Source organism: Promicromonospora sukumoe 327MFSha3.1 (assembly GCF_000385135.1).
Lineage (GTDB): Bacteria > Actinomycetota > Actinomycetes > Actinomycetales > Cellulomonadaceae > Promicromonospora > Promicromonospora sukumoe_B.
Genome location: NZ_ARQM01000011.1, coordinates 1 through 57,422 on the forward strand (window position 1 = coordinate 1; position 57,422 = coordinate 57,422).

A 57,422-nucleotide genomic window follows, 5' to 3' on the forward strand; every position below is an offset into this window, starting at 1 on the left:
TTCCACAGCTCGACGGCGTCGTCGGTCCGGGCGAGCCAGCCGGCGTCGGCCTCGCTGACCAGGATCGGGACGCCGCCCAGCCGGCGGCTCCACTCGACCTGCACCCCGTACATGTGCGGGTGGCTCGCGACGATGTACGCGAGCCCGCCGAGGTCCTGGACGGCGGCGACGGCGGCGTCGTCGACGTAGCCGGGGACGTCGAACATGAGGTTCCCCGCCGCCGTCCGGGCGACCTTCGCGGTCGGGCCGATGCCGACGTCGGGCACCGTGTTGAGGCCGAACAGGTCGGGTTCGAGCTCCTCGACCGCGATGCTCTCGCCGTTGGCCGCGAGCTCTTCGAGCGTGGTCCAGCGCTGCCCGTCGGCGGGCACCCACTGTCGCTCGTCGGCGCAGACCGCGCAGACCTCGGGCCGGGACTCGTGCTCCACGCCGCAGGTGCTGCAGATCCAGAACGTCATCGTCGGACTTCCCTTCGTCGGGCCGGTGCTCGCCACCCTGCGCCAAGCGGCCGGTCGTGTCCAGCAATAAGACTCCGCCTCAAGGCGGAAGCGCCCGCGCTCCCAGGTTCCTACCCTGGGGGCATGGCCGCAGCACCACCACCGCCCGCTTCCCGGCAGCCCGACGCCGGACGCCCCGCCGACGCCGCGTCCGCGCGGGCCGCCGCCACCGCGCCCGCCGGAAGCACCCTCGGCCGGCTGGCCGACTGGTTCGGCGTCGACGCCGACTGGGAGCGGGTGCCCGCAGGGCAGCGCGGCTACCGCCGCGACCTGTTGCTGGGTGTCGGCTTCGCGGTGTTCGCGGCCCTCTCGATCGAGCTCGGCCACAGCATGGGCATGTTCGAGGACATCGACGTGCCCATGTGGCTCGTCCTCGTGCTCGGTGTGGCCAGCACGGTCCCGCTCGCGTGGCGGCGCCGCTATCCGCTGATCTCGCTCGTGCTCGTGTACGCGGCGTGGTTCGCGCTCGGGCTGACCATCCCGGCGGTCACGATGCTCATGCCGATGCAGATCATGTACTTCGTCGCGATGTTCACCGCCGTGGCCTGGGCGCGCGACCGGCGGGCCATGCTCATCGTGGTCAGCGCGTGCACCATGGTGATGCTCGGGTGGGTCGTCTGGATGTTCGCGGTGCAGCAGGGCATCGAGACCATCCTGGACGAGTTCCCGACGCCCGCCGACTGGCCCGGCCAGGTGGATCCGTACCTCGCCAACGCGATCTACCAGGTCATCATGAACATCGCGTTCTTCGGCGGCGCGGTGCTGGCGGGGCAGATGCAGTGGAACGCCGCGCGCCGGCGCGAGCTGCTGGCCGACCAGACCGTCACCATCGAGCGGCAGGCAGCCGCGCTCACCGACCAGGCCGTGGTCACCGAGCGGGTCCGGATCGCACGCGAGCTGCACGACGTCGTCGCGCACCACGTGTCCGTCATCGGCATCCAGGCGGCAGCCGCGCGGCGCGTGCTGGACCGGGATCCCGCCCTGGCCGCGGAGGCGCTCGCGACCATCGAGCGCGAGTCGCGCGAGGGCGTGACGCAGATGCGCAACCTGGTCGGCACCCTGCGCTCGGTGCCCGACGGCGGAGGGTCCGCCGGCCCGGACACCGCCTCCCGCGCGCCGGAACCGGGGCTGGCGGACCTGCCGGCACTGGCCGCCGCCGACCACGACGGGCTGGACACCACGTTCCGCCAGGTCGAGGAGCCCCCGGGCGCCGCGCGGGACGTGCCCGACCCCATGGGGCTCAGCCTCTACCGCACCGCCCAGGAGGCGATGGCGAACGTGCGCAAGCACTCGACGGCCCGGTCCGCGACGGTCACGCTCCGCGTGGTGCGCGGCCCGGAGATGCTCGCGGACGAGCGGTTCGCGCACGGGTTCGCGGAGGTGGAGGTGCTCGACGACGGCCGGCCCCGCCACGGGACCTCGGGCTCCGGGCTCGGGCAGCTCGGCATCCGGGAGCGCGTCTCGACGCACCGGGGCGTGGTCGAGATCGGGCCGCGGGCGACCGGCGGGTACCGGGTGCGCGTGCGGCTTCCGCTGCCCGCGCCGGAGGACGCCGCGCCGTCGGCCCGGCCGGAACCAAGGCCGGAAGCCCGGCCGCAGGCCTGGACCGATGCCCGGACCGAGGCCCCGACGGAGGCGGCCCGATGACGCGCGTGCTGCTGGTCGACGACCAGGCCCTGGTGCGCTCCGGCTTCTCCCTCATCCTCTCGGTGGAGGACGACTTCGAGGTGGTCGGCCAGGCGGGCGACGGCGCGGCGGCCATCGAGCTGACCCGCGAGCTGCGGCCCGACATCGTGCTGATGGACGTGCAGATGCCCGTCATGGACGGCATCGAGGCCACGCGCCGCATCGTCGCGGAGAACCTGGCGAAGGTGCTGGTGCTGACGACGTTCGACCACGACGAGTACGTGTTCGACGGGCTCGCGGCCGGCGCCTCGGGGTTCCTGCTGAAGAACTCCGACGCGGAGCACCTCGTGGAGGCCGTGCGGACGGTGGCCGCGGGGCACGCGCTGCTCGCCCCGCAGATCACACGGCGCGTGATCGAGCAGATGGTGGCGGGCGAGCGGGCGCCGTCGGGCGTGGCGGGTGGGGCGGGTCTCGCGGGTGCGGCGGGTGCCGCGAGGCCGACGCCGGACCAGGCGCCCCCCGGCCTCGCCCAGCTCACGCCGCGCGAGCGCGAGGTGCTGGAGCTCGTGGGCACCGGGCTGTCGAACGCCGAGATCGCCTCGACCCTGTTCCTCGGCGAGGCGACGGTCAAGACGCACGTCTCGAACGTGCTGTCCAAGCTGCACCTGCGCGACCGGGTCCAGGCGGTGGTCCTGGCCCACCGGGTGGGCCTGGTCTGAGCCGATGTCACCGATCGTTGACATCGTGGGTGCATGTCAACGATCGGTGACATCCGTGCTGATCGACCTGGCTCTCTGGTTCGGGTGATCAAGCCAGGCGTAATTCGAGCGACCGGATCGGTAAGGCCATCAGGAAAGCGGGATCCGTGACCGGACCCCGCTTTCATATTTCCGGCGATATCCCGGAAAAGGGACTATTCAGCCTATTCCGCGGAAGGGCTGGCGGAGGGCTCCGGCGACGGTCTCGTCGACGGTTCCGCGGACGGGCTCGCCGAGGGCTCCGGGGACGGGCTGGTCGACGGCTCCGGCGTGGGCGACGGCTCCGGGGTCGGCCGCGAGGTCGGCTCGACGGTCGGCGGGTCGGTGGGCTCCTCCGACGGCGGGTCCGACGGCTCGGGCGTCGGCTCCGGCGTGGGGGTCGGGGTCGGCGTCGGGGTGGGGGTCGGTGTCGGCGTCGGCGTGGGCTTCGGCGTGGGCGTCGGCTTCTGGGTGGGCTGGCCCGTCGGCTCGGGCGTGGGCTTGACGGTCGGCTTCGCCGGCCGGACGGGGATGCTCCCGCCGCCGGTGCTGCCGCCCTGCCCGGGCGTGAACGACGGCGGCCGGTAGGTCTCGCGGGGCTGTTCCCGCACGGGTCCGCGCGCGGTCTCGGGTGCGGGCGGCGGCGTGTAGGTGAACGGGTTCCCCTGCGCCGCGGGCTTGCCGTGGACGTCCACGGTCCCCTTCTCGCCGGAGCTCGCCACCGGCTCGCGCTTCAGCATCATCGGCGGCAGCCCCTGGGTGCTGTCGGGCAGAGCGGCCCCGGCCGACGTGAGCCGGCCCTGGTCCTTGCTCGCCGGCTGCACCGCGACGGCACCCATGATTCCGGCAGTCAGCACCAAGGCCGCGGCCGTCCCTGTGACGATCAATCGCTTGCGCACGCTTTGCTCCCCCTGCAGCTTCAGTTGTTGCCCGGTGCCCTCGATCGCGACGTCCGGTCCTGGGGACCGGGCTGCGGATCTCCCGCCGGGAGTGCGTCGCACATTCCGCCGCGGAGGGCTTTCGAACCGTTCAGCGCCGCCCTTGTTCGAGCGGTGTTCCGGTCGGGACAATACGTGGCAGAACGTCAACGGCAACCGGGGCGTGTAATACCAGGTCAAAACGCGCAGGAGTGGTCACGGTGCGCAGGATGATCGGCAGAATGTCACGTGATCGGCAACTCGAAATGCCGATCACGTGACATTCTGCCGATCACCCAATCTCGGGCGGCGCCCAGGAAGACAAGACACCCTCGCGCCGGCGTAGTTCCGGCCTGGGGCGGAGCGCGGTTCCGCCTTGCGGCGGATCCCGCCGCCGCCGTCGGCCCCTTAGCGTGACGGCCATGAGCGATCTGGAGGTGCGGGACCTGACCCGCGTGTTCGCCTCGGGCGACACACCCCGGCGGGCGGTGGACGGCGTGAGCTTCACCGCGACGTCAGGCCTGCTCACGGGGTTCGTCGGCGGGAACGGCGCGGGCAAGACGACGACCATGCGGATGATCATGGGCGTACTGGCGATCACGAGCGGCGAGGTGCTGTTCGACGGCGCCCCGGTCACCCGGCACGACCGCCGCGAGTTCGGCTACATGCCCGAGGAGCGCGGCCTCTACCCCAAGCAGCCCGTGCTGGACCAGCTCGTCTACCTGGCCCGCCTGCGCGGCATCGACGCGCCCGCCGCCCGCCGCGAGGTGCTCGAGCACCTCGAGCGGCTGGGGCTGGCGGGCCGGGCCAAGGACCACGTGGAGAAGCTGTCGCTCGGCAACCAGCAGCGGGTGCAGATCATCGCGGCGGTCATGGGACAGCCCAAGGCGCTCGTCCTCGACGAGCCGTTCAGCGGGCTCGACCCCGCGGCCGTCGACGCGATGGCCGACCTGCTGCGCGAGCACACGCGGCGCGGCGTGCCCGTGCTGTTCAGCTCGCACCAGCTCGACCTCGTGGAGCGGCTGTGCGAGCGGCTCGTCATCCTCGGCGGCGGCCGGGTCCTCGCGAACGGCACCCCCGACGACCTGCGCGCCAAGGGGGTCACCCGGCACCGGCTCGTGCTGGCGGGCGACGCCGGGTTCGTGCGCGGCGTGCCTGGCGTGCTCGCCGTCGACGTCGACGGCTCGTCCGCCCTGGTCGAGGTGCACGACGACGACGCGGCCACCCGCCTGCTGTCTGCCGCCCTGGAGCGGGGCGCCGTCCAGGAGTTCTCCCCGGTGCGGCCGACGCTGGCCCAGATCTACAGGGAAGTGACCTCGTGAAGAGTGCATGGATGCTCGTGGCGACCCGCGAGATCGTGGTGCGGGCGCTCAACAAGGGGTTCCTGATCGGCCTCGCGGTCACCGTGGCGATGATCGGCGGCCTGATCGGCTTCAGCGCCTACATGGACAGCCGCACCGACTCGTTCGACGTCGCCGTCGTGACCGGCGACGACGCGGCCCTGACGGCCGTCGAGTCGGCTCGCGAGGAGGCCGCGACGTCGGACGAGGGGATCGAGCTCACCGTCCTGCGGGTGGACGACGCCGCGGCGGCGAAAGCCGCCCTCGAGGACGAGACCGCCGACGCCTGGCTCAGCTCCGGAACGGCCGGCACGGCCGGCGCGACGGGCGCCGCCGACGACGCCGGCTGGTCCCTGTCCGGCTGGCGCGAGCCCGACGGCGGCCTGGCCGACCTGCTCGGGACGACGGTGCGCGACCAGGTCATGGCCGACCGCGCCGACGGCGCCGGCACCACCATCGAGGCGCTCACGGCGGGCAGCGAGATCGAGACCGAGCGCCTCGACGGCAACCCGGTGGACCCGCAGGTCGTGTTCTTCGCCGGGTTCGTGCTCGCGTTCCTGTTCTTCACGGGCGCGGTCGGCTCGGGCGCGATGATCGCGGGCAGCGTGATCGAGGAGAAGCAGTCCCGGCTGGTCGAGATCATCGCGACCGCCGTGCCGCTGCGGCAGCTCCTGGCGGGCAAGATCATCGGCAGCTCCGTGATCGCACTGGCGCAGAACCTGCTGCTCGCCGGCATCGGGCTCGTCGGGCTCTCCTTCACCGACCTGTCGGCGGTGCTGCCCGCGATGACGGCCACGATGATCTGGTTCGTCGTCTTCTTCACCGTCGGGTTCGTCGCGGTCGCGGCCCTGTACGCGGTCGCGGGCTCGCTCGCGTCCCGCACCGAGGACCTCCAGTACACGACGACCCCCCTGATGATGCTGCTCATGGGCGTCTACATCGTGACGTTCTCGGCCGACGGCGTGCTCGAACGGGTCCTGTCCTACGTGCCGCCGGCGTCCATCGTGTCCATGCCGGTGCGGGTGCTCAACGGCGACGCGCTGTGGTGGGAGCCGATCGTCTCGCTCCTCGTGCTGGTGGTCGCGACGCTCGGAGCCGTGCTGCTCAGCGAGCGCGCGTACCGCGGCGCGCTGATGCAGACCGGCGGCCGGGTCACGTGGAAGTCCGCCCTGGCCTCGGACAAGGGCACTACCCTCGGGGCGTGACCGAACGCACCCAGCCCGACTCAGCCGCGCCCGGGAGCTCCGATCCCGAGAAGGTGCACACCTTCGACCTGATCGACGAGGTCCCGGGCGCGTCCCGTGACGGCGCGGACCCGGACGGCACCGACCCCGACGACGCCGGCACCGACGGCACCGACCCCGGCGACGCGGCCGAGCCGGACGCCGAGCCCGCGCCCCGCGCGCCGGGCCGGGCGGCGGTGGCGCTCGCGGGCGCGCGGTCCGCCGTCGGCCGGACGGTGCGGCGGGGCGGGGCGGCCGTGCGCCGTCGGGTGCCCGCCACGCGCCGCGGCCGGGTCCTGCTGGCGGGCGGGACCGCCGCGGTGGTCGTGGTCGCGGTCGTGGCCGGGGTGCTGGTCGACGGCGCGCTGCGCGAGCGCGCTCTGCTCGCGACGCCGTCCGGCACCCACAGCCTGGCGGAGAAGCCCACCGAGCAGTGGTCGGTCGACCTGGAGAACCCGATCTCGGCGACCCTGGTCCGGATGCCGGGCGTGCTCGCGGTGGTGGGCGACGCCAAGGTCCAGGGCCTCGACCCGGCGACGGGCGAGGTGCGGTGGACCGTGGACGTCGCCGACGCCGTGGACTGCGGTCCGCTGGGTGCGCTCGGCGTCGGCGGCCCGCTGGGGGCGCTCCCCGTCGAGAAGCTGGTCTGCGTCACGGCGTCGGAGGACGGCGACCAGGGCGTCACGGTGATCGAGCCGGACGGCGCCGCGACCACCCGCGAGCTGGATCCCGGCGCGACGGTGCAGCCCGCGCCCGACGGCGGCCTCATCCACCTCGAGCTCGCGGGCGGCGAGCACGAGCAGGAGCCGGTCGTGGTCGACAAGGTGGGTACGCCCCACCTGCCCAAGGGCTTCGTGGCGCCGGACCTGTCGGTCCGGGTCGAGGACGCGGCGACCGGCGCGGAGCGCTGGAGCGCGGACGTCGCCGCGGGCCCGGCGGACGCGAACCTGTGCGTCACCTACACGTCCGGCCCGGAGGACCCCGACACCCCCACCCCGGTGCTGGACCTTGCCGGTTCGGTGTACGGCGACCTGAGCAACGGGGTCCTGGAGGTCGACGGCTGTGGGGTCTCGGCGGCCTTCCTGCTCGACGGCACCCGCCTCGACGACCCGAAGGACACGACCGACGCACCGGCGGGCGGGGTGACGGGATCCTTCACGGCGCTGCCCGACGGCGGCTGGGCCGGGCCCGACCCGGCGGCGGCCGGCGCCGAGACGCCCAGCCAGGTGGTGCACCTGCCCGACGGCGAGACCCTGAAGATCGACGGTCAGGTGCTGGTGCCGTGGGCCACCGACGGCCGGGACCCGGGCCTGCTGCTGGAGCGGGTGGGCGTGCACACCGAGGCGCGGTCCACCGAGGGGCGCGACGCCGGGGAACAGCTCTGGAACGCCCCGGTGCTCCGCGCCACCGAGCTGCTCGCGCGGGTCGCCGGCACCGGCGTCGTCGTGGACGAGCTCGGGCCGGTGCGGGGCATCGACCTCGGCACGGGCGCGGTGCGCTGGACGCTCGACCCCGACGTGCTCGGCCTCGGCGACGGGACGTGGGACGTGGGCTCGCTGGTCTTCGGGGCCTTCACGGACGGCGACACCCTGCTGCTGCCGGTGTCCGGCGACCCCGCGGGCGAGTCGGGGCTGCGGCTGGTCGCGATCGACCTGCGCGACGGCTCGGTGCGCTGGGAGATCGAACAGGACACCCCGTACACGCAGCTGGTCAGCGTGGACGGCTATCTCGCGCAGATCACCCAGCAGGGCGTCGTGGGACTGGGGTGACTCGCAGGTTACGCGGCTAGGATCCGGCCATGCCGCGGCCTGACCAGCAGGAACCCGTCGTCTTCGAGCTGGTCGAGGGCGAGGGGCCGGACGGTGTGGCGCAGGCCGTCGGCGTGCCTCCGGCGGACTCCCCCGGGCGGCACCTGCCCCGGCTGCCCCGGCTGTCGCGCCGCACCTGGCTGCTCACCGCGGCGGTCGCCGCCGTCGTCGTGGCGGGCCTGACCGCCGTCGACCTGGTGCGGGACCACCTGCGCGCCGAGCTGATGCGCACCTCGCCCGTCGGGGTGGCGTCGCTGGCCGAGATGCCCGAGCGCGGCTGGACCGTGCCGTTCGACGTCCCCACTCCGGCGGGCGACGAGGCGTACGTGGACCAGCCGCTCGTGACCATGGACGGGCTGCTGGTGCTGCCGCCCGGCACCGCGCAGAGCTACACCGTGGATCCGTTCACCGGCACGGCCGAAGCCGTCCCGGTCGGGTTCGACGACGTCGTCGCCGTCGACCCCGGCTCGGGGGAGGTCGCCTGGCGGGTACCCCTGGACGAGGACCCCTTGTGCGGGCCGACCGCCCAGGACGCGCCGGTGTCCGTCGACACGCTGGTGTGCGTGCACGGCCCGGAGGACGCCCGCGAGGTGCTGACCGTCGCGCCCGACGGCACCACCCGGTCCCGGCCGGCGGACCTGGCGGAGGGCGAGCAGGTCTCCCCCGGCCCCGACGGCATGCTGGTCCGGGCGACCCGTCCGGGCGGCGCCGCTGCGGCCGAGGAGGTGCTGTGCGACGACCTCGGCACGTGCACACCGTCGGTCCTGGAACAGGGCCGGGACGTGCGCGTCGTGGCCGAGGACGCCGCGACCGGCGCCGAGCGCTGGGCCACCACCGTCGAGTTCCGGCCGACGGAGACCGTCAACTGCCAGCAGCAGGTCGCCGACAGCGGGCGCACGACCGTCGACACGTACCGGGTCACCATGCGCACCGGAGCCGAGTCGGTGGTCGTCGACGGCTGCGGTGTCGCGGCGACGCTGTCGACGCAGGGGGTCCGGCTCGACCTCGCCGGCGAGTCCGGCGACGCCACAGGCGGGGCGGGCGACGAGGTACCGGCGGCGTCGCCGGCCTGGGTGACCGAGATCGGTGCGGGCCTCTTCGCCGTCGAGCACGGGGCGATGGAGACCCTCGTCGTGGACGACGAGGGGACGGTCCTGCGGTCCCTGTCGGGCTGGGTGCGGACCGGGACCATCTCGCCCGACGCCCCCGACGACCTCTGGTTCGCCACCAGGACCAATGGCTACGGGTTCGACGCGGTGCGCGCGGACGGTTCGGTGGCCTGGACGGACCGGAAGACCCAGAGCATCCTGCTCGTCGGCCGGGACGTCGTGGTCGCGGACCGCGGGGGCCGGGTGGTCGGGCTGGCCCGCGAGACCGGGGACCAGGTCTGGGCCTGGGACGGCGGCGACATGACCGGGATGGCCCGCTTCCGGACGCTGACCGACGGGCGGACCGTGGCCATGGAGCACCTGCCCCAGGACGGCAAGATCGGCGGCATGCTCGTGGCGCTCGACCTGGGTACGGGTGAGGAGCGGTGGATCGCGCCGGTCGCGGGCACCGCCGTCGCCGTCGCCGGCGAGCTCGTGGAGATCAGCAAGGACGGCCTGACCGGCCTGGATTGAGGCCCGCAGGGGGCTGATCCCAGCCATCCCGCGGCGTTACGCTCGCCGCATGGCGCGCGATCCGGACGACGGCGCTGCGTTCGTCTTCGATCTGGTCGACGACGACGCGGCCGATCCCGGCGCGACCCGGACGATCGGCGTCGACGACCGGGACCGCCGGGACGACGGCGAAGGCGGTGACGGCAACGGAGGTCCGGCCGGCCCGGGCGAGGGCCCGGACGGGCTCCCGCCGGGTGGGCCGGCGGCGGGTGGCCAGGTCCTGACGTGGCGCCGGGCCGCGCCGGTCCTAGCGCTCGTCGCCGTGGCCCTGGGCACCGGCCTGGGGGTCGACGCCGCGCGGGACGCCGCCCGGATGGACCGGATGCGCGAGGTGCCGGGGGGAGTCGCGGACCTGTCCGTGCCGCTCGGCGAGGAGTGGTCCTGGGCCGGGAAGGTCGACGTCGGCGAGGGCACCACCGACGTCGCCGTGCTCGGCGACGCGCTGGTGTTCGAGTCCGAGGGCGAGCTGGTCGCGCTGGACCCGGCCACGGGCGAGGAGGCCTGGGCGGTCGGGCTCGGCGAGGGCGCGGAGTGCGGCCCCACGGTGTCACCGGTGTGGGACGACCCGGTGACCCCTGCCCTGGTCTGCCTGCAGGACCGGGGACAGGACACCGAGGTGTTCGTGGTGGGCCCCGACGGCGAGGCCTCGCGCCCGCGGCTGCTCGACGCCGCGGACACGAGGGAGTTCGGGCCGCCCCACACCGGGCCGGACGGCACGGTCCTGCGCGCGCGGCGCACGGGACCCCGGACGCAGGTCCCGGGCGACGTCCGGTGCGACACGTCGGGTGAGTGCTCCGGGAGCATCACGAACGGCCGGGACCTCGCGCTGCGCGCCGAGGACGCCGTCACCGGCGAGGAGCGCTGGCGGGTGACCATCCCGTTCCGCCCCACCGAGGCCACGGTGTGCACCAGCACGTTCGGCTCGGCCTGGGGCAGCTCGGGCAACCGCATCCACCTCATCGGCCAGCTCGCCCCGGATGCCTTCGGGGCCCGGGTCCGCGCCGACCTCGTGAACGTGGAGGGCTGCGGCGTCCAGGCCGCGGTCACGGCCTCGGGCGTGCTGCTGGGCAGCCGGCTCGAACCGGGCTCCAGCGTCGTCGCCAGGCTCGACTCGGGCGGCTACCTCGGCATGAGCTGGGACGACGTCGCGCGCACCCTGATGTACGCCGCCGACGGCAGGACGGTCGGCGAGGTCGCCGGGTACGTCATCACCCCGAAGGCCACGGACCAGGTCGGCGCCGACACCCTGCTGGCGATCGACGAGCCGCGGCGCCGCCTCGCGGCCCACGACGCCGACGGGTCCCCGCGCTGGGACATCACGCTCCAGTCCGGCGGGCAGGAGTTCCTCGCCCAGGTGGGCGAGACGGCCGTGATCACCAGCGGCGCCGGGACGGTCCGCGGGCTGGACCTGGCCACGGGCGAGGAGCGGTGGCTCTGGGACGGCTCGGACCCCGACGAGGAGGCGGACGGCGGCTACTTCGGGACCGCCTACGTGGTCCAGGCGTTCACCGACGGCGAGGTCGTGCTGCTGCTCGCCGAGGGCAGCGGCACCGTGGCGCGGGGCATGGTGGCCCTCGACGCGGGCACGGGCGAGCTCCTCTGGGAGGAGGCCGGCGGGGCCCGCACCACGCTCGACCCGCACGACGGCGACGTCGTGCGCCAGGGCGTGACCGGCGACCTGATCGCCGTGGACGGCCACCTGCTGGAGGTCGGGTCGCTCGGCGTCCGCGGTCTCGGATGAGAGCGGGCGCCAGGGGACATACCCTCGACGACATGGTGCGCGAACCGGGCGATGGCGGTCGGCTCGTCTTCGACCTGGTCGACGACGACGCGGGGGACCCGGCGACGCCGTCCGTCCGCGCCCGCGCCGCCGACCCGGCCGACGCGGACGGCGACGGTCCCGGACCGGACGAGCCCCGGTCGCCGTCGGGCCGCCCGGACCGCAGGCTGCGGGTCCTCGGGCCGGTGGCCGCGGTGCTCGCCGTGGTGCTCGGTACCGGCCTGGCCGTCGAGGGCGCGCGGGACGAAGCCCGGATGGAGCGGATGCGTGACGTGCACGGCGGCGTCGCCGACGTCTCCGCGCCGCTGACCCAGACCTGGCGGTGGGAGGGGCTCGTGGGCGCCCGCGAGGCCGTGGACGAGGGGCGTGGGAGCGAGGTGGCGGTGCTCGGCGACGTCCTCGTGTTCCAGTCCGACCGCGAGCTCGTCGGGCTGAGCCCGGAGACGGGCGAGGAGGCGTGGACCGTCCCGCTCGGCGCGGACCCCGACTGCGGACCCCTCGGTGCCGCGGGATGGTCCCGGATCGCGACGGCGTCCCTGGTCTGCCTCGCGGGTCCCGGCGAGGACCGTACCGTCGTGGTGGTCGGGCCGGGCGGCCAGGTCTCCGCGCCGCGGGACCTCGCGCCCGAGGACACGGAGCGGTACGGGCCGCCCAGGCCCGGACCGGACGGGGCGGTGCTGCGCGCGCGGCGCACGGGTCCGGAATCGGCCGTGGACCGGGGCGACGCCCGCTGCACCGACACCGGCGAGTGCGAGGGGACCGTGGAGGCGGGCCAGGACCTCGCCGTCCGCGCCGAGGACGCCGTCACGGGGGCCGAGCGCTGGAGCGTCGAGATCCCGTTCCGGGCCACCCGGGCCGACCAGTGCAACAACTGGCTCGGCACGTCCTGGGACGGGTCGCCCAACGCCGTCGACCTCGGCCAGATGATCGACCCGGGAGTGTTCGGCGCGCGGGTCGACCCCGACCTGGTGCAGCTGTACGGCTGCGGCATCGAGTCGGCCGTCACGCCGGACGGGGAGCAGCTCGGCACCGGGGCCCAACCGGGCAGGGGCGGGGTGGACATCCTGTCCACGGGCGGGTTCGCCGAGGTCATGTTCGACGACGAGGTGCGGACCGTCCTGTACGCCGCCGACGGCCGCGTCGTCGCCGACGTCCCGGGGTACGCGCTGGAGCCGGCCGTCTCCGACGGCTCCGGCTCGGGCACGCTGCTCGCCATGGGCTCCGCCGATGCCGTCCTGCGCGCCTACGACGCCGACGGGACGTTCCGCTGGCGGACCGTCACCCGGGCCGGCGGCCAGCGCTTCCTCGCCGAGGTCGCCGGGACGATGCTGGTGATGACCGGGGTCGGTGACGTCCGGGGGCTCGACGCCGCGACCGGCGAGACGCTCTGGCGCTGGGACGGCACCGAGGCCACGGGCGGCTACAGCGAGGACCACTACGTGTCGCAGACGTTCACCGACGGCGAGTCGGTGCTGCTGGTCACCGAGAACGGCTCCGGCGGCACGGGGCTGGTGGCGCTGGACGCGGCCTCCGGCGACGTCGTCTGGGAGCAGCACGGCGAAGCGACGCAGGACGGGGGCCTCGCCCAGGGGTTCGACACCTCGCTGGTGGCCGTGGACGGCCGGCTGCTGGAGGTCACGCCGTCCGGCGTCCGCGGGCTGGGCTGACCGGACGGGACCAGACCGGGTGAGGCCTGGCGCTCTGGATGAGCCGCGGGCCTCGGCGGCATACGCTCGGAGGTATGGCTCGTCACGAGGACGACGATGCTTTCGTCTTCGACCTCGTCGAGGAAGAGGGGGACCGGGACAAGCCGCCCGCCCCAGCCCTCGCCGAGGAGCAGGACCAGGCCGGACCGGGGGCCACCCCGGACCCGGTGAGCCCTCCCGCGGCCCGTACGGCGGACGCTGTGCGCGCCTCGGTGGGCCTGCGGCGGGCGCTCGCGGCCGGCGCGGTCCTGGCCACGGTGCTGGGCACCGGCGTCGCCGTCGACGGCATGCACGACGCCGCCCGGGTCGAGGAGATCAGGGACGTGCGGGGCGGCGTGGTGGACGTGTCGGCACCGCTCGACGAGGTGTGGGAGTGGAACGGCGTCGTCGGCTCCCGCAGGGCGCTCGCCGAGGGCGAGGGCAACCAGGTCGCGGCCCTCGGCCCCCTGCTGGCGTTCGAGTCCGCCGACGGCCTGCTCGCCCTGCGCGCGGTCTCCGGCGAGGAGGCGTGGACCGTGCCCCTGGGCGCGGACCCCGACTGCGGGCCCACCGGCTACCTCGGCTGGTCGGACGTCGAGACGAAGACCATGGTCTGTCTGCAGGGCTCCGGCGCCGACCGCGAGGTCTTCACGGTGGGGCCCGACGGCGTGCCCTCCGAACCGCGCGTGCTCGGCGCGGAGGACGAGGAGCACTACGGCTACGCCCGGCCCGGCCCGGACGGGACCGTGCTGCGCGCCCGGCGGGTAGGCACCGAGCCGGCGGCGCGGGACGGCGCCCAGTGCCCGGACGAGGGGGAGTGCAGCGGCACGGTGACGGCCGGCCGGGACCTGCTGGTCCGCGCCGAGGACGCGGTCACGGGCGAGGAACGCTGGCGCACTACCGTGCCGTTCCACCCGATGGCGGCCGAGGGCTGCCGCGCCGGACCAGCCCTGCCCTGGGACCGGTCGGACGACATCGTCAAGACCGGTGAGCGCCTCGATACCGAGGGGTTCGGGGCCCGGATCGAGCCCGCCGTCCTGCAGGTGTGGGGCTGCGGCTTCCGGGCCGGCGTCACCACGGAGGGCGCGGTGCTGCCGATGGCGGGCGTGCCCGGGTTCGGCCTGGTGTTCGGCCTGGACACGGGCGGGTACGTCGCGCAGACCATCGCCCAGCGCTCGGACGGCACGACGGACAGCACGCTCTTCACCGCGGACGGCGGCGTCGCAGCCCGGGTGGACGGGAGCCTGAGCCGCCCGCGGACCACCGACGCCCCCGGCGCGGCGACCCTCCTCTCGACGGACCCGCCCGGCGGCCGGCTGCGGTCCTACACCCCGGACGGCACGCGGCGCTGGGACGTCGCGGTGCGGGACGGCTCCGCGCAGTACCTCGCGCAGGTCGACGACACCGTGGTGACCACGACCTGGACCGGCGACGTCCGCGGGAGGGACCTCGCCACGGGTGCCGTGCGCTGGACCTGGCGCACCGCGTCCGGCCTGTACGACTGGCCCTACGAGAGCGGCTACGTGTCCCAGGCCTTCACCGACGGCCAGTCCCTGCTGATGCTCCTGGAGAGCGGGTCGGGCGACACCGAGCTCGTCTCGCTCGACATCGCCTCCGGCGAGCTGGTCTGGGACGGGACGTCGTCGAAGGTGCTGACGGAGCGGCTGGAGACGATGCTGCTGGCGGTCGACGGGAACCTGCTGGAGGTCTCCCAGATGGGGGTCCGCCGGCTGGGCTGACCCGCGCGACCGCCGGATGTCGGTGAGCCGTCCTAGGGTGGGCCCATGGTGAGAATCGGCGCGCACGTGGACCTGGCCGACGCGATCGGGGCGGCGAAGACGCTCGACGCGGACGCGGTGCAGGTGTTCCTCAGCGACCCCCAGGCCTGGAAGGTCCCTGACCTGCCCTACGAGGGCGGCGCGGAGGCGCTCCGGGCCGACGCCGAGGCGGCCGACCTGGACCTCTACGTGCACGCGCCGTACGTGATCAACGTGGCCTCGACCAACAACCGGATCCGCATCCCGAGCCGCAAGCTGCTGCAGCAGATCATGGACGGGGCGAGCGCGATCGGCGCCAAGGGCGTGGTGGTGCACGGCGGGCACGTCACGGCGAGCGACGACCCGGCCAAGGGCTTCGACAACTGGCGCAAGGCGATCGACGCGCTCGAGACCGACGTCCCGGTGCTGATCGAGAACACGGCGGGCGGTGACCACTCGATGGCGCGGCGCCTGGAGCGGATCGAGCAGCTCTGGGCGGCGGTGAGCAAGGCGGACGGCGGGGCCGACGTCGGCTTCACGCTCGACACCTGCCACGCCTGGGCCGGCGGGATCGACCTCGCGGCGGCCGCCGACCAGATCCGCGCGATCACGGGCCGCATCGACCTGGTGCACGCCAACGACTCGCGCGACGAGGCGGGGTCGGGCGCGGACCGGCACACCAACTTCGGCCAGGGGCTGATCCCCCAGGACCTGCTCCTCGGCGTGATCGCCGCGGCGGGCGCTCCCGTCATCTGCGAGACCAAGGGCGACATGGCACCGGACATCGCCTGGCTGCGGGAGAACCTGGGCTGACCCGAGCCCCCGCCCCCGCCTCGGCTGGTCGAGCCTGTCGAGACCACCTGGCAGGATCAGACACATGGCAACGACGCAGCGGGTAGTGGTCACGGGCGCGAGCGGCAAGCTCGGCCGGTTCGTGGTGGAGCACCTGGCGGACTCCGGGTACGACGTGGTCGCGACCGACCGGGTGCCGCCCGAGCAGGGCAGCGCGGGCCGGTTCACGGTCGCCGACCTGACCGACCTCGGCCAGGTGATCGAGCTGCTGTCCGGTGTGGACGAGGGCCACCCGGCCGACGCGGTCGTGCACCTGTCCGCGATCCCCGCGCCCGGGCTGGCGACCAACGCCGCGACGTTCCGCAACAACGTGCCCAGCACGTACAACGTGCTGCGGGCCGCCCAGGTGGTGGGCGTGCGGAACGTGGTCACGGCATCCTCCGAGACCGTGCTCGGCCTGCCGTTCGACGTGCCGCCGCCGTACATCCCGGTGGACGAGGAGTACGACGTGCTGCCGCAGTCCACCTACTCGCTCGGCAAGTCCCTCGAGGAGGAGATGGCCCGGCACTTCACGCGCTGGGAGCCGGAGCTCAAGGTGGCGGCGCTGCGGTTCTCCAACGTGATGCGCCCGGAGGACTACGCGCGCTTCCCGTCCTGGCAGGACGACGCCGCGGCCCGGCGCTGGAACCTCTGGGGCTACATCGACGGGCGCGACGGGGCGCAGGCCGTGCGCCGCGCCCTGGAGGCGGACTTCACGGGGTTCGAGGCGTTCGTCATCGCCAACGACGACACCGTCATGGAGCGCGACTCGGCGGACCTGGTGGCCGAGCAGTTCCCGGACGTGCCGCTGCGCCGTCCGCTGCAGGGCCGCGAGACGCTCCTGAGCATCGACAAGGCCCGCCGGGTGCTCGGCTACGCGCCGCGGCACCGCTGGCAGGACGAGGTCTGACGCCCGGGCACGTGCCCGGGCGGCCCGCGCCTAAGCTGCCCGCGCCGCCCCGCTGACCACGGCCCGGCAGCTGCGCAGGAACGAGGCCCCGACCCGGGACGGGTCGCCGAGGTAGCCGGCGACCATGACGCCGTCGCGCAGCAGCATGAGGTCCTCCGCGACGGCGCCCGGCTCGGCGAGCCCGAGCGGTCCGACGAGCCGCTCGAACGCGCTCACCCACCAGGCGCGGTGCTCGTCGACGACCTTGCGCACCGCGCTGTCGCGGTCGGGGTACTCCGCCGCGGCGTTGATGAACGGGCACCCGCGGAAGTCGGGCGCGCAGGCCATCGCGCCGGTGTGGTCGGCCATCAGGCGCAGCGTCGCGTCCACGTCGCCGGCGCCGTGGGCGATGGCGGCGTCGACCCCGTCGCGCTCCTGCGCCGCGCGATGCTCCAGGTAGGCGACCACGAGGTCGTCCTTGCTCTGGAAGTGCCGGTAGAAGGTCACCTTCGTGGTGCCGGCGCGCTCGATCACCTTGTCCACGCTCACGGCGCGCAGGCCGTGCGCGTAGAAGAGCTCGTTCGCCGCCTCGACCAGGCGGTCTGACATGGATCCGCGCACGGTCGCGATCATACGTGTCCCCTTTTTCTCGTCCCCTTGCGCCCGACGGCCCGGGATGTGTACTGTCTCGATCGGTAGAGTTACTAGTCAGTCTACCTAGACAAATGGCCGTGCGGATCGATTCCCGCGGCCGCCATCCGAAGGGAACGTCCATGTCCACCACCGTGGAAGCATCCGCAGCGTCCACCGCGACCGCGCTGCGGAACCTGTACTTCGTCCGGTTCGGCTTCGCCGTCGTCTGGGCCGCGCTGCTGTTCGTCGTCGGGCAGAGCCTCGGCCCGGTCGCGATCGGGCTGCTCGTGCTCTACCCGCTGTTCGACGTCGCGGCCGCCGTGGTCGACTTCCGGTCCTCGAAGGCCGCGCGCCCCACGGTGGGCCTGTACTTCAACATGGCGCTGAGCCTCGCGACCGCCATCGGCCTGGGCGTGGCCGTCACCTCGGGCATCCCCGCCGTCCTGCGGGTCTGGGGCGTCTGGGCGATCACCGCCGGCATCGTGCAGCTGATCGTCGCGGTGAGCCGCTACCGGCTCGGCGGCCAGTGGCCCATGATCCTCAGCGGCGGCATCTCGGTGTTCGCGGGCACCGGGTTCTTCATGATGGCCGGCGGCCCGAACGCGGCCCTGACCTCACTGGCCGGGTACGCCACGCTCGGCGGAATCTTCTTCCTGGTCTCGGCGTTCCGCCTGCACCGCGTTGCCAAGAAGGAGAGCTGACATGAGCGAGACCACCTACGACGTCGTCGTCATCGGTGCAGGACCCGTCGGCGAGAACGTCGCCGACCGGGTGGTCCAGGGCGGCCTGACCGCCGCGATCGTGGAGCGCGAGCTCGTGGGCGGGGAGTGCTCGTACTGGGCCTGCATGCCCACCAAAGCCCTGCTGCGCGACGCCGCCGCGCTGCGCGCGGCCCGGAGCCTGCCGGGCGCCGGCGCCGCTGTGACCGGTGAGCTCGACCCCGCGGCCGTGTTCGCGCGCCGCGACGAGTTCGCGTCCCACTGGCACGACGACGGCCAGGTCGACTGGCTCAACGGTGCCGGGATCGCCCTGTTCCGCGGGGCCGGACGGCTCAGCGCCGCCCGCACCGTCGAGGTGACCGACGCCGACGGCGGCACCACCGTGCTGACGGCCCGGCACGCCGTGGTCGTCGCGACCGGCAGCAGCGCGCGCCTGCCCGAGATCCCCGGGCTGGCCGACGCCGCCCCGTGGACCAGCCGGGAGGCGGCGTCCGCCCAGGCCGTGCCGGGGCGGCTCGCCGTCATCGGCGGCGGCGTGGTCGGCGCCGAGATGGCGACCGCCTACGCGGCCCTGGGTGCCCAGGTCACGATGGTCGCCCGCGACGGCCTGCTGCCGGCCGCGGAGCCGTTCGCGAGCGAGCTGGTGGCCGAGTCGCTCAAGGCGCAGGGCGTGGTGCTGCACCTGAACACGCAGCCCGTCGAGGTCCGGCGCGACGCCGAGGGCACGGTGCACGTCGCGCTCGCGGACGGCACCGACCTCACCGCCGACGAGGTGCTGGTCGCGACCGGCCGCAAGCCGAACACGGACGAGCTGGGCCTGGAGACCGTGGGGCTCATGCCCGGCGACTGGCTCACGGTCGACGGCACCCTGCGGGTGCTCGGCGGCGACGGCGTGCCGGTCGGGGACGGCTGGCTGTACGCCGCGGGCGACGTCAACCGGCGCGTCCTGCTGACGCACCAGGGCAAGTACCAGGCCCGCGCCGTGGGCGACACGATCGTGGCGCGCGCGACCGGGGCCCCGGTGGACGACGCCCCCTGGGGCCGGCACGCGGCCACGGCCGACGAGCGCGCCGTGCCGCAGGTGGTCTTCACCGACCCCGAGATCGCGAGCGTGGGCTACACCGCGGCCGGCGCCGAGGCGGCCGGGCTGCGCATCCGCTCGGTCGAGTACGACCTGGGTGCCGTGGCCGGCGCGTCCCTGCACGCCGACGGGTACACGGGCCGGGCCGCCATGGTGGTCGACGAGGACCGGCGCGTGGTCGTCGGGTTCACCGCGGTGGGCCCCGACGTCGCCGAGCTGCTCCACGCCGCGACCATCGCGATCGCAGGCGAGGTGCCGGTCGACCGCCTGTGGCACGCCGTCCCCGCCTACCCCACCGTCAGCGAGGTCTGGCTCCGCCTCCTCGAGACCTACGGCCGGACGGCCTAGGCGACTCCTCAGCGGCCGGGCAGGGCGATCTGGTCGGGGGTGCGGATCTCCGACCACGCCCGGGCCCGGGGGAGCCGGTGGATCGTGATGTCCGTGGGCCGGGTGCCCGCCGGCCCGGCCGGGCGGGCCGGCGGCGGCGCCGTGAGCACGTCGGCGCCGGGCAGCGGGCCCAGGTCCAGGCGGGTCAGGGCGGCGACGTCGCGCACCGGCACCTGGTAGGTGCGGAACGGGCCGAGCGGCGGGATGTCGTCCCGGGCCAGGGCCTGCGCGGTGATCTCGTAGAGCTTGGCGTCGTCGAGCTGGGGCGTCTGGTCCAGCACGAACCCGGTCGCCTGGAGCACCCGCGGCCGGACGCCGTCCGGAGTGCCCGGTGCGGCGCCGTCGGGCGCCGGGCCCAGGCCCACCCACGCGACGACCTTCCAGAACAGGCGGGGGATGCGGACGCCGCGGTAGAGCGGGTCGTCCGCCGCGAAGACCGGGCCGGTCTGGACCGCCAGCCGGTGGTCGTGGGCGGCCGCGTACCGCAGCACGTGGTCCTCCAGCCCGTTCCAGAGCTCCTTGGACTGGTTGAACCTGTTCACCTGCGGGGCCGCGTTCGTGTAGGTGAACGTGTCGTGGTTCGCCCGCGCGGCGGTGTCGGCGTCGCCCCAGACCGGGTCGAGCCGGCGGACCAGGTGCCCGCGGTCGAGCGGGTTGCCCGCGTACAGCTCGGCGCCCGACTGCTCGGCGCTCGGGACGCGGCCGTCCAGCCGCCAGCGGCCGGACCGGCGCAGCGCCTGGAGCGTGGCGCCGTCGACGGTGCAGGCCGTGGCCGCGGCCAGCCGCCGGCCCGGGTGCAGCAGCACGGAGAAGTGGGTGTAGTCGAGCACACGCAGCTCGACCGGGGAGACGGGGAGCGGGACGCCGAAACCGAGGAACTGAGCGTCATAACCGGTCACAGGCAGACAGCCAACCAGAGCGGGCCAGGTCATGACCAGACCAACAATCGGACGCGTTGGACGTCGGATGGCAATCTCGGCCTAGGCTCTAGCCCGTGAGTGAATCAACTCAGACCGTCCGCGGCAATGCCCGGCACGAGGTACCTGACCCGCTGCGCGAGGACGTGCGCCTGCTCGGCGGCCTCCTCGGCAGGATCCTGCGCGAGGACGGAGGCCAGGACCTGCTGGACGACGTCGAACGTCTGCGCGAGCTGACGATCCGCGCCTACGGCGACCCGTCGCCCCACGCGCTGGACGAGGCCGCCGACGTCGTCGCGTCCTTCTCCGTGGAGCGCGCCGAACAGGTCGCCCGCGCGTTCACCTGCTACTTCCACCTCGCGAACCTCGCCGAGGAGTACCACCGGGTGCGCGTGCTGCGCGCCCGGGAGGCCGAGACGACGACGGGCCCGGCCGTCCTGGAGGACACGATCCCCGCGGCGTTCGCCCGGCTCACCGAGGAGGTGGGCCGCGACGAGGCGCTGCGGCGGCTCGACGAGCTCGAGTTCCGGCCCGTGCTCACGGCGCACCCGACCGAGGCCCGCCGTCGGGCCATCAGCGGGACCATCCGCCGGATCTCGGACCACCTGGCGGAGCGGGACACCCGCCGGCTCGGCGGCGTCACCCTCGCCGAGAACGAGCGGCAGATCCTCGCCGAGATCGACACCATGTGGCGCACCGCGCCCGTGCGGACCAGCAAGCCGTCCGTGATCGACGAGGTCAAGACGGTCATGGGCGTGTTCGACGCCGTGCTCGTGGACGTCTTCGGCGACGTGTACCGGCGGCTCGACGACTGGCTGCTCGCCGAGGACGCCGGCCGCGTGGCCCCCGTGGCCAAGCCGTTCGTCAAGCTCGGCACCTGGATCGGCGGCGACCGCGACGGCAACCCGAACGTCACCGCCGAGGTGACGCGGCAGGCCGCGACCCTGGCCGCGGAGCATGCGCTCACGGCGCTGGAGCGCCTCGCGGTCGAGACGGGGCGCAAGCTCACGCTCGACGCCGAGGGCACCACGCCGTCGTCGGACCTGAACGCCCTGTGGCGGCGCATCCGCCTGCTCGACGCCGACGTCGCCCGGCGCGCCGAGGAGGCGTCGCCGAACGAGCCGCACCGCGCGGTCATGCTCGCGATCGCGGAGCGGGTCGCGGCGACCCGGTCGCGCGACGCCGACCTGGCGTACGCGAACGCCGAGCAGCTCGAGGCCGACCTGCTCGTGGTCCAGGACTCCCTGGTCGCGACCGGCGCGGCGCGTGCCGCGTACGGCGACCTGCAGCGGCTGGTCTGGCAGGTGCAGACCTTCGGGTTCCACCTGGCCGAGCTCGAGGTGCGGCAGCACTCGCAGGTGCACGCCGCCGCGCTGGCCGAGATCCGCGAGCTCGGGCTCGACGGCGCCCTCGGCGAGAAGACGCGCGAGGTGCTGGACACCTACCGCGCCCTCGGCGCGATCCAGGCCCGGTTCGGCGAGCGGGCCGCGCGCCGGTACATCGTGTCGTTCACGCAGGCGCCGGAGCACCTCGCCGCCGTCTACGAGCTGGCCTCCTACGCCTTCGCGGACGACCCCGACGGGGCGCCCGTGATCGACGCGATCCCGCTGTTCGAGACCTTCGCGGACCTGCAGAACTCCGTGCCGATCCTGGACTCGATGCTCACGCTGCCCGCGGTGCAGAAGCGCCTGGCCGAGAACGGCCGGCGCGTCGAGGTGATGCTGGGGTACTCGGACTCGTCCAAGGACGTCGGCCCCGTGGCGGCGACGCTCGCGCTGCACGACGCGCAGTCGCGCATCGCCGAGTGGGCGCGGTCCAACGACCTCAAGCTCACGCTGTTCCACGGCCGTGGCGGCGCCCTCGGGCGCGGCGGCGGCCCGGCCAACCGCGCGGTGCTGGCCCAGCCGCCGCACTCGGTGGACGGCCGGTTCAAGCTGACCGAGCAGGGCGAGGTCATCCTGGCCCGCTACGGCGACCCGGTCATCGCGTCCCGGCACATCGAGCAGGTCGCCGCGGCCACGCTGCTGGCGTCCGCGCCGTCGGTCGAGGCAGTCAACGAGAGCGCGACGGCCAAGTTCGCCGCGCTCGCCGGCGAGCTCGACGCGACGTCCCGCGCCCGGTTCCACGAGCTGGTGAAGGCCGACGGGTTTCCGCAGTGGTTCGCGCAGGTCACGCCGCTGGAGGAGGTCGGCCTGCTGCCGATCGGGTCGCGGCCCGCCAAGCGTGGCCTGTCGGTCAACTCGCTCGACGACCTGCGCGCCATCCCCTGGGTGTTCTCCTGGTCGCAGGCCCGCATCAACCTCGCGGGCTGGTTCGGCCTGGGCACGGCGCTGGCCACGGCCGGCGACGTCGAGCTGCTGCGCGCCGCGCGCGCCGAGTGGCCGCTGTTCGCCACGATGCTCGACAATGTCGAGATGTCGCTCGCCAAGACGGACGAGCGGATCGCCGCGCAGTACCTCGCGCTCGGCGACCGGGACGACCTGGCCCAGATGGTGCTCGACGAGCTGCGGCTCACCCGGGAGTGGGTGCTGAAGATCAGCGGCAACGAGTGGCCGCTCGCGTCCAAGCGCGTGCTCGGCCGCGCCGTGCAGCTGCGGTCGCCCTACGTGGACGCCCTGTCGCTGCTGCAGGTCCGCGCGCTGCGCGGGCTGCGCACTGGGGCCGACGGCGGCTCGGCGGTCGACGGCGACTACAAGGGCCGGCTGCAGCACCTGCTGCTGCTGACGGTCAACGGGGTGTCGGCGGGCCTGCAGAACACCGGGTGACCTGCTGGCGAGCTGGGTAACCGGCTTGCTGGCTGGCAGTTTGACTTCGGTCGGTTGCCCTGAGATCGGTCGGTTGAATGACCGGTCTCAGGGCAACCGACCGAAGTCGGCAGGGCTCGTGATGTGTGAAGAGCATTGGGAGAGGCATGAGTGCGAGTCTGATCGGCACGTCCCACGGGACCGACGACCCCGCAGGGCAGGCGGCGGTGCGCGCGCTGCTCGACGGCGTGCGCGTCGCCCGGCCCGGGCTCGACGTCCGCGAGGCGTTCGTGGACGTGCAGCAGCCGGAGGTCGGGGACGTTCTGGCCGAGGCGGTGCGGGACGCGGCCAGTGCTGCAACCTCAGCGGCCGGGCCGGCCGCCGTCGTCGTGCCGGTGCTGCTGTCGACCGGGTATCACGTGCGGCACGACATCGCGCAGGCCGTCGCCGCCGTCAACGCGACCACCGAGGGCAGCGCGGTCGCCGCCGACCCGCTCGGCCCGCACCCGCTGCTCGTCGACATCCTGGCCGACCGCTACGCCGCCGCCGAGGCGGCGCACGGCCCGTTCCGGCCGGACGACGCCGTGGTGCTCGCCGCTGCCGGCTCGTCGGTGGCCGCCGCCGCGACCGCCGTCGAGGAGGTCACCAGCGCGCTGGCCCAGCGCCTGGGCCGCCCCGTCACGCCGTCGTACGGCGCGGGCGCGGAGCCGCGCGTCCCGGACGCGGTGGCCGCCGCCCGCGCGGCAAATACCGGCCGCGTCATCGTCGTGTCCTACCTGCTCGCCCCCGGCTACTTCCTGGACCGGGTGCTGGAGGCGGGCGCCGACGTCGTGACCGACCCGGTCGCCGGCCCGGCCGGGGCCGACAAGCCGGACCCGCGGCTGGTCCAGGTAGTCCTGGACCGCTACGACGCGGCCGCCGGCGCCTGACCGTGTCAGACCTACAGGTCACCGGAGTGGCCCACAGGTCTGACACGTGCCGGAGCTTCTGACGCTCAGGCCCAGCCGAACGCCGTCCGGACCCGGTCCACGCTCGACCGCAGGCCCCACTGGGCGGTGAGCGCCTCCAGCGCGTCGGGGTCCGCGGGCGCCTTCGGCACCGTGGGGTCGAACGCGGGCAGGGGCGCGTCGCGCGCCACCTGCACCACGACGGGAGCGACCTTCAGGTAGTCGTCGGCCTCCAGCAGGCGGCGGCGCTGCGTGGTGGTCAGTCCCTTGTCGCCGGAGTCGCGGGCCGTGAGGATCCCGGCGAGCGTGCCGTACTGGGCCAGCAGCTTCGCGGCGGTCTTCTCGCCCACGCCGGGCACGCCCGGCAGACCGTCGCTCGGGTCACCCCGCAGGGTCGCCATGTCGGCGTAGGCCTGCCCGGAGGTGACGCCGTACTTCTCGGCGAGCCGCGCCTCGTCCACCACGTCGGGGTCCCGGATGCCGCGCGCGGGGTACAGCACGCGGACGCCGGCGGCGTCGTCGACGAGCTGGAACAGGTCACGGTCCCCCGTGACGATGTCCACCGGCCCGTCGCCCTCCGCGACGGCGCGCGAAGTCAGGGTGCCGATCACGTCGTCGGCCTCGTACCCGGGCACGCCCACCCGCGCGATGCCGAGCGCGGCGAGCACCTCCACGATGACCGGCACCTGGGCGAGCAGCGTCTCGGGCACCTCCTCGATGCCGGTGGTGCCGGGCACCTCCTGCGCCACGCGGTGCGCCTTGTAGCTGGGGATCGCCTCGACGCGGAAGGCCGGCCGCCAGTCGTCGTCCCAGCACGCGACAATACGGTCGGGACCGTGGGTCGTGGTGAGCCAGGCGATCGTGTCCAGCAGCCCGCGGACGGCGTTCACCGGCGTGCCGCTGGGTGCCCGCAGGGAGTCGGGCACGCCGAAGAACGCGCGGAAGTAGAGCGAGGCGGAGTCGAGGAGCATGAGGCTCATGCAGCGAAGCCTGCCACGCCCCACTGACACCCCGCCCGACGACGGCCGCGGCTCACCATCCGGTCAGACGAACAGCCCGCCCGCCGCCACGCCTACGGCTGCCGCGAGCACCGTCACCAGCAGCGTGCCCAGCGTGTTCGCCAGCGCGAGCCGCAGCCGGCCGGAGCGGGCCAGGCGCACGGATTCCACAGTGGCTGTGGAAAACGTGGTGTACCCGCCGCACAGGCCGGTGGTCAGGGCGAACTGCACCAGGTAGGCGACGTCGGGGGACACCCCGTACCAGGTGAGCGTGTGGAACAGGGTCGAGAAGACGCCGATGAGGAACGAGCCGCTGACGTTCACGACGAACGTGCCCCACGGGAACCCGCCGCCGTGTCGGGCGCGGATCTCGCCGTCGACCACGAACCGGGCGGCCGCGCCCAGGCCACCGCCGACCGCGACGAGGAGGAGTGCGAGCACGGGTGTCACCTGCCCTTTCGGCGTCGGTCCGCGCGGGCCGCCAGCGCGATCCCGCTGAGGCATGTCGCCGTGCCGCCCGCGAGGGTCAGCGTCACGTACAGCAGCGCGAGCCACGGCATCCCCTGGCCGAGCAGCTGCTGGACCTCGAGGGCGAGCGCGGAGTAGGTGGTGAACCCGCCGAGCACGCCCGTGCCGATCCCGAGGCGGATCTTGCGGCGCCGGACCGTCTCGCGGCCGCGCCGGGCGAGGGCCTCCAGGAGGTAGCCCAGGGCGAACGCGCCGACGAGGTTCACGACGAGCGTCCCGACCGGGAACCAGAGGATCGTCTCGCTCGCGCCCGGGAACGCCATCGTCAGGGGCGTCAGCAGGATCCCGGCCCACATGCTCACCAGGTACCGGGCGACCGATCCGCCCGCACCGCCCAGCGCGACGAGGCCCACGTACCGCCAGTCGCGGTGCGGCGCACTCTTCACGCGGCGGTTCCCCTCGTCGTTGCTCGACAGGTGTGTGAAGAACCTATCGCTCACGGGGCCGACATCGTCTCTGGGAGCACCACGACGGGGCGGGACTGGTTGTGGATGAGCCGCCCGGCGACGGTCCCGCCCACCAGGTTCGTCGTCCAGCCGCGCAGGCCCGGGCGGTGGGCGCCGACGACGATCATCGCCGCCTCCACCTCGTCGGCCACCCGGCCCAGCTCGACCGCCGGGTCACCGGCCCCGCGCAGGGCCGACCACGGCAGGCCGACGTCGGCCATCGCCCGGTTCAGCCCCGCCAGGACGTCGGCCCCGTAGGCGTCCGAGGACACGGCGATGTCGGGGTCCACCGACACGGTGAATCCCCGTGAGTCAGAGACCGCTGTCTCGTCGACCCACACGCACACGAGCTCGATCAGGCTTCCACCCAGAGACTGGACGAGCGACGCTGCCCGCCGAGCCAGCTCCGGGTGCTTGTGGTCCACGCCGACCACCACGGATCGCACAGTCACCCTGATGAGGGTATTGCCAATTGCTCAGTCGAGGTGGTCCGGCAGGCCGAAACGGGGAAACCACTTCTCCGTGTCGATGAAGGTGGTGATGCCGGTGATGTGCGCGCCGTCGTTCTCCAGCACCACGATGCCCCACGGGAAGTGGCCGCCCTTGGGGTCCTGGCGGTACTGCGCGAACCCCGGTGTCCCGTTGACGTGGATGGGCACGCAGCGCGAACCCTCGCACCCGTGGCCGGGCCCGGTCATCCACGCCTGGATGTTCTCGATGCCCTCCAGCCACATCGCGTACGGCGGCATGTTCATCACCGCGTCCTCGCGGAGCAGGTTGGCCAGCGCGGTCATGTCGTAGCGCTCGAACGCCGCGACGTACCGCTCCAGCAGCTCCGACTCGTCGGCGGAGGCGGCGTGCTCCGGCAGCTCCGAGGTGCCGGACCGGTCCGGCGACTTCTCCGCCAGCGTGGCCCGGGCCCGCTGGAGCGCGCTGTTCACCGACGCCACCGAGGTGTCGAGCAGCGTGGCGACCTCGGCGGCCGGCCAGCGCAGCACCTCGCGCAGGATCAGGACGGCGCGCTGCTTGGCCGGCAGGTGCTGGAGCGCCGCGACGAACGCGAGCCGCACGGACTCCCGCGCGACGGCGGTGTCCGCCGGGTCGCTCGCACCGGGGAGCACGTGCTCGGTGGGCACCGGCTCGACCCACGCGTACTCGGGGAGCACCATCGTGAGGCTCTCCTCGACGGGGTCGGCGGCGGCGCCGAGCCCCATGGGGCGCTCCCGCTTGGCGCGGCTCGAACCGAGCTGGTCGAAGCACACGTTGGTGGCGATGCGGTACAGCCAGGTGCGGAGCGAGGAGCGACCCTCGAACCGGTCGTACGAGCGCCACGCGCGCAGGAGGGTCTCCTGCACCGCGTCGTCGGCGTCGAAGGTGCCGCCCAGCAGGCGGTAGCAGTATCCGGTCAGCTCGCGGCGGTACACCTCGAGCTGTGCCGAGAGCTCGGCCCCGGCCAGGTCCTCACCGGTGCTCTGCTTGGGATGTGACGCTGTCTGTGCCATAGATCACACCGTACGCGGAGCCACTGACACGCTCCGCTGGATTCGACCCTGGCCGAAGGCCTCACCCGAAGTTCACCCCAGGTCGAGCTCGAACCACACCGTCTTGCCCGTCCGGCGGCCCTCGCGCGCGGGTCCGTTCCGATGGGTGGGCCGCGCCGGCCCGCCGTGCCGGTCCACGCCCCAGCGGGACGCGAGACGTTCGAGGAACTGCACGCCGCGCCCGCCGAACTCGGTGACGGTCGGATCGCGCAGCTCGGGCTGCACGGTCGAGGAGTCGCGCACGCCCACCCGCAGCCGGTCCAGGTCCACCTCGACGGTGGCCGTGAACGGCGCCTGCCCGTGGTCGACGGCGTTGGTCAGCACCTCCGACGTCAACAGCATGACCGTGCGCCGCAGCGGCATCGGCACGCCGCAGCTCTCCAGCACGTCGTCCACCCAGATGCGCGCCGGACCGACGTCGAGCAACGACGGGGCGAGCTTGCGCTCCGCCGTGGCGGGGCGCCCGGGGGACGGCGGGCCCGACGGCGCCGCCGCCCGGACGCGGACGGCGAGCACGGCGACGTCGTCCCGCTGGTCGTCCGACGCGAGGCGGCGCACGAGGGTCACCGGCAGCGCGGCCGTGGCCGTGTCGCCGAGCGCGCCGAGCGTCTTCTGCAGGCGGTTGAGCCACTGGTCGGGCGTGGTGCCGCGCTGCTCGGCGAGCCCGTCCGTGTAGAGCAGGAGGGTGTCGCCGGGGCGCAGCGTGGTGACGTGGTCGGTGCGCTTCGAGGTGGGCCGCACGCCGAGCATCATGTCGGGCAGCACCGAGAGGCGCTCGACCGTGCCGTCCTCGCGGAGCACGAGCGGCGGGGGGTGCCCGGCGGTGGACCACGTGAGCTGGTACGCACCGGCGACCCGCTCCAGGCGAGCCACCACGGCGGTCCCGCTGGCGAGCAGCCCCAGCCCGGAGTTGGCCTTGTCGAGCAGCGACAGCAGGGCCGACGGCGACTCGTCGTGGCTCCACGCGAACGCGCGCAGCAGCGAACGCAGCTGGCCCATCTTGGCCGCGGCCCGCATGTCGTGCCCGGTCACGTCGCCGATCATGAACATGGTCGCGTCGTCGTCCACGGCCACGGCGTCGTACCAGTCGCCGCCGATCTGGTCGGAGCGCGTGGCCGGGGAGTAGGTGGCCGCCATGTCGAGGTGCGGCACCTCGGGCAGGCGGCTGAGCATCGCCCGCTGCAGGGTCTTGGCCGACTCGCGCCGCTCCTCCAGGAGCCGTGCGCGCTCCAGGGCGTGGCCGGTGTAGTGGGCCAGCCCCGTCTGGAGCGCGTAGGAGTCCTGGTCGGGCCCGCGGTCGCGCTCCCAGGCCAGCATGATGACGGCGACGACTTCGCCCGCGGTCACCACCGGCAGGTACGCGCGGGCGCCGACGTCCGGGTCGCAGAGCTCCTCCTTCCCCGGGAACGCCGAGAACATCTCCTCGCCGGTCCGGAAGAACAGGGGCCTGCCGGTTCGCGCCGCTTCGGCCAGGGGCCGCTGCTCGTCGAGCTTGGTCTGGCGGAGCCGCTGCGGGAACTGCGGCTCGGCGTGCACGAGCGACCGGTAGGTGATGCCGCGCCCGTCGGCGTCGGCCAGCGCGAACGCGCAGTACCGCGCGCCGATGCCGGCCGTACCAACCTCCACGATGACCTCTTCGACCTGGTCCATCGTGTTCGCGTTGGCGAAGGCCTCGCTCAGCGAGAGCAGGAACCGGCTGCGGCGGTTCGCCCGGACGGCGGTCTCCTGGATGCGGCGCGCCCGCTCCCGCTCGGCGCGCAGGCGCAGCTCGGCGGTGCAGGACGCCGCGAGGTCCGCGAGGGAGTCCAGGTCGTCCTGCGACCACTCGCGCGGCTCGTCGACGACGGCGCACAGCGCCCCGACCGCGCGCCCACGCAGGTCGAACACCGGGTAGCCGGCGAGGGCGACCAGGCCCATCTCGCGCACCAGGTAGTTGTCGCGGAGTGTCGGATCGTGCCGGGCGTCCGACGTCACGACCGGCTCGCCGCGCGCCGTGATGACGTTGGTGAGCGTGCCCGGGTGCTGCAGCAGCCGGTCGGACTGCATCGGCTCCGGGACCCCGGACGCTCCCGCGAGGACCTGGCCGTCGGGAACCACGAAGTAGACGACGGAGGCGGGGACCCGAAGATGCCGCCGAACCAGGCGGGCAAACCGGTCAAAGGCCTCATCCGCAGTGGGTGCACCGAGACCGACGTGCTCTAGGTCTCGCAGCGCCTGGAGGTCCGTCGGCATCTCATCAGTATTGCGAGAGAAGGACGCGTGCGCGACAGATGTACCGGATGTGTCCCTTTTGCGTCAGGCGGGTAGCCTGCCGCGCCACGGTCATACCTCGAGCAGACCGCGCTGGTGAGCGAGGCTCACCGCCTCCGCGCGACCCGAGGCGCCGAGCTTGGCCAGCAGGTTGGAGACGTGCACGCTCACCGTCTTGGTCGAGATGAACAGGCGCTCGCCGATCTGCCGGTTGGACAGCCCTTGCGCCACCAGCCCGAGCACCTCCTCCTCCCGTTCGGTGAGGGTCGACGCCGTCGCGCGGCGCACCCCCGGCAGGTCGAGCCGCGCGCGCCGGGCGAGCGCGCGGACGGCGTCGGCCAGGGGCCTGGCGCCCATGTCCTCTGCCTCGGAGAGGGCCTCGGCCGCCTCGACCTCGGCGGCCTGCCGCTCGCCGGCGCCGAGCAGGGCCTCGGCCCAGCGGTAGCGCGAGCGGGCGACCTCGTAGCGGTACCCGAAGCCGAACGCGTTGACCGTCTCCTGCCAGCTCTCGGCGGCCTCCCGCCACAGGTCACCGGACGGCCGCTCGCCGCTCCCGGCGCCGGCGGTGCTGCCCACCACGGCGTGCAGCCGGGCGTTCTCGGCGGCCGCGCGCTGCAGCCAGGCCCGCCCCTCCGGCCCGAGCACGCCGCCGCGCGGGCGGCCGCGCTGCGCCGTCTGCCGGGCGACGGCGAGGAGGGAGTCGCCGCTGTCCAGCCGGGTCGCGGCCCGCTCCTCGACCGCCGTGGCGGCCGCCGAGCCCGGGGCGCCCGCCCGGCCCGCGGACCGGTCGGCCTCCGCGGCGTCGGCCAGGGCCGCGATCGCGAGGGCGGACAGCCAGATGCGGCCGAGGAACACCTCGGTCCACACCTCGCCGAGGTGGTCGGTGATGCGCACGGCCAGGGCCGCGGCGTCGTCGTACCGGCCGGCCCAGGTCAGGGCGTCGACCAGGCTCCCGCCGCCGATCAAGGCGATCTGGCCGTCGCTCTGCCAGTGGTCGAAGAGGGCCTCGCCGCGCGCGATGGCGTCGGAGTCGCCGCGGGCCACGGCCGCGTACATGCGGGTGGCCTCCAGCACGTGCCGGTGCGTGGCGGGCACACCGCCGGAGGTCCGGGGCGTCAGGTCGCCGCGGAAGTAGAGCATGACCTCCTGCAGGATGCGCAGGTAGACGGTGGGTGTGCTCCAGGCCAGGCCGAGCTCCTCGGCGCGCGCGAGCGCGTGCTGCACCCGCTGCTCGGCGGCCTCCAGCTCGCCCGCGTAGAAGCGGTTGGCCGTGGCGTTGTAGAGCGTGCGCATCTCCGTGAGCACGTCGCCGGCCTCAGTGGCCGCCGTCCGGGCCTCGTCGAGGAGGGTCGCCGCCCGGTCGGGGTCGGCCACGTCGAGCACGGCGAGTGTCGACAGGGCGGCGGCGAGTGCGCCGGGCTGGCCGACGGCCCGCGCCTCCTCGATCGCGCACTGGGCGTGGCCGCGGGCGTCGTCGTCCAGGTCGATGATCATCGTGACCCGGGCGAGCAGCGCGTTGGTCCAGATCCGGTCCGGGCTGCGCTCGGGGAGCATCTCCAGCGCCGCGCGGAGGTCCTCGATCGCGGCCTCGACCTGGCCCGGCACCTCGTCCCACGTGGGCAGGTCGAGGTACCGGTGCACGAGTACGTGCCGCAGACCGGCCCGGCGCAGCGGGTCGGTGACGCCCTCGACGGCGCGCTCGGTGAGCTTCACGGCCCGCATCGGGTCGCCGGCGCGCGCCGCGGCCTCGCCCGCCGAGAGCGCGACGTCGACGCGGTCGCGGCCGAGCCGCTCCTCGGCGTCGGGCACGGACTCCCAGAGGGCCAGCACCTGCTCCCAGTGCCGCAGCTCCTCCTCGGGGGCGAGCAGCCGGCGGGCCCGCAGCGCGGCGTCACGCGATGCGGACAGCGCCGCGGGCAGGTCGTGGCCCTCGTAGGCGTGGTGGGCGCGCTCGGCGGCGCTGCCGATCGGCATGCCGTCGGGTCCGTCCTGCTCGATCACCGCGAGGTAGGCGCGGTGCACCGACGAGCGCTCGCCCGGCAGCAGGTCGGCGTACAGGGCCTCGGCCAGCAGGGCGTGGCGGAACTCCAGGTGGACGCCGGACACGACGAGGACCTGCTGGGTCACGGCCTCGCGCAGTGCGGCGTCGACGTCGTGCGCGCCCCAGCGGGCGGCCGCGGCGCGCAGCAGCTCCTCGCTCACCCGGCGTCCGGCGACCGACGCGATGCGCAGCACCTGCTGCACCTCGGGGTCCAGCCGTTCGAGCCGGGTGCGGAGCACCTCGGTGAGCGTCCAGGGCAGGCTGGCCGAGTCCGGGCCGGCGTCCAGGAGCTCTTCCGCGAAGAAGGCGTTGCCCTCGGACCGGTCCAGCACGTCGGCGAACCCGGCGGCCGGCAGGGGCGTCCCCGCCAGGGCGGTCGTGAACTCGCGCAGCTCGTCCTCGGTGAAGGGCTCCAGGTCGATGCGCTCCACGTGCTCCAGCCGGGACAGCTCGGCGAGCAACGGGCGCAGGGGGTGGCGGCGGTCGACGTCGTCCGCCCGGTAGGTCACCACGAGCAGGACGTTCTCGGACCGGGCGCGGGCCGCGAGGAACCGCAGCACGTCGCGCGTCGACGCGTCGGCCCAGTGCGCGTCCTCGACGACGAGCACGAGCGGGCGCTCGGGCGCGCCGGCGACCGCGAGGCTGCGGGCGATCCCCTCGAAGAGCTGGAGCCGCTCGTCGTGGTCGGCGTCGCCGCCCCCGCCGGGCTCCAGGAGCCGCCACAGCGCGGGGCGCTCCGCGACCAGCTCGGTGACCCGCGCGGCGGCGTCGGGCCCCGCGGCCCCCGCCTGCAGCTGGGTCAGGGCGTCGGTGAACGGGAGGTAGGGGATGCCCACCTGGCCCAGGTCCACGCAGTGCACGACGACGGCGCTGGCCCCCGCCTGCTCCGCCGCCTGGGCGACGTGACCGATCAGCCGTGTCTTGCCGACGCCGGCGTCGCCGGCGACGAGCACGAGGCCCGGCCGGCCGGCCGAGGCACGCCCTACCGCCAGCAGGAGAGAGGCGACCTGCTCCTGCCGGGAGACCAGGGGGATTGCCGTGGACCTTCGCACCTGCACATCGTGCCACCGGTCACTGACAATCCCCCTGACCTCCCCTTTTCCGGCCTCCATCGCGGTCACGCGAACAGGCCGCGCCGTGCGGCGGGCGCTGGGCGCATGCCCGCGATGCCCGCCCTGATCTGCTCCGTGCGGTTGGCGCGGGCGGCGCGCTTCTCCTGCCGGGCGGCGCGGTCCGCCGCGCTCGGCCGCTTCGCGTGCCAGGCGCTCCTGGCCCGCTCCTGGCGGTACTCGATCTCCGCGTCGATCGCGGGTCCCCACAGCGACATGATTCCTCCTGCGTCCCCGGCGGGCCGTGTGCCCGTCCGGCTGATGAGGAAGACACTCGTCCTGAGGTCCGGGGGCCCGGATCGGGAGGTCGGGCAGTCCTGGGTGGCGGGGTACCTCAGACCCGGGTCTGAGGTACCCCGCCACCGGTCTGAGGTGCCTTAGGTACCTCAGAGCCCAGGTCAGGGGCACTGTTTCGCGCCCGAGATGCCGCCCGGGCCGCCCGGCGGGACACTTGGCGGGCGAGATTCAGGGTGTTCACAGCCCCACTATTGCGATCTACGTCACAGCAGACGCACACTGGAAGTAGCAGCGGACCCAATTCGGGGGTGGATCGTGACCGGAACCGAAGCTGGAACGTACGACATCTTGCCAATGCTGGGTCGTGGGAAGCACCGCAACCCCAAGAAGGGCGCGTGCTTCATGGAGCTCGCCTCCTTCCTCGCAGGCGAGAAGTGGAGCGACCATCCAGCCTGCACGCACCCGCTCATCGCCATGCTGGCGCGCGCGGTGAACGACCTCACGGCGGACCACGCGCGGCCCCAGCTCGCGCCGCTCATCCCGTCGGTGATCGGCCTGACCAGCACCGACCCGCGCTGGGACGTGCGCATCGCGCTGCGCGCCGCGCAGACGGCGCTCCCGGTCTCGCCCGCGGACCGGCAGCAGACGCTCGCCGTCGCCGTCCTCGGGTCCGAGCGCATGCTCGACGTCCTGGAGGACCGGCCGGCCGGGACCCTCGCACCGGAGAGCAAGGACGCGCTCGCGGCCGTGCCGAAGACGGCGGCCTGGGCCGAGCGGTTCTGCGCCGGAACCAGCGTGCGGCCCAAGCGGTTCGTGCGCGACGCCGCACCCAGCGTGGTCTCCACGGCGGTGCAGGGCATCTCGGAGGCCTTCGTGCCCGACGTCGACGCGCGGCTCCGCGACCTGCTCGCGGCAACTGTCGCCGATGCGCGCCGCTGGGCCGGGAACGCGGACGACGATGCCCGCACGCTCGACCCGCTGGCGTGGGGCCCGGTGGTCAAGGCGGCTCCGACAACCGCCTGACACCTGGCCGGACAGGGGGAACCGGGTCGGGGCGCACCAGGGGGCGCCCCGACCCGAGTCGTGTCCGGAGGGTCCCGCGGAACCTGTTGACGGGACCTGTCGATCGGACCGTCGCCGGATCGTCACCACCGTGTCAGACAGTTCCGACCGGAGGACAGAACCATGCGATACACGATCCTGCTGCACTACCCGGAGATGACGCCGGAGGAGCTCGGGCCCGGGGGCTGGGAAGAGGGCGAGCGTGAGTTCCAGGCCTACGCCACGGCGCTCGACCAGGCGGGTGTGCTGCTCTCGGCGGAGGTGCTGCAGCCGTCGTCGTCCACCACCACGGTGGCCGTGCGCGACGGCGAGCTGCGCGTCCAGGACGGACCGTTCGCCGACACGAAGGAGCAGCTCGGCGGCACGTTCGTCGTCGACGTGCCCGACCTCGACGCCGCGCTCGTCTGGGCGCAGAAGGCGCCGTCGGTCCAGTGGGGCACCGTCGAGGTGCGGCCGAGCGCCACCCACTTCGAGAACGGCGCGTGGACCCGCTGACCGACCGGACGCGGGCGCGGGCCGCCGCAGACGCGGCGGCCCGCGCCTCGTACGGCCGCCTGCTGGCCCTGCTCGCGGCCCGCGACGGCGACATCCAGCGCGCGGAGGACGCCCTCGCCGAGGCCTTCGAGCGCGCCCTCACGCACTGGCCCGCAGACGGCGTGCCGGACAACCCGGACGGCTGGCTGCTCACCGTGGCCCGCAACCGGCTGCGCGACGTCTACCGCTCCGCCGCCTACCGCACCAGCGTGCCGCCCGGCACGGGGCCCGAGCCCGCGGTCCCGCCCGAGGAGGCCGACCCCGACCGGATCGGGGACCGCCGCCTGGAGCTCATGTTCGTCTGCGCGCACCCCGCGATCGAGGCTGGTATCCGCACCCCGCTCATGCTGCAGACCGTGCTCGGCGTCGAGGCCGCCGACATCGCGGCGGCGTTCGCCGTCCCCGCGCCGACCATGGCTCAGCGCCTGGTCCGCGCCAAGCGCCGCATCCGGGACGCGCGTATCCCGTTCCGGATTCCCGCCCGCCCGGAGGTGCCCGCGCGGCTGCCGCCCGTGCTGGAGGCGGTGTACGGCGCGTACGCCATCGACTGGCGCGGCGCCGCGCCGGAGGTGCGCGGATCGCTCACCGGCGACGCACTCACCCTGGCGCTGCTGCTGGCCGACCTGCTGCCCGAGCCCGAGGTGCTCGGCCTGGCCGCACTGCTCTGCTTCTCCCTGGCCCGCGCGGACGCCCGCGAAACCGACGGCGTGCTCGTGCCGCTCGACGAGCAGGACGTCGGCCGCTGGGACACCGCCCTGATCGAGCGCGGCGAGGCGCTGCTGCGCCGCGCGCTGGCCGGGCCGGCCGGCCTCCGCGACGCGCACGCCGACCCGGGCGCCGGGCCGCCCGACCCTTCCGACCCGCCCGGACGGTTCCGTCTCGAGGCCGCCATCCAGTCCGTGCACTGCGCCCGGGCACGCACCGGCCGCACCGACTGGCCCGCGCTCGTCACCCTGCACCGCGCGCTGCTCCGGGTGGCTCCGACGCTCGGCGGCCGGGTGGCTCTCGCCGCCGTGGTCGCACGGGTCGACGGCGCCCGGGCCGGACTGGCCGCGCTGGACGAGATCGCTGCGGCGGACCCGGCGTCGGGCCGGTTCCAGCCGCTGTGGGCGACCCGCGCGCACCTCCTCGCCGCGCTGGGCGCGGGCGACGAAGCCCGGGCCGCCTACGACAAGTCCCGGTCGCTCACGACGGACCCGGCCGTGCGGGCCTTCCTGGCCGACCGGAGCGTCGCGACCGGGTGAGGTGGGCGATGGTGGTCCCGAAAACCGGGTCCGCCCCTCCCTACCAACGAAACGGGCTCCCGGTCCGTCCTTGTTCCACGAGGGCGCCCGGACGAGGGGGCCGGAGAACGGGGACAGACCATGACGACCAGCACAGCGATGATCACCGGCAAGGACGTTGCCGCGATCGAGCGTGACCTGCGACGCATGGAGCTCCTGAACCGGCGCGAGCACAGGATCCGCGCGGGCGGACGGCCCGCACCGACGATCTCCTACCTCAAGCTCGCCACGCGCCCCCGCGACCGCTGGCGGTACCAGGACGCGTGACGCAGGACGGCGGGGCCGCAGATCCAGGGGGTTCGGCGGCCCTGCCTCATTTCACCCTGGAATTTACACTGAGCGATCATGACCAGGCCCTTAGGCTCCTTGGCATGAGCGGACACCAGTCACCCCATCTGCCCGCGGACGGTCATGCGCCAGTTCCGCCCCCGCCAGGTGGGTACGACACGGTGCCGCCGGCCGGCGGTCCGCCGCCGCCCCCGCCCGGTCCGCCGTCCGGCGACACGATGCCGGGCCGATACGTACCCGTGCAGAACGTGCCCGGCCCGCCGCCGCCCGTGGTCCCCGGGGCCGGCGGTCAGCCGGCCGGCGACCCGCCCCGGCGCAACGGACGCCGCGCGCTGATCATCGTCGCCGTGGTGCTCGTCCTGCTCGGCGCCGGCGTCGGCGCCTGGTTCCTGCTGCGCCCGCCGCCGATCCCCGACCCGGAGCCCGCCGCCGAGGAGCTCGCGGCCGCGCTCCAGGCCGGTACGCCCGCGGACTTCCCCCTGACGATGGACACCTCCGCGTCTCCCGACGAGCAGTACGCAGCCGTGTTCGAGCAGCTCGTGGCTGCCGTCGGCGAGGACGCCGGGACCGTGGCGCTCAAGAGCGTCACCCCGCTGGAGGAGGGCGACGGCGGGACCGCGACGGCCACCGCGACCTTCACGTGGACCTGGCCCGTGGCCAGCGAGGAGGCCTGGGAGTACGAGACGGTCGCGCAGCTCACCTACCCCGGTCCGGCCGACGGCGAGGCCGGGGAGTGGGAGGCCGCCTGGGACCTCGGCGTGCTGGCGCCGGGCCTGGAGGCGGGCGAGCGGCTCGCCGTCGAGCGCACCGAGCCCGTGCGCGGCGACATCGTGACGACGAGCGGCGAGACCATCGTGGGGCTCACCCCCGTGCACCGCGTGGGCATCGACAAGACCCGCCCGGGCTGGGAGACGGCCGCCGCGCAGCTCGGCGAGGTGCTCGACTTCGACCAGTCGACCACCGACGACATCGCCGCGCAGGTGCAGTCCGCGGGCGCGAAGGCGTTCATCGACGTCATCACGATCCGCGACAACGACCCGGAGTACGACTTCGAGGCCGCCATGGCGATCAACGGCGTGGTCGGCATCCCGGACGAGATCCCCCTCGCCCGCGACCGCGACTTCGCCCGGGCCGTGCTCGGCACGGTCGGCGAGGCGACCGAGGAGATCGTCAAGGAGTCGAAGGGCACGATCAAGGCCGGCGACATGGTGGGCCTCTCCGGCGTGCAGGCCGCGTACGACGAGCAGCTGCGCGGGGTGCCCGGCCTGGCCGTGACCATCGAGCCGGCCGAGGGCGGTGAGGGCGGCGAGAGTCGTGAGGCCTTCACGATCGAGAAGCAGGACGGCGAGCCGGTGGCCATCTCGCTCGACCCGGCGACGCAGCTGCGCGCCCAGTCGGTGCTGGAGGACTTCGGCGACCTGGCGACCGCGATCGTCGCGATCAAGCCCTCGACCGGCGCGGTGCTCGCGGCGGCGTCGGGCCCTGGTTCCGAGGGGTTCAACACGGCGACGCTGGGGCAGTACCCGCCGGGCTCCACGTTCAAGATCGCGACGTCGCTCGCGATGCTCCGCGCCGGGACGACGCCGGACTCGACGCTGCCGTGTACCGCCACGATCAACGTCGAGGGCCGCGAGTTCAAGAACGTGCCCGGCTACCCGCAGTCCGCGATGGGCGACGCCGTGCCGTTCCGCACCGTGTTCGCGAACTCCTGCAACACGGCCTTCATCTCGCAGCACGACGCGATCTCGCAGCAGCAGCTGCACGACGCCGCCGCGGCGCTCGGCCTCGGTGCCGACCACACGGTGCCGTTCGGCGGGTCCGCCGGGTTCGGCGACGTGCCGACCGAGGCGTCCGGCACGGAGCACGCAGCGTCGATGATCGGGCAGGGCCAGGTGCTGGCCACCCCGCTCGCGATGGCGACCGTCGCGGCAAGCGTCTCCGCGGGCCACACGGTCTCGCCGTGGCTCGTCGAGCCGACGGGCAAGGATGCCGAGGCGAAGCCGGCGGGCGACCTGACCGAGGACGAGGCGGCCACGCTGCGCGACCTCATGGGCGGCGTGGTCGAGGAGGGTTCGGCCACGGTGCTGCAGGACATCCCCGGGATCATCGGTGCCAAGACGGGTACCGCCCAGTTCGGCGACGGCTCCAAGGCCCACGTCTGGATGCTCGCGGTCGCCGACGACCTCGCGGCGGTCGTGTTCATCGAGGAGGGCGAGCTCGGTTCGACGACGGCGGGCCCGGTGATGCACGAGTTCCTCAAGGGGAACTGAGCCCGGAGCGCAGCAGAAGAGCGCCTGCCCGGCGCCCCGGTGACGGCCGGGGTGGCGGGCAGGCGCTCTTCTGCTGCGCCGAGGGGATAGCCCCGGGGCTGCCGCGGAAGCGGGCTCGGCGGGCGGTCAGCCCTTGAAGCCGCCGTCCTGGCACGTGGTCTTGTACGCCTCGAGCGCGCCGGCGATCGCCTTGGGCCGGGCTATGGAGCCGTCCAGCGCCTGGTCGAAGGGCGCGCGCACGGCCTCGAGGTGGGCGATGCTGACCTCGTCCGCCTGGCCGATGATCTGGCCGATGCTGCTGCTGATCTCGGTGACCCTGCCGGTCTTCGCCTCGTCCAGCGGCGCTGCGACGAACTTGGCCGAATTCTGGACGTTCGACACGAGCGGACCGGCGAAGAACTGGTTGCACGTCTCGACGAGGTTGAGCTCGCCGGTGCTGATCGGGGCCTCTGCCACGGGGGACGGCGCGACCTGCTCCACCTCTCCGCTGGAGGGCGTGAAGTCATTGGCCATGTCCTCGAGGGCCCCGCATCCGGACAGCAGGAGCGCGCTGGCGACCACGGCCACGGCCGCCCAGTTCTTACTGGTGCTCACGATCTACTTCCCTCACGTCATCGGGTCAGAAAGTGCGGTTCGGCCGCACTCGCCCGCGAGTCTAGCGGCACGCCCGCGACCGAGGGCCAATCGTCGGCTCTCTCACCCGGACGCTCCCGTCCGGTTCGGGCCGCGCCCGCCGCACGAGCCGGGCGCCCGGGCCACCGCAGTGGTCCGGACGCCCGGCATCGTGGGTCAGCGGTCAGCGCGGGCCGTCCGCCGGCGGCTGGTCGGCCGGCGGCTGGTCCTGCGGCGCGGCGCCGCCAGGGGCGGCCGGCGGCGCGGACGCCGCGGGCGGCGTCGGACCGACGGACCGGAGCACGGCGAGCCGGGACCGGTACTCGGCCTCGTCGATCTCGCCGCGCGCGAACCGGGTGCCGAGCAGCGTCACGGGGTCGGTGCCCGAGGCCGCGTGCGCGGCCCACGGTCCGCCCCAGCCGCCGCGTGCGCCCCGCCGGGCGCGCCGCGCGATCAGGAAGACCACCGTCGCGAACAGCAGGAACCACAGCAGCGGGAAGATGAAGAAGAACGGGCCGGGTCCGCCCCAGCCGTAGTGCGGCCCGTTGGCGAGGACCTCCGTCGTCGCGGTGAGCATGTCGACCTCCAGCAGTCGGTTCGGCCGGTCGTTCCGGCCACACCACCAGGCTGCCGCCGTCCGCCCCGAAGGGCGTCAGCCCGGCGTACCTGCCGCGCTACCCCGCTGGTGCCGCCTCAGCCTCCGGCCCACGCTCCGCTGGTTGCCGGGTGGGCCTGCGGCTTCGCTCCGGGCGGGTGCTTCGTTCCTCAGCCCCCACCCTGCGCTGCGCCTCCGGCCCACGCTCCGCTGGTTGCCGGGTGGGCCTGCGGCTTCGCTCCGGGCGGGTGCTTCGTTCCTCAGCCCCCACCCTGCGCTGCGCCTCCGGCCCACCCGGGCCGCACGAGGCCTGCCTCGTACGCCAGCACGACGAGCTGGGCGCGGTCGCGCGAGCCGGTCTTCATGAGCACCCGCGAGACGTGCGTCTTCACGGTCGACTCCGACAGGTACAGCCGGCCGGCGATCTCGTCGTTGGCGAGCCCGCCCGCGACCTCGACCAGCACCTCCCGCTCGCGCGGGGTGAGTTCGGCGAGCGCGGGCACCGGTCGCACGGTCCGGGTCGCGTCCGCGACCTTGGCGAGCAGCCGCCGTGTCACCGTGGGCGACAGCAGCGCGTTGCCCGACGCCGCCACCCGCACCGCGCGCACCAGCTCCGCCGGCTCGGTGTCCTTGACCAGGAACCCGGACGCCCCTGCGCGGATCGCCTCGGTGACGTACTCGTCGAGCTCGAACGTCGTCACCACCACCACGTGCACGCCCGCCGCGCGAGGCTCCGCGATGATCCGCCGCGTCGCCTCCAGCCCGTCCAGGCCGGGCATGCGGATGTCCATCAGCACCACCTGGGGCAGGTGCTCCAGGGTGAGCGCCACCGCGTCGTCGCCGGTCGCGGCCTGCGCCACGACGCGCATGTCGTCCTCGGAGTCGATCAGGGCGCGGAACCCGCCGCGCACCAGGGCCTGGTCGTCGGCGAGCAGGACGTCGATCATGCGGTTTCTCCGGTCTCCGGTGCGTCGGACCGATCGGCCTGGATCGGCGGTGGGTTCTCGGCCGTGGGCGGTTCCTCGGCGGACGTCGACCCGCCTGCGCCCCGGTCCACCGCGGACGGCGTCCGGGGCCGCGGCGCGACCGGGAGCCGCGCCCGGACCTCCCACCCGGGACCGGTCGCGCGCGGGCCCGCGGTCAGCGTGCCGCCCGCGCCCTCGACGCGCTCGCGCATCCCGAGCAGCCCGTACCCGGCCTCGACAGGTCCCGCGCCCGCGGGGGCGCCGTCGTCGGCCACCACGACCTCGACGGCGTCGTCCCTGGTCACGCGCAGCGTGACCGCGTGGGCCGACGGCGCGTGCCGGCGCACGTTCGTCAGCGACTCCTGGACCACGCGGTGCACGACGCCGGCGACGTGGTCGGGCAGGTCGTCCACGTCCGTGAGCTCGACGGTGACGTCGAGGCCGTCGGCGCGCGCCTGATCGGCGAGCCGGCGCAGGCCGGTGAGGTCCCAGGTGGGGGTGAGCGGGGCGGCGTCGTCCCACTGCGGGTCCGCGGTGGTGGGCGGGCCGGCGGCGGGCGGGCCGGTGGGATGCGGGCCGGCGGGGTCGAGGGGCTGCGCTCCCGAAGTGGACGGGGCCGTCCCTTCGCGGACGATGCCCAGCACCGTGCGGACCTCGGCGAGCGCGTCCTTGCTGGTGTCGCGGATGTTGGTGAGCGCCTCGCGCGCCTGGCCGGGGTTCCGGTCGATCAGGTGCAGGCCCACGCCCGCCTGGACGTTGATCGCGGACAGCGAGTGGGCCAGCACGTCGTGCAGCTCGCGGGCGATCCGCAGCCGCTCCGAGGCGACGGCGGTGCGCTCCCGCTCGGCGGCAGTCTCGAGGGCGGCGGCACGCGCGGCCGCCCGGCGCGCGATCCGGTCACGCGCCCCGCTCGCCACCAGCAGGACGACGGCGAGCCAGGCGGCCCCCGCGACGAGCGCGCCGGTGGTGAGGAACCACGAGCCGTCGGCGTCGGCCCAGCCGGGGCCGTGGTACCCCGGGGGACCCCAGGACCGGTCCGGCTCGATGGGGTTCTCGGCCAGGAAGCGCTGGAGGCGGGGGACGAGCAGCGTCGCCGCGACACCCACGCCGCCCGCGAGCAGCGCGGCCCCGGACCAGGCGATCACCCGGGCCCGGCGCGCCTCGCCGCTGAGCATCACCCCCGCCAGCATGGCGACGGGCCCCAGGAACGCCGGGCCCCACGGGTACCCGGCCAGGAGAAAGGTGAGTGTGGCGGCCACGGACAGCACCGCGGCGAGGGCGGGCCGACGCGGCAGCAGGAGCAGCAGCGCCGCGGGCGACACCAGCAGCAGGAGCAGCCCGCCGAGGTCGAGGTCGGTGGCCCAGCCCTGGCCGCGGGAGGCGCCGAGCGAGCCCACGACGGAGGCCACCGCGACGGCCACGGCGACGAAGACCCGCGGCCGCGGGCGGTCGAACGGCCCGGTCACGGGCGGGTCCGCCAGGGCGGCGCTGTTCGGACGGGTGGTGCCCAGCATGCTCGCACGCTACGCCGGGAGCGGGCCGGTCGCGTCGCACCCTGGTGCCGGTGCGTGTCGTCCTGCGGTACCGGGGCTTTGCTGGTCGCGGGCGGGCGGTCGGCAGAATGTCAGGTGGTCGGCATTCCGAGCTGCCGACCACCTGACATTCTGCCGACCATCCTGATCGGCCTCAGGACCAGCCCCAGCCCCAGCCCCAGGCCGTCAGGCGAAGCGGGCGGTGCGCTCCGTCACCCGGCCGGCGCCGCGGCCGGCGTCGGCCTCCGGGTCCCAGGCGTAGACCTCGGTGCCCGTGATGAAGACGCGCTCGGCGCGCTGGTCGGTGTCGAACGGGTCGCCCGACCAGAGCACGACGTCTCCGTCGAGCCCCTCGGCGATGGCGCCCACGCGCTCGCCCAGCCCGAGGAACGACGCCGGGTTGGCGGTGATGGCGGCCAGCGCCGTCTCGCGGGGCAGCCCGTCGCGCGCCGCGAACGACGCCTGGTGCACGAGGAAGTTGATCGGGATGACGGGGTGGTCGGTCGTGATCGCGACCCGCACGCCCGCCGCCGCCATCGCGGCGATGTTGCGGTTCGCGCGCTGCCGCACCTCGACCTTGGACCGCGAGACGAACATCGGGCCGTAGATGACCGGGATGTCCTTCTCGGCGAGGACGTCGGCGATCAGGTGGCCCTCGGTGCCGTGGTTGATGACGAGCCGGTAGCCGAACTCCTCCGACAGGCGGATCGCCGTGGCGATGTCGTCCGCGCGGTGCGTGTGCTGGTCCCAGGCGAGCTCGCCGGCCAGGACGCGGGCCAGGGTCTCCTTGCCCAGGTCGCGCTCGAAAGGCTTGCCCTCCTCGGCGGCGGCGTCGCGCTTCGCGGCGTAGTTCTGGGCGTCGACGAAGGCCTTGCGGATCACGTTCGCGACACCCAGGCGGGTCGAGGGGAGCTGCTTCTTGTCCCCGTACACGCGCTTCGGGTTCTCGCCGAGGGCGCTCTTGACCGACACCGAGTCGCTGATGACCTGCTCGTCGATCGTGCGGCCGCCCCAGGTCTTCATCGCGACGGTCTGACCACCGATCGGGTTGCCCGAGCCCGGCTTGATGACCGCCGTCGTCACGCCGCCCGCGAGGGCGTCGCGGAAGCCCTCCTCGTCGATCTGCACGGCGTCGATCGCGCGCAGCGCGGATCCGTTCGGGTCCGTCATCTCGTTGGTGTCGTTCCCGGCCCAGCCCTCGCCCTCCTCGTGGATGCCGATGTGACCGTGCGCCTCGACGAAGCCGGGCAGGAGCCACTTGCCCTGCGCGTCGATCGTCGGGGTGCCATCGGGCACGACGACGTCCTGGCCGACGGCGGTGATGACGCCGTCCTCGATCAGGACCGTGCCGTTCTCGACGGGCTCGGCGGCGATGGGGACCACGTAGGCGTTGGTGATGGCGATGCTGGAGCGGGTTGTCATGGGTACATCATTACCCAAGGTAACGAGGCGCTTGGCTCCTCGGCTGCGTGCTTCCGCGATCCTGCTGGTTGCCGGCGACAAGAGGAACCGCTGGCAGGAGTGGTACGTCGAGGCGATCCCGCTGGCCGAGGAGCGCTACCAGAAGTATGTGGCCAAGCGTTCGGACGAGGAGGACGTGTCATGACGGGCTATGTGAAGTGGCAGGACATTCGCGCTGAGCACGTTGCGCGGGCCGGGGGCGAGGAAGCCGTCGAGCAGGGCAAGCAGGAGCTTCTGGCCGAGGTCACGGGCTACCGGCTTGCCGAGCTCCGTAAGAAGCGGCGGCTGACCCAGCAGCAGGTAGCCGACCGGATGGGCGTCACCAAGGGACGGGTCTCCCAGATAGAGAAGGGCAACATCTCCGGCCAGGAGGTGCTCGCACGGTACGCGCACGCCCTGGGCGGCCAGCTCCAGCAGGCGATCCTCTTCGACGACGGCGAGATCGCCGGCATCGCGTGAGTGCTGGCATCTGAGCGCGGTCGGTCCGTGGACCGGCCGCGCTCACGTCGTCAGCCCGACGTCGCCGGGTTGGTCGCCTTCCCGTCGAGCCACAGCGTGTCCGACGCGTCGCTGTGCGTGCCCGCGGTGCCCACGTGCTTCGCGCTGATCTGCGGGCCCTTGGTGATCACATGCACCATGGCCATGCCGTGGCCCCGGCCCAGGCCGAAGTCCTCCTTGAGCCACTCCAGGATCGGGCCCGCCTTGGTCGACGCGTCGAACCCGTGCTCCTGTGCCAGCGCGACCAGCTCGCGCGGGGTGTGCCCGGTCTTGTCCTCGACGGCGTCGAGGTAGGCCTGAAATGACATCGCTGGTCCCATCGTGTCGGGGCGCCGTGCCGTGCGGCACGGCGTTCTACCGGTACAGACGCAGCCAGCCGACGGAACTCATCGGCGCCGAGCCCGCGGAACGAGCCCGGCTCAGGAACCCGTCCGCAGGAGCTCCGCCGCCGCGGCGATCCGCGCCGGGTCGCCCGGTGTCGGCGTCCACGGCAGACGCAGCGAGTCACGCACCTGGTCGTCGCGGAACCGGGGCACCACGTGGATGTGGAAGTGGAACACGGTCTGCCAGGCGGCCTGGCCGGCGCAGTTCAGCAGGTTCACGCCGTCCGCCCCGAGCCGCTTCACGGCTCGCCCCGCGACCCGCTGCGCGGTCATCGTGCACGCGGCCAGGTCCTCGGGCGTGATGTCGTGCAGGTCGACGGCGTGCGACTTGGGGATCACGAGCGCGTGCCCGTCGGCGGCCGGGTTGATGTCCATGAACGTGAGCGTGCGCTCGTCCTCGTCGACCTGGGTGGACGGGAGCTCGCCGGCCACGATGCGGCAGAAGAGACAGTCGGGTTCGCGGGTCACGGTCGGACTCTAGCGAGCCACGGCGGGACGCCGCCGGGCAACCCCCGCGCACGCATCCATAGACTCGACGTCGTGGACTTCTACAACGCGTACGCCCACGGGTTCGCCCGGGTCGCCGCCTGCACCATCCCCGTCGCCGTCGCCGACCCCGCGGCCAACGCCGCCGTCGTGCTGGACCAGGCGCGGCAGCTCCACGACGACGGCGTGGCCGTCGCCGTGTTCCCCGAGCTGTGCCTGAGCGGCTACGCGATCGACGACCTGCTCATGCAGGACACCCTCCTCGAAGGCGTCCTCGACGGGCTCGCCGCCATCAAGGAGGCCAGCGTCGAGCTCATGACGGTGCTCGTCGTCGGGGCGCCGCTGCTGGTCGGCAGCCGCCTGCTGAACACCGCCGTCGTCGTGCACCGCGGGCGGATCCTCGGCGTCGCGCCCAAGTCCTACCTGCCGAACTACCGCGAGTTCTACGAGAAGCGGCAGTTCGCCCCCGGCGACGAGCAGCGCGGTCACGTGACCCTGCTCGGCGAGGAGGTCCCGCTCGGCCCCGACCTCATCTTCCGGGCCGACGACGTGCCCGGGCTCGCCGTCCACGTCGAGGTCTGCGAGGACATGTGGGTGCCGGTGCCGCCGAGCGCGCTGGCGGCGCTCGCGGGCGCGAACGTGCTGCTCAACCTGTCCGCGAGCCCGATCACCGTGGCCCGCGCCGAGGACCGCCGGCTCATCGTGCGCAGCGCGAGCTACCGCTGCAACGCCGCCTACGTCTACACGGCGGCGGGGCAGGGCGAGTCCAGCACCGACCTGTCCTGGGACGGCCAGACCATGGTCTACGAGGCCGGCGACCTGCTCGGCGAGACCGAGCGGTTCCCGGACGGCCCCCGCGCCACCGTGGTCGACGTCGACCTGGACCGCCTGCGGCAGGAGCGGCTGCGCCAGGGCACCTTCGACGACAACCGGCGCGGGCTGGGGCTGGAGCCGCGCGACGAGTTCCGCGAGGTCACGTTCAGCGTGCACCCGCCGCAGGGCGACATCGGCCTGCGCCGCAAGGTGGACCGCTTCCCCTTCGTGCCCGACGACGCCGAGCGGCTCGCGCTGGACTGCTACGAGGCCTACAACATCCAGGTCACCGGCCTGGAGCAGCGCCTGCGCGCGATCGGGCAGCCCAAGGTCGTGATCGGCGTCAGCGGCGGCCTGGACTCGACGCACGCGCTGATCGTCGCGGCCAAGGCGATGGACCGGCTGGGCCGGCCACGCACCGACGTCCACGCGTTCACCATGCCGGGCTTCGCGACGACGTCGGAGACCAAGGACCGCGCGATCCGGCTCTCCGAGGCCCTGGGCGTGACGTTCCAGGAGATCGACATCCGGCCCGCCGCGGAGCAGATGCTGCGCGACCTGGACCACCCGTACGCCGAGGGCGCCAAGCAGTACGACGTCACCTTCGAGAACGTCCAGGCCGGGCTGCGCTACGACTACCTGTTCCGGCTCGCGAACCACCGCGGCGGCATCGTGCTCGGCACGGGCGACCTCTCCGAGCTGGCGCTCGGCTGGTGCACCTACGGCGTCGGCGACCAGATGTCGCACTACGGGGTGAACGCGGGCGTGCCCAAGACGCTCATCCAGCACCTGATCCGCTGGACCATCGACAGCGGGCAGTTCTCGGCGGACGCCGACAGCCCCGTCAACACGGTCCTCTCCGAGATCCTCGACCAGGAGATCACGCCCGAGCTGATCCCCACCGAGGAGGGCGAGACCCCGCAGTCCACCGAGGCGACGGTGGGCCCGTACGCCCTCCAGGACTTCACGCTGTTCCACGTGCTGCGGCGCGGCTACCGGCCGTCCAAGATCGCGTTCCTGGCCTGGCACGCGTGGCACGAGGCGGAGGCCGGCGACTGGCCGCCCGGGTTCCCCGACCAGCGGCGCACCGCGTACGACCTGGCGACCGTGCGGCGCTGGCTCGAGGTGTTCGTGCGCCGGTTCTTCGCCTCGCAGTTCAAGCGGTCCGCGCTGCCCAACGGCCCGAAGGTCTCGCCGGGCGGCACGATGTCGCCGCGCGGCGACTGGCGCATGCCCTCGGACGCGTCGTCGGCGGCGTGGCTCGCGGAGCTGGGGAAGAACGTCCCGGAGGCGTGACCGACGCCCCTGGTGAGGCCGGTCACGAGCCCCGTTCCGCGAGTTCTACGAGGAGTAGGGTTCCGACATGCCTGCTGTCTCCGTTGCCCTGGCCCGGCCCGGTAGCCGTCGCCTCGTCCGCCTGATCACCGTGTTCGCCGCGGTCCTGACCTTTGCCGCGCTGCTGCTGGTGGCCGGCCCGGCGAGCGCCCACGACCAGCTCCTGTCGTCCGACCCGAAGGACGGCGCGAAGCTCGACGAGCAGCCCACCAGCATCGGGCTCACGTTCAGCTCCGCACCGCTCGACACCGGCATCGAGGTGGTGCTCGTCGGCCCCGACGGCACCACCACCAAGGGTGAAGACATCCAGGTCGACGACAAGGTCGTGACCGCCCAGCTCCCCGAGGACCTGCCCGCCGGCGAGTACGACGTCGCCTGGCACGTGGTCTCGTCCGACGGCCACCCGATCGACGGCGAGTTCACCTACGTGGTCGAGGGCGAGCCGGAGCCGACCGAGGAACCCACCGCGGAGCCGAGCGACGAGCCGGAGATGTCCACGCAGGAGGCGGCGCCCGTCCAGGAGCCGGCGGACGAGGCGAGCACGCCCGCGGAGCTCGCGGGCGCCGGGGACGGCTCCAGCCCGAGCGGGCTCGCCGTGGCCGGCGGGATCCTGGCGGCCGTGCTGGTCGTCCTGGGTGTCGTGGTGATGATGCGCCGCAAGATCCTCGAGAACGACCGGCTGCGCCAGGCGAACGAGCCCGGCCCGGACGCCGGCGAGCGGCCCAACGAGAACCCCGACACCAAGGGCTGAGCGCCCGTGTCAGACGCTCAGGTCACCTGGGTGATCTGTGCGTCTGACACGGGGCCGGGGCGGGACGCCCGCACCGCGAGGATCACCGTGACCACGGCGGGCGCCAGCAGGACGGCGCCCGCCGTGTTCACCGCCTCGAACCCGCCCCAGGCCAGCAGCGGGCCGGCCAGCGCCGCGGACGCCGCGCCGAAGTAGTTCATAAGCGCGTCCGTGGCGCCCTGCAGCGGCAGCTTCACCTGCGGCTCCGCGACGGACGCCAGCACCGCCGACGACGCGATCACGCACGCCGACCAGCCGAGGCCGAGCAGCACGAGCGCGACGGCCGTGAGCACCTCCGCGTCGAGGGCCGGGGCGGCACCGCCGTGCCCGGCGTGCTCCCCGCCGGCCGGCATGCCCGCCGGCGGCGCCGCAGCCAGCGCCGCCGCCGTGAACCCGAGCGCCACGGCCGCCGCCTGCAGCACCATGCCGCCGACGGCGACGCGCAGCGGGCCGAACCGGTCGGCCAGCCACCCGAACACCGGGCTGAACGCGAACATCCCCAGCACGTGCAGGCTGATCACGATGCCCACGAGCTGCAGCGACATCCCGCCGTGCTGCATGTGCACCGGCGTCATCACCATCACCATGATCATCACGCTGTGCGCCACGGCCGTGGTGACCACGGCGAACCGCGCCCGCGGGTGCGCCCAGGCCCACCGCAGCGCGGCGAGCGCGCCGGTGCGCCGCGGTTCGGTGCGCTTGTCGCCGTGCCCCTGCCCGACGGCGCCCGCGGGCACCACCCGCCCCGCCACGCTCCCCGCGGGGTCCCGGTAGAGGCTCACGAGCAGCAGTCCGGCCAGCAGGTAGGCGACGATCGAGAACAGGTAGGGGCCGCCGAGGTCGGGCACGCCGAACCCGGAGCCGACCACCGCGCCGGGCGCCGCGAGGTTGGGCCCCACCACGGAGCCCACCGTCGTGGACCACAGGACCACCGACATGGTGCGGGCGCGCGTGCCGGAGCCCACGTTGTCCGCCGCGGCGTAGCGGGACTGCAGGTTGGTCGCGTTCGCGACGCCGTAGAGCATGAGGCCCACGAGCAGCACGACGAGCTGCCCCAGCACCGCCGCCGTCACGATGAGCAGCGCGCCCACCGTGGACAGGGCGTAGCCGAGCGACAGGGCCCACCGGCGTCCGCGGAGCTGGGCGAGCGTCGCCAGCGGGATCGAGGCCACCGCCGCGGCGAGCACCCCGACCGCCTGGGCGAGCCCGGCCATCGAGGTACCGCCCAGACTCTCGGCGAGCAGGGCGCCGACGGCGGCCCCGGAGGCCACCCCGACCCCGGCCAGGAGGTTGCTGAACACCAGGACGACGAGGTTTCGGCGGGCGTGCGGCGGATTCTCCACGATTTCCTCTCATCGGCCGATCCGTACCGAACGGTAGACCGCTCTGGGTTGCGGAAGTCATCGGATAGTGCGGGGTGACACTGTCTCAGGGGGCCTCATGCCCTCGTCGTCCACAGGTTCGTACACAGGTTCGCGTCCTCTGTGAGCAGAAAGTTACCCACGACTCGCCGCAGAAGTGCCTGTTCTCCGCGAATTCCTGCCGATCTGCTGGCAGTATGGGGCCTCGTCGTCGGGCGGGTACCGCCGCACGACGTGACCGAAGAAGGGAAACGCATGTCGCTCAACAAGTCCGAGCTCGTCTCGGCCATCGCCAGCAAGGCCGAGATCAACAAGACCGAGGCCGAGGCCGCGCTCAACGCCTTCCAGGAGGTGCTGATCGAGTCGCTCGCCAAGGGCGAGGCCGTCAAGGTGACCGGCTTCCTGTCGGCCGAGCGCGTCGAGCGCGCCGCCCGCACGGGCCGCAACCCGCGCACCGGCGAGGAGATCTCGATCCCGGCGAACTTCGGTGTCAAGATCAGCGCCGGCTCGCTGCTGAAGAAGGCCGTCGCCAAGTGACGCTTCGCCGCTGAGCTCCTCAGCGACGCGAAGGCCCGGTCCCTCTCGAGGGGCCGGGCCTTCGCATGTCCGGGCTCAGAGGTCGCCCTTGCGCTCCAGGTACCGCATCGCGACCCAGCCCAGCGGCACCCGGCCCCAGTAGGTGCACAGGCGGTACAGGATCGTCGCGGAGAACGCGATGGTGGCCGGCACCCCCGCCGCGGTCAGGCCGGCCGTCAGGGCGCCCTCGACGCCGCCCAGGCCGCCCGGCGTCGGGATGAGCGCGCCCAGGGCGTTGCCGACCAGGTTGACCAGCGCGATGTCGACGAGCGAGAGCGTCTCCCCGAACGCGGCGAGGCAGCACCACAGGCCCACGATGTAGCCGAGCGTCATGATCAGGTTGCCGCCCACGCCCAGCGCCAGGCGGCCCGGGTGGCTCAGCATCTGCGCCAGGCGCGGCCACACCTGGCGCAGCCGCGGCCCGATGAAGCCCATGCCCCAGCGCCGCACCGGCGGCACCAGGAGCGTTGCGACGACGGCGGTCGCGATGCCCGCCAGCGTGATCAGCACCGCGGGCGACGGCAGCTCCACGAGCGCGCCCGAGCCCGTGAAGACCGACAGCGCCACCAGCAGCAGCACCGTGACCACGAACTGCGAGACCTGCACGAGCGCGACGGTGGCCACCGCCATCGACATGGATACGCCGCGCTGGGTCAGGAGCCGCAGGTTCAGCGCGGCCGGACCGATGCCCGCGGGCGCCGCCAGCGCCACGAACGACCCGGCGGCGGCCGTCAGCGTGGCCCGCCCGATGGGCACGCGCGCCGGGGAGAACGCCACGAGCGTCAGGCCCGCGCCGAACCACGTGATGAGGGCCAGCGCGAACGCCACCGCCACCCACCACGGGTTCGCCGAGCGGACGGCCTCGGCGATCTCGTCGAAGTTGATGGTCGTGACGATCACGGCCACGGCGACGATCGCGACCGTCGTGGTCAGGACCGTGCGCGCGCTGAACCGCGAGATGCGCTGCGGCTGCACGCTGGCCTCGGGCAGCCGCTCCACCAGGGCGTTGCGCAGCTCGCCCATGAGGCCCTTCGCCCGGCGCACCTCCTCGCGGGTGGTCCGCGGCAGCGCGATGGTCTGGATCAGCGGCCCGATGGCGGCGATGTCGGCGTCGGGCAGGGCGCGCACCGCGGCGGCGACGGCGCGGCGCGGGCCCACCCGCAGCCCGGTCAGCGCGAGCATCTGCACCAGGTCCAGGCGGCGCGACAGCGGCGACGACGCGATGTCGCCCTGCTCCCAGCCGGTGATCCACACGTGCGCGCGGCCGTCGTGGTCCCGCTGCGTCAGCAGGACGTCCTGCGTCAGGGCGCGGTGCGTCAGGCCCACGGCGTGCGCGCGGCCGAGCTGGTCCCACGCCTCGGCGAGCACGTCGTCGTGCACGTCCTCGTCGGGCACGTCGCGCAGCGAGACCGACTGCGTGGCGTGCTCCAGGACGAGCGCGATCGAGTCGCCGAACTCACCGATGCCCAGCAGCCGCGGCGTGCGGACGCCGGCGGCGGTCGCGGCGTACGACAGCAGCGCGGTGCGCTCGGCCACGGCCTTGAGCGAGATCGCGGCCCGGCCCTCGATGCCGCGCAGCCGCAGGGCCCGCCACAGCCGCGTGATGAGGCCGACCACCTGGCGGTCGCCGTCCAGCACCAGGACGTCGCGGCGCACGCCGTCGTCGCTGTACAGGGCGTACACGCGGTTGTCGCCGGCCCGGCCCAGGGCGAGCGCGGCGGCGTCGTCCGGCACGCCGTGCTCGACGGCGAGCGCGGAGGCGAGCACGGGGGCGGTGGCGCCGTCCTGGTCGACGCCCTGGCCGCCGTCGGACAGGGCGCGGACGCGCGCCAGCGAGATCGGCGCGAACCCGGCGCGCCGCACGGCCGTGACCAGGTCGGCCCCGTAGGCGCGCTCGCTGCGGATGCCGGACACGTACTGCACGGTCGAGCCCGCGAGGCGGCCCAGCAGCAGCGCGACGAGGGTGCCCGGCAGCGATACCTGCCCCGTGATCAGCACGATCAGCAGGGCCAGGAACATCAGGTTCCACGAGATGCGGACGGTCCGACGCCGCGTGGCCGGCCCGGCGACCGTGAGCATCGCCGTGAGGGCCACGGCGAACTCCGGGATGGTCAGCACGTAGCCGGTGCCGCGCTCCCACACGGACATGCCGCGCACCAGCTCGTCCGAGCCCAGGTGGCGCACCAGGAACGTGGTGAGCACGCCGATCAGCAGCCCCAGGACCCCGGCGGCGATCGACTCGACGATCTGCCGGCCCAGCCGCCGCACCCCGAGCTCGATCATCACGGCCACCGGGGCGAACAGGATGACCAGGCCCTGCAGCACCGCGACCGGCACGAACAGGATCGCGGCGAGCAGGTCGTTGAAGCTCCGGACGTCCTCGGTGACGCCCGCCGTGGTGCCGTGCGCGACGACCGACAGGAACATGACGCCCGCGGTGCCCAGCGCGCACGCGATCATCCAGACCAGCGCGCGGGGGTGGCGGACGCGGTCCTCTGGGGTGTCGACGACCCGGACCAGGCCGCTCTCGAAGGGCACTGCCTCCGGTCCGCCGGACACTTCGGCACCGGGGTCAGCCCGGCCGGTGCGCGAGTTGGACATGCTCGCGATTCTAGAGCCGTTGAGGCTCGCTTGACCGGAGAGCCGCTACCGCGCCCGGAATATCCGGCTCAGGTCGACGGCGTACCCAGCATCCGTCCGGTCATGCTCACCGGATCCCGAGGGCCTCGCGCCACTCGGCGGGCACGAGCGCGTAGCCCACGAACGCGACGACGTCGAGCAGCGTGTGGGCCACCACGAGCGGGATGATCCGGCGGCGACCCTCGGGCTGGAACCGCGGCGAGGTGTAGAACCACGAGAACACGACGCCCATCACGACGTTGCCGATGAACGGCCCGATGCCCTGGTAGAGGTGGTACGAGCCGCGCAGGAGCGAGCTGGCGACGATGAACTTCACGCGGTTCCAGCCCAGGTCGCGCGTGCGCTCGTACAGGTAGCCCACGGCGATGACCTCCTCCAGGAGGCCGTTCTGGAACGCGCTGAGCAGCAGCACCGGCACGGTCCACCAGTACGTGTCCAGGGCGCTGGCCTGCACCTCCACGGTGATGCCGACCGCGCGGCCCAGCGCGTAGAAGGCGAGGCCGGGGATGCCGATCGTGGCCGCCAGAGCGAAGCCCCACCCGACGTCGCGCCACGGGCGCGACCCGTCCAGGCCGAGGCTGCGCGTCACGCTGCGCCCGTTCGCGCTGAGCAGGTACAGGACCAGGGCCACCGGGACCAGCGCGAACCCGATGCTCAGCACCTGGTAGACGAGGTCGAGGTACGGGCGCTCGGACTGGCTCGCGTTGAGCGTGGCGGTCTGCTCGGCCAGCGGCGTCCCCGCCGTCAGCCGGGCCACGATGTTGACCAGCGCGTACACGCCGGACTGGCCCAGGCTCAGCCCGAGCACTATCCACACCTCGGCGATGGTGCGGCGACGGGAGAGGGGCGGCTCGGTCACGGTCACGCTCCGGAACCTACCCCGCGTGGCCGGCAGTCCGGCAGCCGGCCACGCGAGAGGTCAGCGGTTCGAGGCCCGCCGTACGAAGTCCGCGAGGTCCGCCGACTGGGCGACCCGCGACTCCGGGTGGATGTACATCATGTGGCCCGCCGGGTAGACGCGGGTCTCGATGCGCTCGCGGTAGGACGCCGGGATCGCCATCTGGTCGAGGCTGTACTCGATGGCCTCGACCGGCACGCCGCCGTCGTACCGGCCCATGGCGATGTGCACCTGGAGGTGCGGGTTCAGGATCATCGCCGTGGCCAGCTTGTCGGCGACGTCGACGGCCTTGCCCTCGAACTCCTTGTACGACCACGGGTGCACGTGCCGCGAGAGCACCTCGTAGATCGCGTCGTGCTCGTACCCGAGCTCGCCGCGCAGGTAGTGGTGCAGCGCCGCCGTGTACGGGCCCGACGTCGCGGTCAGGAACGGGTCGTACGGCATCTGCTCGTGGATGTAGTGGTCCGCCGGGCCGGTGAACCGGGTGTCGAGGCGGCCCGTGACCAGGCGGCGCGCGCGCAGCAGCTCCGCGTAGACCCGGGTGTGCTCCAGGCGCAGGTTGGCGCGGTCCACGTAGTCCTCGCTCAGCCCGGTCAGGGAGGCGATCTTCGCGACGGCGGCCGCGCGCTCGTCGTCGGGCACGCGTGCCCCGCGGGCCAGCACGGAGGCGTAGGTCTCGGCCCAGTCCCGGGCCTCGGCCACGACGTCGTCGAGCGATCGGTCGCCGAGCAGGCCGTGGTAGTGCGCCGTCGCCGCGTAGACCGGCAGGAACAGCGGGTGCGGCAGGTTGGAGTGCTCGCCGTCGAACAGCGCCTCCATGTTGAGCGCCGGGGCCACCAGCATGACGCCGTTGAGGAACATGCCGAACCGCTGCTGCAGGTACTCGGCCAGCGCGGCGCCGCGGGTGCCGCCGTAGGACTCGCCGATCAGGAACTTGGGGCTCATCCACCGGTCGTTCCGGCTCGTCCACAGGCGGATGATCTCGCCGACGGACTCGATGTCGCCCGTGAACCCGTGGAACGGCTTGGCCTGCTCGCCCTCGGTGGCGCGCGAGAACCCCGTGGAGACCGGGTCGATGAACACCAGGTCGGACACGCGCAGCAGCGTCTCCGGGTTGTCGATCAGCCCGTACGGCGGCGCGGTCAGGTCGCCGACGTCGCCCGAGTCGACCCGCCGCGGGCCCAGCACGCCGAGGTGCAGCCACACCGACGACGAGCCCGGGCCGCCGTTGAACGCGAACGTCACCGGACGCTGCGTCACGTCCGCGTCGTCCAGCGTGTAGTAGGTGATCGAGACCTCGGCCTTGGGCTTGCGGCCGTCGTACTTCTCGTCCTTGACGGACTCCTGGCGCAGCACGACCCGGCCGGTCGTCGCGGAGTAGGCGAGGTCGCCGTCCGGGGTGTGGAGGGTGTGCCGCGTGGTGACCAGGTCGTCGGCGGGCTCCGGCTTCTTCGGCGGTGCCCCGTCCGACGACGCCGTGGTCGCCTCGGGCTGTTCGGTGCTGGTGCGCTTCTCGTCGGTCACCCGGGGAACCTATCGCGGGGCCCTGCGGGACCGTATCGGCGGGGTGTCGGCGTGTTCCGCCGTTGCGTATACGCAACAAAGATCTACTACAGATGCGATCAAGCGATAACCCGGGCAACATGCGGTGAGTCGTACGCCGCTGCCGAGAGCCTCAGGGCCCTCGTTCGTTGGCGAAATCCAACACGAGAGATAGGCTGCGACTGCATGGTCAGCGCCGGGCGTCACCCGAAGAACGCGATCAACGCGGTGATCTGCGATCTGCCGCAGGGCATCGACGTCGTGCCGATCCACAACGGGCATCGCTGGGGAATGCTGAGGTGCGGGATGTGTGACGCAACGGAGGCGATCTGGTCCACGCCGCGGGACGCCGACAACCACGCACGCCGGCTGCTCAGGTTCGTGACGCGGCACGTGCACGACGAGGAGGGCTGAGATGCCGGTTTACGAGTTCACGATGTTCCTCGACCGAGATCTGTCGGACGCCGACTACGACCGTCTCTTCGAGGCGGGACTCGACGACAGCTCCCCGGGTTCCGAGGGTGGCCGTGGGTATGTCGCCGTGACGCGGGAGGCACCGCGTCTCCTGGACGCGATCGTGTCCGCCGTACGTGACGCTGTCGAGGCAGGCCTGCGTCCCGTGGCGATCGGGGACGAGGACCTGGTCACGCTCGGCCAGATCGCCGAGCGCTGCGGGCGGACTCACGAGTCCGTCCGGCTCCTCGCTGCCGGCCGTCGTGGGCCGGGGGGCTTCCCTGCGGCCGTCGGCTCGGCCAAGACGTCTCTCTACTCGTGGGTCGAGGTGTCGGACTGGTTCGCCGAGAGTCTCGGGGTGGTGGTCCAGCCGCACGATGCGGATGCCCGCCTGCTGGCCGCCGCGTCGCACATCCTGCGTGCACGGGCACTCGTGCCGACCGAGGCGGTCGCGCTGCTCGCCTCGGCCTGATCACCCGACCTCGTCCGATTAACTCCTTGCGTCTCGTCCTGGTGATCCGGCAAACTGGTTTGCAGTACAAACCAGTTTGAGAGGCGAGGCGATGACCATGGCTACCGACCCGACGCGCCGTCCTGAGCCTGCCGAAGGGCCGGGCACCTTCGCGGAACCGGGACACCCGGCCGACGGCGCGGGCCTCGACCCCGCCGAGACGTTGCGGCTGATCCGGCAGCAGCAGGAGGCGGCCCGCGACGCCACGGAGCCCGACGGGCGCCTGCTGTTCGGCGCGTGGGGCCTGGCCTGGGTGATTGGGTACCTGGCCATGTGGACGACGGCCCGCGAGACGGGTTCGCCCGCTCCGTGGGCCGGGTGGGTGTTCGCCTGCTGCATCGCGGGCGCGACCACGTTCACGATCGTGCACAGCATCACCCGCACCGCGGGCACCCGGGGCACGAGCGCCCGGGTCGGGGCGCTGTACGGCTGGACCTGGTTCCTCGCGTTCACCGCGCTCGGCGTCGTGCTGGGCGCCATGGGCAACGCCGGGGCGTCGCCCGAGGTCATGGCCATCGCCGCGAACGGCTTCGCCTGCGTGATCGTGGGCCTGATGTACATCGCCGGCGGGCTGCTCTTCGAGGAGAACCGCATGGCCCTCGTCGGCGGCTGGATGCTCGTCGCCGCGGTGCTCGCGGCCTTCGCGGGGATGCCCACCACGTACCTGGTGATGGCCGTCGCGGGTGGCGGCGGGTTCCTGGTCATGGTGGCGGTGGAGCAGGTGCTCCGGGCGCGGCGCCGATCGGAGGGCGGTGTGCGGCGTGCCTGAGGACCTCGACCCGGTCATCCACGCCCCCGCCCGGCTGCGCGTCGTGGCCTCCCTCGCGGCCCTGGGCCGCGGCGACGAGGTCGCCTTCCCCAAGCTGCGCAAGCTGCTCGACATGACCGCCGGCAACCTGTCGACCCACCTGCGCAAGCTGGAGGACGCCGGGTACGTGCGCGTCACCAAGACCCATGAGGGCAGGACTCCTGCGACGTACCTCGCCCTCACCGAGACCGGCCGCACCGCGTTCGCGGACTACCAGGCGGCACTGATGGAACTTCTGAACGGAGCACAGTCATGAGTGCGGTTGAGGTCAGCGGGGTGACCAGGCGCTTCGGCGCCGTGGTGGCCCTCGACGACGTCTCGCTGGAGGTGGGGCACGGCGAGCTGGTCGGTCTGCTCGGCCCCAACGGGGCCGGCAAGTCCACGCTGCTGTCGCTGG

The 57,422-nt window shown here is 73.7% G+C and carries 52 protein-coding genes and 1 pseudogene (1 of these 53 running past the window's edge); 30 read left to right on the top strand and 23 right to left on the bottom strand.

Going from position 1 to position 57,422, the window contains the following annotated elements; translation table 11 throughout:
• Positions 1–458: pseudogene (locus H291_RS0113775) on the bottom strand (hydrolase); the annotation flags it as partial.
• Positions 459–581: 123 nt separating this feature from the next.
• Here H291_RS0113775 and H291_RS0113780 point away from each other — a divergent pair.
• Both H291_RS0113780 and H291_RS0113785 read left to right on the top strand, forming a co-directional pair.
• Positions 582–2,144: a sensor histidine kinase gene (locus tag H291_RS0113780; protein WP_020015590.1), complete on the top strand. Its 1,563-nt coding sequence runs from the start codon at positions 582–584 to the stop codon at positions 2,142–2,144.
• Positions 2,141–2,842, top strand: a complete 702-nt coding sequence (locus H291_RS0113785; RefSeq protein ID WP_020015591.1) for a response regulator — start codon at positions 2,141–2,143, stop codon at positions 2,840–2,842. The genes H291_RS0113780 and H291_RS0113785 overlap by 4 nt, the downstream gene beginning before the upstream one ends.
• A 203-nt stretch (positions 2,843–3,045) precedes the next feature.
• Here the strand turns inward: H291_RS0113785 and H291_RS33790 are convergent, their stop codons facing one another.
• Positions 3,046–3,759, bottom strand: coding sequence for a hypothetical protein (locus H291_RS33790; RefSeq protein WP_157237019.1), 714 nt, complete (start codon positions 3,757–3,759; stop codon positions 3,046–3,048).
• A gap of 440 nt (positions 3,760–4,199) precedes the next feature.
• Here H291_RS33790 and H291_RS0113795 point away from each other — a divergent pair, with 440 nt between their 5' ends.
• The 9 genes from H291_RS0113795 to H291_RS0113835 all read left to right on the top strand — a co-directional run bounded on the left by H291_RS0113795 (position 4,200) and on the right by H291_RS0113835 (position 16,772).
• Complete coding sequence (locus H291_RS0113795) at positions 4,200–5,099, top strand: ABC transporter ATP-binding protein (RefSeq protein WP_020015593.1); 900 nt, start codon at positions 4,200–4,202, stop codon at positions 5,097–5,099.
• Positions 5,096–6,322, top strand: a complete 1,227-nt coding sequence (locus H291_RS30085; protein WP_033326895.1) for an ABC transporter permease — start codon at positions 5,096–5,098, stop codon at positions 6,320–6,322. The genes H291_RS0113795 and H291_RS30085 overlap by 4 nt, the downstream gene beginning before the upstream one ends.
• Positions 6,319–8,109 carry an outer membrane protein assembly factor BamB family protein gene (locus tag H291_RS0113805; protein ID WP_020015595.1) on the top strand — a complete coding sequence of 597 codons (1,791 nt, stop codon included), beginning with the start codon at positions 6,319–6,321 and terminating at the stop codon, positions 8,107–8,109. Before H291_RS30085 ends, H291_RS0113805 begins: the two co-directional genes overlap by 4 nt.
• 29 nt (positions 8,110–8,138) lie before the next feature.
• Positions 8,139–9,770 carry an outer membrane protein assembly factor BamB family protein gene (locus H291_RS0113810; protein WP_020015596.1) on the top strand — a complete coding sequence of 544 codons (1,632 nt, stop codon included), beginning with the start codon at positions 8,139–8,141 and terminating at the stop codon, positions 9,768–9,770.
• Between the two features lie 49 nt (positions 9,771–9,819).
• Complete coding sequence (locus tag H291_RS0113815; RefSeq protein ID WP_020015597.1) at positions 9,820–11,550, top strand: outer membrane protein assembly factor BamB family protein; 1,731 nt, start codon at positions 9,820–9,822, stop codon at positions 11,548–11,550.
• Positions 11,551–11,582: 32 nt separating this feature from the next.
• Positions 11,583–13,256: an outer membrane protein assembly factor BamB family protein gene (locus H291_RS0113820; protein ID WP_020015598.1), complete on the top strand. Its 1,674-nt coding sequence runs from the start codon at positions 11,583–11,585 to the stop codon at positions 13,254–13,256.
• 74 nt (positions 13,257–13,330) lie between these two features.
• On the top strand, positions 13,331–15,013 hold the full coding sequence (locus H291_RS0113825; protein WP_020015599.1) for a hypothetical protein: 1,683 nt from the start codon (positions 13,331–13,333) through the stop codon (positions 15,011–15,013).
• Positions 15,014–15,058: 45 nt separating this feature from the next.
• Entirely contained in the window at positions 15,059–15,844 is a 786-nt protein-coding gene (locus tag H291_RS0113830; protein ID WP_020015600.1) for a deoxyribonuclease IV, read from the top strand.
• A gap of 64 nt (positions 15,845–15,908) precedes the next feature.
• Complete coding sequence (locus H291_RS0113835) at positions 15,909–16,772, top strand: NAD-dependent epimerase/dehydratase family protein (protein ID WP_033326898.1); 864 nt, start codon at positions 15,909–15,911, stop codon at positions 16,770–16,772.
• A gap of 30 nt (positions 16,773–16,802) precedes the next feature.
• On the opposite strand, the gene H291_RS0113840 is transcribed toward H291_RS0113835, so the two are convergent.
• On the bottom strand, positions 16,803–17,384 hold the full coding sequence (locus tag H291_RS0113840) for a TetR/AcrR family transcriptional regulator (protein WP_020015602.1): 582 nt from the start codon (positions 17,382–17,384) through the stop codon (positions 16,803–16,805).
• Positions 17,385–17,524: 140 nt separating this feature from the next.
• Here H291_RS0113840 and H291_RS0113845 point away from each other — a divergent pair, with 140 nt between their 5' ends.
• Both H291_RS0113845 and H291_RS0113850 read left to right on the top strand, forming a co-directional pair.
• A complete protein-coding gene (locus H291_RS0113845; protein WP_020015603.1) occupies positions 17,525–18,085 on the top strand; it encodes a hypothetical protein in 561 nt (186 codons plus the stop codon).
• Between the two features lies 1 nt (position 18,086).
• Complete coding sequence (locus tag H291_RS0113850) at positions 18,087–19,532, top strand: dihydrolipoyl dehydrogenase family protein (RefSeq protein WP_020015604.1); 1,446 nt, start codon at positions 18,087–18,089, stop codon at positions 19,530–19,532.
• A gap of 8 nt (positions 19,533–19,540) precedes the next feature.
• Here the strand turns inward: H291_RS0113850 and H291_RS0113855 are convergent, their stop codons facing one another.
• Complete coding sequence (locus H291_RS0113855) at positions 19,541–20,470, bottom strand: DNA/RNA non-specific endonuclease (RefSeq protein WP_020015605.1); 930 nt, start codon at positions 20,468–20,470, stop codon at positions 19,541–19,543.
• A 95-nt stretch (positions 20,471–20,565) separates the two neighbouring features.
• Between H291_RS0113855 and H291_RS0113860 the strand changes: the two genes are divergently transcribed.
• Both H291_RS0113860 and H291_RS0113865 read left to right on the top strand, forming a co-directional pair.
• Positions 20,566–23,253 (top strand): phosphoenolpyruvate carboxylase, encoded by a 2,688-nt coding sequence (locus H291_RS0113860; protein WP_026365733.1) that lies wholly within the window; start codon positions 20,566–20,568, stop codon positions 23,251–23,253.
• A 146-nt stretch (positions 23,254–23,399) separates the two neighbouring features.
• Positions 23,400–24,161 carry a sirohydrochlorin chelatase gene (locus tag H291_RS0113865; protein WP_020015607.1) on the top strand — a complete coding sequence of 254 codons (762 nt, stop codon included), beginning with the start codon at positions 23,400–23,402 and terminating at the stop codon, positions 24,159–24,161.
• A 65-nt stretch (positions 24,162–24,226) separates the two neighbouring features.
• Here H291_RS0113865 and H291_RS0113870 read toward each other — a convergent pair whose 3' ends face one another.
• From H291_RS0113870 to H291_RS0113905, 8 genes are all read right to left on the bottom strand, one after another.
• Positions 24,227–25,159: a 5'-3' exonuclease gene (locus H291_RS0113870; protein ID WP_033326901.1), complete on the bottom strand. Its 933-nt coding sequence runs from the start codon at positions 25,157–25,159 to the stop codon at positions 24,227–24,229.
• A gap of 63 nt (positions 25,160–25,222) precedes the next feature.
• The gene (locus H291_RS0113875) at positions 25,223–25,618 is read right to left on the bottom strand and encodes a fluoride efflux transporter FluC (RefSeq protein WP_020015609.1); all 396 of its coding nucleotides are present in this window, start codon (positions 25,616–25,618) and stop codon (positions 25,223–25,225) included.
• 5 nt (positions 25,619–25,623) lie between these two features.
• Positions 25,624–26,145, bottom strand: coding sequence for a fluoride efflux transporter FluC (locus H291_RS0113880; protein ID WP_020015610.1), 522 nt, complete (start codon positions 26,143–26,145; stop codon positions 25,624–25,626).
• Complete coding sequence (locus H291_RS32600) at positions 26,142–26,603, bottom strand: universal stress protein (protein WP_160158951.1); 462 nt, start codon at positions 26,601–26,603, stop codon at positions 26,142–26,144. Before H291_RS32600 ends, H291_RS0113880 begins: the two co-directional genes overlap by 4 nt.
• A gap of 24 nt (positions 26,604–26,627) precedes the next feature.
• Positions 26,628–27,653 (bottom strand): sigma-70 family RNA polymerase sigma factor, encoded by a 1,026-nt coding sequence (locus H291_RS0113890; RefSeq protein ID WP_020015612.1) that lies wholly within the window; start codon positions 27,651–27,653, stop codon positions 26,628–26,630.
• 72 nt (positions 27,654–27,725) lie between these two features.
• Positions 27,726–29,924: a SpoIIE family protein phosphatase gene (locus H291_RS0113895; RefSeq protein ID WP_084468137.1), complete on the bottom strand. Its 2,199-nt coding sequence runs from the start codon at positions 29,922–29,924 to the stop codon at positions 27,726–27,728.
• Between the two features lie 90 nt (positions 29,925–30,014).
• Positions 30,015–33,035, bottom strand: a complete 3,021-nt coding sequence (locus tag H291_RS0113900; RefSeq protein ID WP_232216066.1) for a helix-turn-helix transcriptional regulator — start codon at positions 33,033–33,035, stop codon at positions 30,015–30,017.
• A gap of 65 nt (positions 33,036–33,100) precedes the next feature.
• Positions 33,101–33,310: a hypothetical protein gene (locus H291_RS0113905; RefSeq protein WP_020015615.1), complete on the bottom strand. Its 210-nt coding sequence runs from the start codon at positions 33,308–33,310 to the stop codon at positions 33,101–33,103.
• Between the two features lie 373 nt (positions 33,311–33,683).
• Between H291_RS0113905 and H291_RS30095 the strand changes: the two genes are divergently transcribed.
• The 5 genes from H291_RS30095 to H291_RS0113930 all read left to right on the top strand — a co-directional run bounded on the left by H291_RS30095 (position 33,684) and on the right by H291_RS0113930 (position 38,766).
• The gene (locus H291_RS30095) at positions 33,684–34,352 is read left to right on the top strand and encodes a hypothetical protein (protein ID WP_020015616.1); all 669 of its coding nucleotides are present in this window, start codon (positions 33,684–33,686) and stop codon (positions 34,350–34,352) included.
• Between the two features lie 162 nt (positions 34,353–34,514).
• Positions 34,515–34,886: a YciI family protein gene (locus H291_RS0113915; protein WP_020015617.1), complete on the top strand. Its 372-nt coding sequence runs from the start codon at positions 34,515–34,517 to the stop codon at positions 34,884–34,886.
• Positions 34,874–36,169 (top strand): RNA polymerase sigma factor, encoded by a 1,296-nt coding sequence (locus H291_RS0113920; RefSeq protein WP_020015618.1) that lies wholly within the window; start codon positions 34,874–34,876, stop codon positions 36,167–36,169. The genes H291_RS0113915 and H291_RS0113920 overlap by 13 nt, the downstream gene beginning before the upstream one ends.
• Positions 36,170–36,289: 120 nt before the next feature.
• Positions 36,290–36,475, top strand: a complete 186-nt coding sequence (locus H291_RS33795; RefSeq protein ID WP_157237025.1) for a hypothetical protein — start codon at positions 36,290–36,292, stop codon at positions 36,473–36,475.
• Positions 36,476–36,735: 260 nt separating this feature from the next.
• Complete coding sequence (locus H291_RS0113930; protein ID WP_020015620.1) at positions 36,736–38,766, top strand: penicillin-binding transpeptidase domain-containing protein; 2,031 nt, start codon at positions 36,736–36,738, stop codon at positions 38,764–38,766.
• Positions 38,767–38,892: 126 nt separating this feature from the next.
• Here H291_RS0113930 and H291_RS0113935 read toward each other — a convergent pair whose 3' ends face one another.
• The 5 genes from H291_RS0113935 to H291_RS0113955 form a co-directional block, all read right to left on the bottom strand.
• Complete coding sequence (locus H291_RS0113935; RefSeq protein ID WP_033326903.1) at positions 38,893–39,360, bottom strand: hypothetical protein; 468 nt, start codon at positions 39,358–39,360, stop codon at positions 38,893–38,895.
• A 202-nt stretch (positions 39,361–39,562) separates the two neighbouring features.
• Complete coding sequence (locus tag H291_RS30100) at positions 39,563–39,955, bottom strand: SHOCT domain-containing protein (protein WP_020015622.1); 393 nt, start codon at positions 39,953–39,955, stop codon at positions 39,563–39,565.
• 278 nt (positions 39,956–40,233) lie between these two features.
• Positions 40,234–40,920, bottom strand: a complete 687-nt coding sequence (locus tag H291_RS0113945; protein WP_020015623.1) for a response regulator — start codon at positions 40,918–40,920, stop codon at positions 40,234–40,236.
• Positions 40,917–42,452: a sensor histidine kinase gene (locus H291_RS30105; protein WP_051109491.1), complete on the bottom strand. Its 1,536-nt coding sequence runs from the start codon at positions 42,450–42,452 to the stop codon at positions 40,917–40,919. Before H291_RS30105 ends, H291_RS0113945 begins: the two co-directional genes overlap by 4 nt.
• 204 nt (positions 42,453–42,656) lie before the next feature.
• Positions 42,657–43,892: an amidohydrolase gene (locus H291_RS0113955; protein WP_020015624.1), complete on the bottom strand. Its 1,236-nt coding sequence runs from the start codon at positions 43,890–43,892 to the stop codon at positions 42,657–42,659.
• Between H291_RS0113955 and H291_RS33375 the strand changes: the two genes are divergently transcribed.
• Positions 43,867–44,076 carry a hypothetical protein gene (locus H291_RS33375; RefSeq protein ID WP_232216067.1) on the top strand — a complete coding sequence of 70 codons (210 nt, stop codon included), beginning with the start codon at positions 43,867–43,869 and terminating at the stop codon, positions 44,074–44,076. The genes H291_RS0113955 and H291_RS33375 overlap by 26 nt on opposite strands.
• A complete protein-coding gene (locus H291_RS0113965; protein ID WP_020015626.1) occupies positions 44,073–44,390 on the top strand; it encodes a helix-turn-helix domain-containing protein in 318 nt (105 codons plus the stop codon). Before H291_RS33375 ends, H291_RS0113965 begins: the two co-directional genes overlap by 4 nt.
• 50 nt (positions 44,391–44,440) lie before the next feature.
• Here H291_RS0113965 and H291_RS0113970 read toward each other — a convergent pair whose 3' ends face one another.
• Together H291_RS0113970 and H291_RS0113975 are read right to left on the bottom strand one after the other, a co-directional pair.
• Positions 44,441–44,737 (bottom strand): DUF4287 domain-containing protein, encoded by a 297-nt coding sequence (locus H291_RS0113970; RefSeq protein ID WP_020015627.1) that lies wholly within the window; start codon positions 44,735–44,737, stop codon positions 44,441–44,443.
• Positions 44,738–44,848: 111 nt separating this feature from the next.
• Positions 44,849–45,280: an HIT family protein gene (locus H291_RS0113975; RefSeq protein ID WP_033326905.1), complete on the bottom strand. Its 432-nt coding sequence runs from the start codon at positions 45,278–45,280 to the stop codon at positions 44,849–44,851.
• Between the two features lie 72 nt (positions 45,281–45,352).
• Between H291_RS0113975 and H291_RS0113980 the strand changes: the two genes are divergently transcribed.
• Together H291_RS0113980 and H291_RS32605 are read left to right on the top strand one after the other, a co-directional pair.
• Complete coding sequence (locus tag H291_RS0113980; protein WP_020015629.1) at positions 45,353–47,407, top strand: NAD(+) synthase; 2,055 nt, start codon at positions 45,353–45,355, stop codon at positions 47,405–47,407.
• 67 nt (positions 47,408–47,474) lie between these two features.
• Positions 47,475–48,197 (top strand): copper resistance CopC family protein, encoded by a 723-nt coding sequence (locus H291_RS32605; RefSeq protein ID WP_020015630.1) that lies wholly within the window; start codon positions 47,475–47,477, stop codon positions 48,195–48,197.
• A gap of 17 nt (positions 48,198–48,214) precedes the next feature.
• Here H291_RS32605 and H291_RS0113990 read toward each other — a convergent pair whose 3' ends face one another.
• Positions 48,215–49,579, bottom strand: coding sequence for an MFS transporter (locus H291_RS0113990; protein ID WP_020015631.1), 1,365 nt, complete (start codon positions 49,577–49,579; stop codon positions 48,215–48,217).
• 273 nt (positions 49,580–49,852) lie between these two features.
• Here H291_RS0113990 and H291_RS0113995 point away from each other — a divergent pair, with 273 nt between their 5' ends.
• Positions 49,853–50,134, top strand: coding sequence for an HU family DNA-binding protein (locus H291_RS0113995; RefSeq protein WP_020015632.1), 282 nt, complete (start codon positions 49,853–49,855; stop codon positions 50,132–50,134).
• 75 nt (positions 50,135–50,209) lie between these two features.
• Here the strand turns inward: H291_RS0113995 and H291_RS0114000 are convergent, their stop codons facing one another.
• The 3 genes from H291_RS0114000 to H291_RS0114010 all read right to left on the bottom strand — a co-directional run bounded on the left by H291_RS0114000 (position 50,210) and on the right by H291_RS0114010 (position 55,235).
• The gene (locus tag H291_RS0114000; RefSeq protein WP_084468140.1) at positions 50,210–52,774 is read right to left on the bottom strand and encodes a lysylphosphatidylglycerol synthase transmembrane domain-containing protein; all 2,565 of its coding nucleotides are present in this window, start codon (positions 52,772–52,774) and stop codon (positions 50,210–50,212) included.
• 106 nt (positions 52,775–52,880) lie between these two features.
• Positions 52,881–53,678: a CPBP family intramembrane glutamic endopeptidase gene (locus H291_RS0114005; protein WP_020015634.1), complete on the bottom strand. Its 798-nt coding sequence runs from the start codon at positions 53,676–53,678 to the stop codon at positions 52,881–52,883.
• 54 nt (positions 53,679–53,732) lie between these two features.
• Entirely contained in the window at positions 53,733–55,235 is a 1,503-nt protein-coding gene (locus H291_RS0114010; protein ID WP_020015635.1) for a S10 family peptidase, read from the bottom strand.
• 204 nt (positions 55,236–55,439) lie between these two features.
• On the opposite strand from H291_RS0114010, the gene H291_RS0114015 reads away from it, so the two are divergent.
• The 5 genes from H291_RS0114015 to H291_RS30125 form a co-directional block, all read left to right on the top strand.
• Complete coding sequence (locus tag H291_RS0114015) at positions 55,440–55,667, top strand: hypothetical protein (RefSeq protein WP_020015636.1); 228 nt, start codon at positions 55,440–55,442, stop codon at positions 55,665–55,667.
• 1 nt (position 55,668) lies between these two features.
• A complete protein-coding gene (locus H291_RS30115) occupies positions 55,669–56,178 on the top strand; it encodes a hypothetical protein (protein ID WP_020015637.1) in 510 nt (169 codons plus the stop codon).
• A gap of 97 nt (positions 56,179–56,275) precedes the next feature.
• Entirely contained in the window at positions 56,276–56,986 is a 711-nt protein-coding gene (locus H291_RS30120; RefSeq protein WP_157237028.1) for a hypothetical protein, read from the top strand.
• On the top strand, positions 56,979–57,281 hold the full coding sequence (locus tag H291_RS0114030; protein WP_026365739.1) for a transcriptional regulator: 303 nt from the start codon (positions 56,979–56,981) through the stop codon (positions 57,279–57,281). Before H291_RS30120 ends, H291_RS0114030 begins: the two co-directional genes overlap by 8 nt.
• Positions 57,278–57,422, top strand: the start of a protein-coding gene (locus tag H291_RS30125; protein ID WP_033326907.1) for an ABC transporter ATP-binding protein. It continues 701 nt past the right edge of the window; the window shows 145 of its 846 coding nt (coding positions 1–145); it begins with the start codon at positions 57,278–57,280; the stop codon falls past the right edge of the window. Before H291_RS0114030 ends, H291_RS30125 begins: the two co-directional genes overlap by 4 nt.

Coding starts and splice junctions, on each gene's coding strand:
- H291_RS0113780 (WP_020015590.1), top strand. CDS start 582: ATGGCCGCAGCACCACCACCGCCCGCTTCCCGGCAGCCCGACGCCGGA.
- H291_RS0113785 (WP_020015591.1), top strand. CDS start 2,141: ATGACGCGCGTGCTGCTGGTCGACGACCAGGCCCTGGTGCGCTCCGGC.
- H291_RS0113795 (WP_020015593.1), top strand. CDS start 4,200: ATGAGCGATCTGGAGGTGCGGGACCTGACCCGCGTGTTCGCCTCGGGC.
- H291_RS0113810 (WP_020015596.1), top strand. CDS start 8,139: ATGCCGCGGCCTGACCAGCAGGAACCCGTCGTCTTCGAGCTGGTCGAG.
- H291_RS0113815 (WP_020015597.1), top strand. CDS start 9,820: ATGGCGCGCGATCCGGACGACGGCGCTGCGTTCGTCTTCGATCTGGTC.
- H291_RS0113820 (WP_020015598.1), top strand. CDS start 11,583: ATGGTGCGCGAACCGGGCGATGGCGGTCGGCTCGTCTTCGACCTGGTC.
- H291_RS0113825 (WP_020015599.1), top strand. CDS start 13,331: ATGGCTCGTCACGAGGACGACGATGCTTTCGTCTTCGACCTCGTCGAG.
- H291_RS0113830 (WP_020015600.1), top strand. CDS start 15,059: ATGGTGAGAATCGGCGCGCACGTGGACCTGGCCGACGCGATCGGGGCG.
- H291_RS0113835 (WP_033326898.1), top strand. CDS start 15,909: ATGGCAACGACGCAGCGGGTAGTGGTCACGGGCGCGAGCGGCAAGCTC.
- H291_RS0113840 (WP_020015602.1), bottom strand. CDS start 17,384: ATGATCGCGACCGTGCGCGGATCCATGTCAGACCGCCTGGTCGAGGCG.
- H291_RS0113845 (WP_020015603.1), top strand. CDS start 17,525: ATGTCCACCACCGTGGAAGCATCCGCAGCGTCCACCGCGACCGCGCTG.
- H291_RS0113850 (WP_020015604.1), top strand. CDS start 18,087: ATGAGCGAGACCACCTACGACGTCGTCGTCATCGGTGCAGGACCCGTC.
- H291_RS0113865 (WP_020015607.1), top strand. CDS start 23,400: ATGAGTGCGAGTCTGATCGGCACGTCCCACGGGACCGACGACCCCGCA.
- H291_RS0113870 (WP_033326901.1), bottom strand. CDS start 25,159: ATGAGCCTCATGCTCCTCGACTCCGCCTCGCTCTACTTCCGCGCGTTC.
- H291_RS0113890 (WP_020015612.1), bottom strand. CDS start 27,653: ATGGCACAGACAGCGTCACATCCCAAGCAGAGCACCGGTGAGGACCTG.
- H291_RS0113895 (WP_084468137.1), bottom strand. CDS start 29,924: ATGCCGACGGACCTCCAGGCGCTGCGAGACCTAGAGCACGTCGGTCTC.
- H291_RS0113905 (WP_020015615.1), bottom strand. CDS start 33,310: ATGTCGCTGTGGGGACCCGCGATCGACGCGGAGATCGAGTACCGCCAG.
- H291_RS30095 (WP_020015616.1), top strand. CDS start 33,684: ATGCTGGGTCGTGGGAAGCACCGCAACCCCAAGAAGGGCGCGTGCTTC.
- H291_RS0113915 (WP_020015617.1), top strand. CDS start 34,515: ATGCGATACACGATCCTGCTGCACTACCCGGAGATGACGCCGGAGGAG.
- H291_RS33795 (WP_157237025.1), top strand. CDS start 36,290: ATGACGACCAGCACAGCGATGATCACCGGCAAGGACGTTGCCGCGATC.
- H291_RS30100 (WP_020015622.1), bottom strand. CDS start 39,955: ATGCTCACCGCGACGACGGAGGTCCTCGCCAACGGGCCGCACTACGGC.
- H291_RS0113945 (WP_020015623.1), bottom strand. CDS start 40,920: ATGATCGACGTCCTGCTCGCCGACGACCAGGCCCTGGTGCGCGGCGGG.
- H291_RS30105 (WP_051109491.1), bottom strand. CDS start 42,452: ATGCTGGGCACCACCCGTCCGAACAGCGCCGCCCTGGCGGACCCGCCC.
- H291_RS33375 (WP_232216067.1), top strand. CDS start 43,867: ATGGCGATGCTGGAGCGGGTTGTCATGGGTACATCATTACCCAAGGTA.
- H291_RS0113955 (WP_020015624.1), bottom strand. CDS start 43,892: ATGACAACCCGCTCCAGCATCGCCATCACCAACGCCTACGTGGTCCCC.
- H291_RS0113965 (WP_020015626.1), top strand. CDS start 44,073: ATGACGGGCTATGTGAAGTGGCAGGACATTCGCGCTGAGCACGTTGCG.
- H291_RS0113970 (WP_020015627.1), bottom strand. CDS start 44,737: ATGTCATTTCAGGCCTACCTCGACGCCGTCGAGGACAAGACCGGGCAC.
- H291_RS32605 (WP_020015630.1), top strand. CDS start 47,475: ATGCCTGCTGTCTCCGTTGCCCTGGCCCGGCCCGGTAGCCGTCGCCTC.
- H291_RS0113995 (WP_020015632.1), top strand. CDS start 49,853: ATGTCGCTCAACAAGTCCGAGCTCGTCTCGGCCATCGCCAGCAAGGCC.
- H291_RS0114000 (WP_084468140.1), bottom strand. CDS start 52,774: ATGTCCAACTCGCGCACCGGCCGGGCTGACCCCGGTGCCGAAGTGTCC.
- H291_RS0114015 (WP_020015636.1), top strand. CDS start 55,440: ATGGTCAGCGCCGGGCGTCACCCGAAGAACGCGATCAACGCGGTGATC.
- H291_RS30115 (WP_020015637.1), top strand. CDS start 55,669: ATGCCGGTTTACGAGTTCACGATGTTCCTCGACCGAGATCTGTCGGAC.
- H291_RS30120 (WP_157237028.1), top strand. CDS start 56,276: ATGGCTACCGACCCGACGCGCCGTCCTGAGCCTGCCGAAGGGCCGGGC.